Origin of the sequence: Pseudomonas sp. CFSAN084952, from assembly GCF_009648855.1 — a bacterium.
GTDB classification, from domain to species: domain Bacteria; phylum Pseudomonadota; class Gammaproteobacteria; order Pseudomonadales; family Pseudomonadaceae; genus Aquipseudomonas; species Aquipseudomonas paracarnis.
The window spans coordinates 6132846-6190516 of sequence record NZ_CP045767.1 but is presented as its reverse complement, the minus strand read 5'-3'; the positions used below and the strand labels follow the sequence as shown (position 1 = coordinate 6190516).

Annotated in this window: 50 protein-coding genes and 1 pseudogene (2 of these 51 cut by a window edge); 35 read left to right on the top strand and 16 right to left on the bottom strand. The window is 62.3% G+C overall.

The annotated features are described in order from the left end of the window. The 6 genes from GH769_RS28110 to pbpC all read right to left on the bottom strand — a co-directional run. Positions 1-866: the beginning of a pilus assembly protein TadG-related protein gene (locus tag GH769_RS28110; protein WP_032903177.1), read on the bottom strand. Its footprint begins 1081 nt before the window's first position; only the first 866 of its 1947 coding nucleotides appear in the window; the start codon lies at positions 864-866; its stop codon lies beyond the left edge, outside the window. 266 nt (positions 867-1132) lie between these two features. Continuing rightward, positions 1133-1690, bottom strand: a complete 558-nt coding sequence (locus GH769_RS28105) for a DUF4136 domain-containing protein (RefSeq protein WP_020302184.1) — start codon at positions 1688-1690, stop codon at positions 1133-1135. A 44-nt stretch (positions 1691-1734) separates the two neighbouring features. Beyond that, complete coding sequence (locus GH769_RS28100) at positions 1735-2337, bottom strand: DUF4136 domain-containing protein (protein WP_014716740.1); 603 nt, start codon at positions 2335-2337, stop codon at positions 1735-1737. A 23-nt stretch (positions 2338-2360) separates the two neighbouring features. Further along, complete coding sequence (locus GH769_RS28095; RefSeq protein ID WP_032903179.1) at positions 2361-3110, bottom strand: methyltransferase; 750 nt, start codon at positions 3108-3110, stop codon at positions 2361-2363. Beyond that, positions 3103-3411, bottom strand: coding sequence for a MazG-like family protein (locus GH769_RS28090; RefSeq protein ID WP_003188211.1), 309 nt, complete (start codon positions 3409-3411; stop codon positions 3103-3105). The genes GH769_RS28095 and GH769_RS28090 overlap by 8 nt, the downstream gene beginning before the upstream one ends. 93 nt (positions 3412-3504) lie before the next feature. Further along, the gene (pbpC, locus tag GH769_RS28085) at positions 3505-5817 is read right to left on the bottom strand and encodes a peptidoglycan glycosyltransferase PbpC (RefSeq protein WP_153649981.1); all 2313 of its coding nucleotides are present in this window, start codon (positions 5815-5817) and stop codon (positions 3505-3507) included. A 224-nt stretch (positions 5818-6041) separates the two neighbouring features. Here pbpC and GH769_RS28080 point away from each other — a divergent pair, with 224 nt between their 5' ends. Next, positions 6042-6335: a hypothetical protein gene (locus GH769_RS28080; RefSeq protein ID WP_032904012.1), complete on the top strand. Its 294-nt coding sequence runs from the start codon at positions 6042-6044 to the stop codon at positions 6333-6335. 69 nt (positions 6336-6404) lie between these two features. On the opposite strand, the gene GH769_RS28075 is transcribed toward GH769_RS28080, so the two are convergent. After that, positions 6405-11300: an alpha-2-macroglobulin gene (locus GH769_RS28075; RefSeq protein ID WP_032904013.1), complete on the bottom strand. Its 4896-nt coding sequence runs from the start codon at positions 11298-11300 to the stop codon at positions 6405-6407. Positions 11301-11607: 307 nt separating this feature from the next. On the opposite strand from GH769_RS28075, the gene GH769_RS28070 reads away from it, so the two are divergent. Then, the gene (locus tag GH769_RS28070) at positions 11608-12951 is read left to right on the top strand and encodes an MATE family efflux transporter (protein ID WP_020302187.1); all 1344 of its coding nucleotides are present in this window, start codon (positions 11608-11610) and stop codon (positions 12949-12951) included. A 112-nt stretch (positions 12952-13063) separates the two neighbouring features. On the opposite strand, the gene speA is transcribed toward GH769_RS28070, so the two are convergent. From speA to GH769_RS28050, 4 genes are all read right to left on the bottom strand, one after another. Further along, on the bottom strand, positions 13064-14977 hold the full coding sequence (gene speA, locus GH769_RS28065; RefSeq protein WP_153649950.1) for an arginine decarboxylase: 1914 nt from the start codon (positions 14975-14977) through the stop codon (positions 13064-13066). 142 nt (positions 14978-15119) lie between these two features. Beyond that, positions 15120-15491, bottom strand: a complete 372-nt coding sequence (locus GH769_RS28060; protein WP_003188201.1) for a translation initiation factor Sui1 — start codon at positions 15489-15491, stop codon at positions 15120-15122. 182 nt (positions 15492-15673) lie between these two features. Then, positions 15674-16210, bottom strand: a complete 537-nt coding sequence (locus GH769_RS28055) for an NUDIX hydrolase (protein WP_014716735.1) — start codon at positions 16208-16210, stop codon at positions 15674-15676. A 2-nt stretch (positions 16211-16212) separates the two neighbouring features. Then, positions 16213-17280 carry a DUF2333 family protein gene (locus tag GH769_RS28050; protein ID WP_003188197.1) on the bottom strand — a complete coding sequence of 356 codons (1068 nt, stop codon included), beginning with the start codon at positions 17278-17280 and terminating at the stop codon, positions 16213-16215. A 298-nt stretch (positions 17281-17578) separates the two neighbouring features. Here GH769_RS28050 and GH769_RS28045 point away from each other — a divergent pair, with 298 nt between their 5' ends. From GH769_RS28045 to GH769_RS27985, 13 genes and pseudogenes are all read left to right on the top strand, one after another. Continuing rightward, entirely contained in the window at positions 17579-19249 is a 1671-nt protein-coding gene (locus GH769_RS28045; protein ID WP_019818274.1) for a PleD family two-component system response regulator, read from the top strand. A gap of 1499 nt (positions 19250-20748) precedes the next feature. Further along, positions 20749-21264 (top strand): annotated as a pseudogene (locus GH769_RS29535) (methyl-accepting chemotaxis protein); the annotation flags it as partial. Between the two features lie 292 nt (positions 21265-21556). Continuing rightward, entirely contained in the window at positions 21557-22012 is a 456-nt protein-coding gene (gene aroQ, locus GH769_RS28035) for a type II 3-dehydroquinate dehydratase (RefSeq protein WP_014716732.1), read from the top strand. Between the two features lie 24 nt (positions 22013-22036). Further along, the gene (gene accB / locus GH769_RS28030) at positions 22037-22501 is read left to right on the top strand and encodes an acetyl-CoA carboxylase biotin carboxyl carrier protein (protein WP_014716731.1); all 465 of its coding nucleotides are present in this window, start codon (positions 22037-22039) and stop codon (positions 22499-22501) included. Positions 22502-22518: 17 nt separating this feature from the next. After that, positions 22519-23880, top strand: coding sequence for an acetyl-CoA carboxylase biotin carboxylase subunit (gene accC, locus GH769_RS28025; protein ID WP_003188188.1), 1362 nt, complete (start codon positions 22519-22521; stop codon positions 23878-23880). 185 nt (positions 23881-24065) lie between these two features. Beyond that, positions 24066-24944 (top strand): 50S ribosomal protein L11 methyltransferase, encoded by an 879-nt coding sequence (gene prmA / locus GH769_RS28020; RefSeq protein ID WP_014716730.1) that lies wholly within the window; start codon positions 24066-24068, stop codon positions 24942-24944. Between the two features lie 30 nt (positions 24945-24974). Then, positions 24975-26234 carry a DUF3426 domain-containing protein gene (locus tag GH769_RS28015; protein WP_032904014.1) on the top strand — a complete coding sequence of 420 codons (1260 nt, stop codon included), beginning with the start codon at positions 24975-24977 and terminating at the stop codon, positions 26232-26234. Between the two features lie 185 nt (positions 26235-26419). Next, positions 26420-27433, top strand: coding sequence for a tRNA dihydrouridine synthase DusB (dusB, locus tag GH769_RS28010; protein ID WP_003188182.1), 1014 nt, complete (start codon positions 26420-26422; stop codon positions 27431-27433). Continuing rightward, entirely contained in the window at positions 27430-27750 is a 321-nt protein-coding gene (fis, locus tag GH769_RS28005) for a DNA-binding transcriptional regulator Fis (protein WP_002555375.1), read from the top strand. The genes dusB and fis overlap by 4 nt, the downstream gene beginning before the upstream one ends. 82 nt (positions 27751-27832) lie before the next feature. Beyond that, positions 27833-29440 (top strand): bifunctional phosphoribosylaminoimidazolecarboxamide formyltransferase/IMP cyclohydrolase, encoded by a 1608-nt coding sequence (purH, locus tag GH769_RS28000; protein WP_014716728.1) that lies wholly within the window; start codon positions 27833-27835, stop codon positions 29438-29440. A 125-nt stretch (positions 29441-29565) separates the two neighbouring features. Beyond that, positions 29566-30858, top strand: a complete 1293-nt coding sequence (gene purD, locus GH769_RS27995) for a phosphoribosylamine--glycine ligase (protein ID WP_014716727.1) — start codon at positions 29566-29568, stop codon at positions 30856-30858. Between the two features lie 116 nt (positions 30859-30974). Beyond that, on the top strand, positions 30975-33749 hold the full coding sequence (locus GH769_RS27990) for a hybrid sensor histidine kinase/response regulator (RefSeq protein ID WP_019818278.1): 2775 nt from the start codon (positions 30975-30977) through the stop codon (positions 33747-33749). A 200-nt stretch (positions 33750-33949) separates the two neighbouring features. Further along, positions 33950-34546, top strand: a complete 597-nt coding sequence (locus GH769_RS27985; protein ID WP_003171467.1) for a MarC family protein — start codon at positions 33950-33952, stop codon at positions 34544-34546. On the opposite strand, the gene GH769_RS27980 is transcribed toward GH769_RS27985, so the two are convergent. The 5 genes from GH769_RS27980 to cobG form a co-directional block, all read right to left on the bottom strand. Continuing rightward, positions 34543-35322, bottom strand: coding sequence for a hypothetical protein (locus GH769_RS27980; protein ID WP_032904016.1), 780 nt, complete (start codon positions 35320-35322; stop codon positions 34543-34545). The genes GH769_RS27985 and GH769_RS27980 overlap by 4 nt on opposite strands. A 236-nt stretch (positions 35323-35558) precedes the next feature. After that, positions 35559-37196: a precorrin-3B C(17)-methyltransferase gene (gene cobJ / locus GH769_RS27975; RefSeq protein WP_032904018.1), complete on the bottom strand. Its 1638-nt coding sequence runs from the start codon at positions 37194-37196 to the stop codon at positions 35559-35561. Then, positions 37196-37927, bottom strand: a complete 732-nt coding sequence (locus GH769_RS27970; RefSeq protein WP_019818281.1) for a precorrin-2 C(20)-methyltransferase — start codon at positions 37925-37927, stop codon at positions 37196-37198. The genes cobJ and GH769_RS27970 overlap by 1 nt, the downstream gene beginning before the upstream one ends. After that, positions 37927-38553, bottom strand: a complete 627-nt coding sequence (locus tag GH769_RS27965; RefSeq protein WP_014716722.1) for a precorrin-8X methylmutase — start codon at positions 38551-38553, stop codon at positions 37927-37929. The genes GH769_RS27970 and GH769_RS27965 overlap by 1 nt, the downstream gene beginning before the upstream one ends. Continuing rightward, positions 38546-39892 (bottom strand): precorrin-3B synthase, encoded by a 1347-nt coding sequence (cobG, locus tag GH769_RS27960; protein ID WP_032904020.1) that lies wholly within the window; start codon positions 39890-39892, stop codon positions 38546-38548. Before cobG ends, GH769_RS27965 begins: the two co-directional genes overlap by 8 nt. Positions 39893-39930: 38 nt before the next feature. Here cobG and GH769_RS27955 point away from each other — a divergent pair, with 38 nt between their 5' ends. From GH769_RS27955 to ureC, 20 genes are all read left to right on the top strand, one after another. Further along, a complete protein-coding gene (locus tag GH769_RS27955; protein ID WP_019818283.1) occupies positions 39931-41136 on the top strand; it encodes a bifunctional cobalt-precorrin-7 (C(5))-methyltransferase/cobalt-precorrin-6B (C(15))-methyltransferase in 1206 nt (401 codons plus the stop codon). Next, a complete protein-coding gene (locus GH769_RS27950) occupies positions 41133-41858 on the top strand; it encodes a cobalt-precorrin-6A reductase (RefSeq protein ID WP_019818284.1) in 726 nt (241 codons plus the stop codon). The genes GH769_RS27955 and GH769_RS27950 overlap by 4 nt, the downstream gene beginning before the upstream one ends. A 56-nt stretch (positions 41859-41914) precedes the next feature. Continuing rightward, complete coding sequence (locus GH769_RS27945; RefSeq protein WP_019818285.1) at positions 41915-42247, top strand: type II toxin-antitoxin system RelE/ParE family toxin; 333 nt, start codon at positions 41915-41917, stop codon at positions 42245-42247. Between the two features lie 5 nt (positions 42248-42252). Then, positions 42253-42576 (top strand): DNA-binding protein, encoded by a 324-nt coding sequence (locus GH769_RS27940; RefSeq protein ID WP_014716718.1) that lies wholly within the window; start codon positions 42253-42255, stop codon positions 42574-42576. 468 nt (positions 42577-43044) lie between these two features. Next, on the top strand, positions 43045-43437 hold the full coding sequence (locus tag GH769_RS27935) for a DUF2946 domain-containing protein (protein WP_003188156.1): 393 nt from the start codon (positions 43045-43047) through the stop codon (positions 43435-43437). 47 nt (positions 43438-43484) lie between these two features. Next, entirely contained in the window at positions 43485-43967 is a 483-nt protein-coding gene (locus GH769_RS27930; protein ID WP_032904022.1) for a copper chaperone PCu(A)C, read from the top strand. Between the two features lie 10 nt (positions 43968-43977). Beyond that, positions 43978-44379: a DUF2946 domain-containing protein gene (locus GH769_RS27925; RefSeq protein WP_032904023.1), complete on the top strand. Its 402-nt coding sequence runs from the start codon at positions 43978-43980 to the stop codon at positions 44377-44379. 93 nt (positions 44380-44472) lie between these two features. Beyond that, positions 44473-46533: a TonB-dependent copper receptor gene (locus tag GH769_RS27920; protein WP_014716715.1), complete on the top strand. Its 2061-nt coding sequence runs from the start codon at positions 44473-44475 to the stop codon at positions 46531-46533. Between the two features lie 118 nt (positions 46534-46651). Then, complete coding sequence (locus GH769_RS27915) at positions 46652-48013, top strand: PepSY domain-containing protein (RefSeq protein WP_032904024.1); 1362 nt, start codon at positions 46652-46654, stop codon at positions 48011-48013. A gap of 194 nt (positions 48014-48207) precedes the next feature. Continuing rightward, a complete protein-coding gene (urtA, locus tag GH769_RS27910) occupies positions 48208-49473 on the top strand; it encodes an urea ABC transporter substrate-binding protein (RefSeq protein ID WP_003188149.1) in 1266 nt (421 codons plus the stop codon). Between the two features lie 164 nt (positions 49474-49637). Next, a complete protein-coding gene (gene urtB, locus GH769_RS27905) occupies positions 49638-51140 on the top strand; it encodes an urea ABC transporter permease subunit UrtB (RefSeq protein ID WP_032904025.1) in 1503 nt (500 codons plus the stop codon). Beyond that, the gene (gene urtC, locus GH769_RS27900) at positions 51140-52207 is read left to right on the top strand and encodes an urea ABC transporter permease subunit UrtC (protein ID WP_014716711.1); all 1068 of its coding nucleotides are present in this window, start codon (positions 51140-51142) and stop codon (positions 52205-52207) included. The genes urtB and urtC overlap by 1 nt, the downstream gene beginning before the upstream one ends. Further along, positions 52204-53037 (top strand): urea ABC transporter ATP-binding protein UrtD, encoded by an 834-nt coding sequence (gene urtD, locus GH769_RS27895; RefSeq protein WP_162236640.1) that lies wholly within the window; start codon positions 52204-52206, stop codon positions 53035-53037. The genes urtC and urtD overlap by 4 nt, the downstream gene beginning before the upstream one ends. A gap of 140 nt (positions 53038-53177) precedes the next feature. After that, entirely contained in the window at positions 53178-53876 is a 699-nt protein-coding gene (gene urtE / locus GH769_RS27890; protein WP_014716709.1) for an urea ABC transporter ATP-binding subunit UrtE, read from the top strand. Between the two features lie 30 nt (positions 53877-53906). Further along, a complete protein-coding gene (locus tag GH769_RS27885; protein ID WP_014716708.1) occupies positions 53907-54746 on the top strand; it encodes an urease accessory protein UreD in 840 nt (279 codons plus the stop codon). A 92-nt stretch (positions 54747-54838) separates the two neighbouring features. Then, a complete protein-coding gene (ureA, locus tag GH769_RS27880; protein ID WP_032904028.1) occupies positions 54839-55141 on the top strand; it encodes an urease subunit gamma in 303 nt (100 codons plus the stop codon). Positions 55142-55150: 9 nt separating this feature from the next. Beyond that, positions 55151-55663: a GNAT family N-acetyltransferase gene (locus GH769_RS27875; protein ID WP_019818288.1), complete on the top strand. Its 513-nt coding sequence runs from the start codon at positions 55151-55153 to the stop codon at positions 55661-55663. A 5-nt stretch (positions 55664-55668) separates the two neighbouring features. Further along, complete coding sequence (locus GH769_RS27870) at positions 55669-56202, top strand: GNAT family N-acetyltransferase (RefSeq protein WP_020301611.1); 534 nt, start codon at positions 55669-55671, stop codon at positions 56200-56202. After that, on the top strand, positions 56199-56504 hold the full coding sequence (locus GH769_RS27865) for an urease subunit beta (protein ID WP_003188134.1): 306 nt from the start codon (positions 56199-56201) through the stop codon (positions 56502-56504). Before GH769_RS27870 ends, GH769_RS27865 begins: the two co-directional genes overlap by 4 nt. A 111-nt stretch (positions 56505-56615) precedes the next feature. Continuing rightward, positions 56616-57671: the 5' portion of an urease subunit alpha gene (ureC, locus tag GH769_RS27860; RefSeq protein ID WP_020301612.1), read on the top strand. 645 nt of this gene lie beyond the right edge of the window; the window shows 1056 of its 1701 coding nt (coding positions 1-1056); the start codon lies at positions 56616-56618; the stop codon falls past the right edge of the window.

Genomic DNA, 57671 nt, shown 5'->3' with positions numbered 1-57671 from the left:
GCTGTCGGCGTGCCGGTGGCGATGTCGACCAGGTCTCCCACCGTTAACAGCTTGCTGTTAGGTGCAATGGCTTGAATCGAAATCACGTCATTGATGACTGCCGTGGCCGCCGCGCCGTTTTTCTGCAAGACCTTCACAGCAGCGTCGATCAGTTGAGTCGCCGAGACCGCGGTACTGAGCAAGGCATCGTAGTCACCGGCCTTCACGTTCAGGTTGATCGCTAGTTGGTCGAGGTAACTGAGCAGGTTGACGTTGGTCTGCAGCAAGCCGTTCCAACCCGCCGCCGTGAGCGAAAGGTTGCCGCCGAGCAGGTTGCCGATCACCAGGTTGAGCAGCGGGGATTTGCCTGAATCGACGCTGGCCAGGCTGCTGCGGATCGACAACTGCGCCACGGGCGGCGGTGTCGCCGCGACGGCGGTGGCGCTCAAGTTGATCTGCGGGTTGATCGGCGCGCCGCTGAACAGGTTCCACAGGCCATTGGCGATGCTGGTCAGGACGGTGCGCGAGGCCACCACGCGGATTGCGTCACTCTTGGTGGCATCGGCGCTGAACACACGGGTGTTGAAGGCGTTGGTCGCCAGGGTGCCGCATGTCACCGCCAGGGTGCTGCCATTACCGACCACAAAACCGTTGCGCGCCGCATTTTGCGTGGCATAGGCGTTCGCGGTGGTGTTGGTACCGCACTGGCCACCCAGACCAGCGGCTTCCAACGCCGAGGTGTCGGCGACGGATTGCAGCTTGCGCTTTTCCAGATACAAGCGCCCGCTGTCGACCGCCAGCAACGTGAACACCAGAGCCAAGGCCAAGGTGCCTGCCGCCATCAAGCCTATTGCACCACGCTGTCTGGAACCGAATCGGGGAGACATCGAAGCACTCCTGCGCTAACTCTCCGTTGCACTGGAGTGTAGACAAGGCTTCAACAGGTTGCTGGCAACTCGCCACATTGGCGACTGGCGGAGATGCCCAGAATGTCGGCCCCCTAATACAACTCAGCTAAGCGAACGCTATGCTCAAAACACTGAAGATCAAATGTGGGAGCTGGCTTGCCTGCGAAAGCGGTGTGTCAGTCACTGAAGCAGTGAGTGACACACCGCTTTCGCGAGCCAGCTCCCACAGGGGTGAGGGGGGGTGATCAGCGCGGCGGGTAGTTGGAGAGGATCTTGGTCACAGTGCTGCGGATGGCCTTGTTGCGATCCTCGGGGTTTGGCGTGCTGGCCATCATTTGTTCGTCGCTGCCGCGCCACACCAGTTTGCCGTCCTTGCCGTCGAGCAGGTCGATCTGGAGGGTCGCCACTTTGTAGGTGATATTGCGCGTTTCGTTGTACATCGGCGCGCCCCAATAACCATTCCACGGGCCGCCCCAGGCACCGCCATAGTTGGTGGTGACTTGCTGCTGGCGGTCTTCGACAATCAAATAGGCCTGCACATTCAGGTCTGCCTTGGTACCCGCCGCCGCAGGACGCAAACCGCGCTGATCCAGCTGTTCGCCCACGGCCTGGCGGATGCGTTGCTCGGTGAGGTCGCTCTTGATTCGCGGGTCATCGGGACGGTACTGCAACGCCGGGTCTTTCCAGGCCCAATTGCGATAGGCGCCGAAGTCTCGGCTGGCGTCGAAATCATGGTTGACCTGGTTGCTCTGGCAACCGCCCAGCAACATGACAACAGCGAGTGCAGCGATGCGACGAAGCATGGTGTTCTCCAAAAAACAACGTGGGCCTGTAATGAGAATAGCTGCTAACTGGGCGGATAGGCGGCCATTGCCTTCTGCATCGCCTTGCGCAAGCTATCGGCGCGTTCGCTCAGGCTGCCCTGGCTGGTGGTTTCGGCGCTGGTGCTCCACACCGGCTGGCGGGTGCGCGCATCGAACAGGCTGATACGCGCCACGGCCACTGTCACTTCATAGGTACGCACCACAGGCACGCTGTTGTACATGCCATAACCATTGCCATAACGGTTGTAGCCACCGTAGCCATACCCGTAATCATCCTGGACCTGGCGCAGGCGTTTTTCCAGGCGTACATCAGCGCTCACCAGCAGGTCGGGCGCACGCTTGTCATGCAAGGGACGCAAGCCACGCTGGTCGAGAGCGCTGCTGACCGCCTCGGCAATCTGCGCCGAATCGGCCCAGGCCGTACCCGCCGGCAACTGGCCGTTGAGCCAGCCCCAACTGCGGTAGGCGCCATAGTCGCGTACCGGCGCGGGGTAAGCGCTGGCATCAAAGGTAGTGGCTGCCTGGGCGGGCGCCGGCGGCATCGGTGCCGAACTGGCGACGTAAGGGTTGGGGCTCGAACAAGCCCCAAGACCTAAAGACAACAGGATTAAACCGAGACGACGCATGTCGACCTCCCACGCTGGGCCGCTTAAACCGGGCGGCAGATCCAGTGCAAATATCGCCCAAGCCCGGCAAAGCTTGGGTGACGACGGTGAGCGAGCTCCATCTCCAACAAGTCCTGCAGGTTGGCGCGCGCCTGGAATTCCACCGGCATATAGTCGTGGAACACCCGCACGCCACTTTGGCTTTCGACCTGCCACAGCCCTTCGAGTTGCGTCGCCAACTCCCGTGGGTCCAGGGGCTGTTGCGGCGTCAGGCTCTGCTTTTCGCCGGCCATGTCGTTCTTGCGCATTTTGCGGAAGTGGCCTTTGAGCAGGTTGCGGTAGATCAACGCATCACGGTTGTAGAAGGCCAGGGACAACCAGCCCCCCGGCAGCGTCAGTTGGTGCAGCACCGGCAGGATGGCGTGGGGCTCGGCCAACCACTCCAGCACGGCATGGCACAGCACCAGATCGTAAGGCTCGGTGAGTTGGCCGAGCAAGTCCTGCCACGGTGCATGAATAAAGGTCGCGGTCTGGCCGGCGTCAGCAAAGCGCTGACGCGCCCCTTCAAGCATCGGCGCAGCGGGTTCGGCCAGGGTTACCTCGTGGCCGTGCTCGGCCAGCCACAGCGACATATGCCCCAGGCCTGCACCGATATCCAGCACGCGCAATGGGCGTTGCGGCAAGGCTTCTACCAGGTCGGCCTGGAGCACCGCAAGGCGAATCGCGCCCTTGGCGCCGCCGTAGATTTTTTCGGCAAAGCGCGTGGCCAACTGGTCGAAATGACGATCACTCATGGGCAAACCGCCGTTCGCTATCGGCCAGTTTGGCGCGCACCACTTCGTTCATATCCAGGCCCAGTTCACTGCACAGCAGCAGCAGGTACAGGACGATATCACCGACCTCCTGGCCCGCATGGGCGAGTTTATCGGCGGGCAGTTGGCGGGATTGGTCTTCGGTGAGCCATTGGAAGATTTCCACCAGCTCGGCCATTTCCACGCTGGCAGCCATGGCCAGGTTTTTCGGGCTGTGAAACTGTTTCCAGTCATTGGTATCGCGAATGCGGTGCAGGCGTTCGGTGAGGTGTTCGAGGTTCATGCGGGGGCTCCTGAATGGGTATAGCTTACCCCATGACGGGACGCGGAGCGTCCCAGGCGGCGTTCCCACGCAGAGCGTGGGAACGATCAGCGATCAGTCGACAACGCTGAATTCGAGCCTGGCGGTTTGACCGGCTTCATCCAATACGCTGAGCTGATAGCGGCCCAGCCGTTCAAAACTGGCATTGATGCTGTCCTGATTGGCGCTGTCGCCCAACGGCGCACCATTGAGGAACCACCAACGCCGGCCACTGCCGCCCAGGGCGGAGATGTTCAGGCGCAAGGCTTGCTGACTGGCAGCGGGCAGACGCAATTGATCGCCCTCGCGTACGCCTACGATGGACAACGGCGATGACGCGGCCAGCGCCGGTGGCGGGCAGTCCGGGTCAGCCGGCGGGATGCGCGCTTCGCGGCGTTCAACCCTGGGTAACCAAGGCTCCAGCGGTGCCGGCCATAGGGCAATGCTTTTGGAGGTTGCGCCAGGACAATGGGCATCGACCCGCAAGCCTTTGGTGTTAACCCAGATGCTTTCCATCAAGCCCACACTCAAGGGTTGATCCAATGCCTGCAAGGTCGGCGGCGTGGTGTTGTCCAGGGTCCAGGCAAAACGCTGGCGGCGGCAGTTGGGGTCGCTGCGGCTCATGGGCTGGCCCAGCGGCCAACAGATCGCCGCCACGCCGATATTGGCAGGCACCGGTTTGACCGGCACACTGATGCCGCGCTGGCTGTCGCGGTTGGTCAGCACGTCGTGCACCTGCAGCATCAACGGCGCTGCCGACGCCAGGCCGAATTGCCCGGGTACCGGCGTGCCATCGGGCCGGCCGATCCATACGCCGATCAGGTAACGCGGGCCTACGCCAATCGCCCAGGCATCGCGAAAGCCGTAGCTGGTACCGGTCTTCCACGCCAGCACCGGGCGTTGGACCAGCTCGGCACGCGGGTCGCGGTCGGGCCGCGCCTGGCCGCTGAGGATGCGCCGCACAATCCACGCGGCGCCGGGCGACAGCAACGGCCGCTCCCTGAGCGCATCGTCCGGTTGCAACCGCAGGGTGGCGCTCTTGCCATCGCGGGCCAGGGCGCTGTAGCCACTCACTAGGTCCTCCAGGCGACTGCCCGCACCGCCGAGAATCAACGCCAGGTTCGGCTCGGCCAATGCCGGCAACGCCAACGGCACGCCACCGATGCGCATCTGCGCGGCAAAGCGCTTGGGCCCGTAGGCTTCCAGCAGCTGCACCGCCGGCAGGTTCAACGAGCTGGACAACGCCGTGCTCGCCGGCACTGCCCCGGTAAAGCCCATGGAAAAGTTGCCAGGGCGGTAGTCACCATAACGTCGAGGCACGTCCTGCAACAGCGATTCGGAGTGAATCAGGCCGTCGTCCAACGCCATCCCGTAGAGAAAAGGTTTCAAGGTGGAACCGGGCGAACGCAGCGCGCTGATCATGTCCACATGGCCAAAGCGCTTGGTGTCGTTGATATCCACCGACCCCAGGTAGGCGCGCACCGCCATGCTTTCTTCTTCCACCACCAGGATGGCCGCCGAGGTGTGTTCCGGCAGGCGTGCGCGCCAGCCCAGCAACAGGTCTTCCAGACGGCGTTGCAGGGTGGCATCCAGGGTGGTGCGAATCAGCGGCGGGCTGTCGGGGCGGTTCAGCCGGCGTGCGAGCAGAGGCGCCAGGCTAGGTTCCAAGCGTGGGGCGAGCAGCAGGGGTTCTTCCAGGGCTTCATCAACCGCCGATTGCGGCCATACCTGAAACTCGGCCAGGCGGCGCAGCACTTTGTCGCGGGCCTCCTGGGCGCGCTGCGGATGACGGTCCGGGCGCAAACGGCTTGGCGCCTGGGGCAACACCGCGAGCAACGCGGCTTCGGCGTGAGTCAGCTGAGACGGTGACTTGCCCAGGTACGCCCAGCTTGCCGCCGCCACGCCCTGCAGCGTGCCGCCGAAAGGTGCGCGGTTCAGGTACAGGTTGAGGATTTCGTCCTTGGACAGGTGCCACTCCAGCTGCGCGGTACGCCACAGCTGGCGTAACTTGCCGTGCAGGGTGCGTGAATGTGGGTCGAGCAGGCGCGCAACCTGCATCGACAAAGTGCTGCCGCCGGACACCACCCGCGCGCCGCTCAGGTTTTGCCAGGTCGCACGCACCAGCGCCAACGGGTTTACGCCGGGGTGCTGGTAGAACCAACGGTCTTCATAGGTGAGCAACGCGTCGAGGTAATAAGGCGATACTTCGCTGGTGTGTACCGGGTAGCGCCATACGCCATTGGCATCGGCAAATCGCCACAGTGGTGTGCCATCTTCGGCCAGCACTACCCGGGCCAGGTCATCCTGGGGCAGGGGCAAGGGCCAGATACGATCGGCCAGCCATAGCAGGGCAACCACCAACACCACACAACCCAAAGCCCAGCGCAATAACTGTGGGAGCTGGCTTGCCTGCGATAGCGCAGGATCAGTCAACTTATCCACAACTGCCCCACCGCTATCGCCGGCAAGCCAACTCCCACATTGGGCCGCGTACATTCGGACGTGATTAAACTAAAACTCAAACGGGCAAACCTCTATGCTTGCAGGGAACTCGCCTGCGTTATCGACAACCAAAGGCACAGTTACGCCCACCTTCTCATCAGGACACGCACATGCAGGTAGAAAGCTTTTTCGAATGGTTGGGCCAGGCGCTCGGTTCCGTCATCCGTTTTATCGTCGACGGGCTCAGCGGTTTGTTCGGGGCCTTGACCCACGCCGGCGGCAACTTTATCGACGGCCTGTCACGCGCCTTGGGCATGGACACCTCGATCATCAGCATCATTACCCTGATTGTCGGGTTGTTGTTCCTCTACTCGGCGGTACGCGCCTTTATGCGGGCCTCGATTATCGTGGGGATCATCTGGCTGATGCTGGGGCTGTGGTTGCTGAGTTGGGTTGTGCACTGACGGGCAAACGCTCGATTCCCCCTGTAGGAGCGAGCTTGCTCGCTCCTACAGGGATCGAACCATTGTCTTTCAGCGGCCCTTGATCACCATATCCACCGGCGTCTCGCCCACCGCCTGCCAGTTCGGCCGATACATCGACTCTACCTGCGGCGGCGGCACGCGGTAGGTTCCCGGTGTCACCGCGCGCGCCAGGTACAGCAAGTGCGTGGTGCCATAGCCATCCAGATTCATCGCGGCCACATAGCGATCGTCCCTGAACTCCTGATGCTTGAGCGAGGCATTCTGCATCGACTCACGCCACTCCTTCACCTGGCTGCTGGCGTTCTCCAGGCTCGCCGCGCTTTGGGCCAGGTTCTGGTTTTCCAGTTCCAGGCCGGCAGGCAACAGGTCGACCACCAAGGCATCCGGCACCCGTTGCTTGGCGCTGACCGCCAAGTGCACCAGCACCAGATCACCGCTGTTGAGGTTACGCAGGTTCAACGGCTGGCCGTTCATGCCCAGGTATTCGCGGCGGATACTCAGGTTGTTGCCACCGGCCGCTGGCGGCACTTGTGGATAACCCGAGACCGTCAATTGCTGGTACACCGGCGCTTCACCCTGATTGCTCAAGGCCAGGTCGCTGGACAACAACTTACCGTCCAACTCCAACGTCGATTGCTGGTTGTTCAACTCGCGTACGCCACCGCTGCCGGTGAGCGACACTTGCCAGTTCGCTTGCGGCTTGGCGAACCCGAGGCGCCCGGCCAGGAACAGGGAATTACGCTCCTGGGTCGACAGGTACGGGCTGGCGGCCAACTGATCCGACAAGGTGAACAACCGCTCCTCGCGCTGGCCCTTGGCCAAGTCGTTCTCCTCCAGCAACGCCAGGATCATCGCCTGGTCGCGCAGCGGGCTACCGTAGTCGGCCAGCCACTCATTGGCATTGCGCTGCGCCGCCAAGCCGGCCAACAACGCCTGATCCGCACGGGGCTGGTCACCCATTTTCTGCAGGGCAATGGCCAACTGCACCAGCGGTAAGCCGGAGCGTGCGTCGCTGCGCCGTTCGAACAGGCTGCGCAACGCGCCCAATGGCGCCTGCTGACTGCGCGCCAACACCATGCCGGCATACGCCTGCACGGCAAACCGGGTGTGTTCGGCGTTGTCGCTGTAATCCACCTCGATCAGATTACGTTCCTGCACATACCGCAACAGGCGCTCGCTGGCCTTCTTCAAGGCTTCAGGCGGGACGGCAAAACCCTGGTCGCGGGCGCGCAGCAGGAAGTCGGTGACATAGGCGGTCAGCCAATATTCTTCCTCGCCATCGGCGCCCCACAAACCAAAGCTGCCGTTGTAGCGCTGCATGCCCAGCAGGCGCTCAATGCCCAACTCGATCTTGCGCTTGCGCTCGGCATCCGGCTCGCCCTTGATACTCAGGCGCTTGAGCAGCGCGTCGTCGGCGTACAGCGACGGGTACAAGCCACTGGCGGTTTGCTCCAGGCAACCGTAGGGGTACGCCTTGAGTGCACTGATCTGCGCGCCCAGGTTCAACGGCGGCCGGCTCGACAGGCTCAACAACGCCTCACGTCCCGATGCATCGAATTGATCCAGTGCGCCCGACGGCAAGCTCCACGGCTGATCCTTGAGCACTGCGCGGTAATGCTTGAGCAAGGCCGGGTACGCCGGGCGTACGCCCAAGGTCCATTCGCGGCTGAACGGCGGCAGGTTTTCACCCGGCAAGTCCAGGCCGTTGACGGTGACCGTGACCTTGCCCTGGCCGAGCCCGCCCCAGGCTTGTACCGGAATACGCAGGGTGGTGCGCTGACCTTGCTTGAGCTCAACCGATTGCGCGCCACTGTTGACCAACTGCAGCTGACCTTGCGCGGTCAATTGCACATCGAGTTTCTGGGCCTTGCCCGACAGGTTGGAGAGGTCCAGGGCCAAGGTGGTCTGGTCGCCTCCTGCCAGGAAGCGCGGCGCCGACAACTCGGCAATCAGCGGGGCGGCGATCACGGTCTTGCCTTCGGCCATACCGTAGCGATCATCGCTCCAGGCTTGGGCCATCAGGCGCAGTTCGCCGTTGAAGTCGGGAATATTGACGCTGACTTCACCCTCGCCTTTGTCGTTCAGAGTCACCGGGGCGCTTTGCAGGGCAACGATGGTAACGCTGGTGTCCGGGCGCTTGCCGCCTTTGGCCAATGCCGCGTCGCCACCAAATGCCAGGCTGGCCAGGCGCCCTTGACCGGCTTCGATCAGTTGCCCATAGATGTCGAATTGGTCGACGCCATAGGCTTTGCGGCCAAACAGGCTGGCGTACGGATCGGGCGTTGGGTATTCGGTGATATTGAGGATGCCCACATCCACCGCCGCCAGCAGTACGTGCACCTGTTGGGGCACGCTGCCATCGGCGTTTTTGGCGGCGATCTTCACCGTCAGCGGTTGTTTGGGGCGCATTTTTTCTGGCGCGGTGAGGGTCAGGCCGAGTTTGCGCTGGGTACGATCCAGCGGCAGGTGCAGCAAGCCCACGGCGCGTTTAGGCGTGATGTTGGCTTTGCGCTCGCCCGGACGAATCACCAGGGCGCTTACATACAGATCGTGGCGCGACCATTTCGGGTCGAGCTTCACCGCAAAGCTTTTGCCTTCGGCCGGCACGTCGATTTCCTGCCACCACAGCGGACCTTCGGCAGACTCCACCAACAGGTAGCCTTTACCGGCAGCCGGTGGCGTGACGGTGACGTTGGCGGTGTCGCCATCACCATAGGCGGGTTTGTCCAACGCCAGCTTGACCTGGTCGGGGCGCACAGCACCGCCTTCGGTGTTGTCCTGGGCCTGGTAGCCGGCCCAGAAGCGCAGGCTGCTGACCAGCCCGGTCTGCGGGTCTTCGACTTCCACGCGGTAAGGGCCCCACTCCACCTGGAAGCTGACCTTGGCGGTGTCGCCAGCCTTGATGTTCAGGCTCTGCTCATCGAGATTGAGGAATTTCTCGTTGAAGTGGTAGCTCCAGCCGTCATTCTCCGAGTAGTTCCAGTAGTAGTCGCGGCGCTCACGCACCAGGCGCACCTTGAGGTCTTGTGCGGCCAGTTTCTGACCGTCCTGGTTGGCCACCAGCACTTCGAATTCCACCGGGCCATCGCCGTTGGTTTCCTTGCCATCAAACAGGCCACGCAGGCCCGGCAACTGCTCGGCCGGCCAGATCGGCTGCACCAGGCGCCGGGTAATCGGCCGCCCGCCGGACTCTTGCAGGCTGGCTTGCACGATCAGTTGCAACGGCGATTTGGCCTCGGCCCACTTGCTTTCCAGGGTCAGCGCTTGCTCGCCATTGGCGTCGAGTACGCTTTCGTCCAGCTCGAAATCCTGGCTCAGCTCTTCTTCCGTGACGGAACCGAACTGGTAGCCCGGCAGGGATTTGACCGCCTCACGCAGTGGGCGCACGTACACCTGGCCACTGACGCGGTTACCGGATGCGGGCGCGCCGTAGAGGTAACGACCGTTGACCTGGATGACCGGGTTATCCGCCGGGCTCAACGCCGTGTCACTGCCCTTGAGTTCCAGCGCCAGGCGTTCGGGCAGGAAGTCTTCGACGAGAAATTCATACAGTTGCGGCTTGCCGTCACCGAGGTCGAATACCAACTGCCAGCGACCGGTCGGCGCCTCGCCGGCCAGTTGCAACGGGTATTGATACAGGCCGGACGCGTCGGCCTCCCACACGAACTTGCGGCTCACCTGTTCATCCGGGCGCCGTACTTCGACGCTGACCGGTTGCGGCTTTACCGCCTTGCCATCCTTGTCACGCAACAGCGCGTTGAGCAGCACGGTTTCGCCGGGGCGATACAGGTCACGCGGGCCGAACACAAAGAACTGCAACGGGTGAGAGGGCTGCCCGCCGATATCGAACTCGGCGAGGTCCAGCGCGGCGCTGTCCAGGCGCAGCAGGCTGGTTTGCTCGCCCTGCTTGGCCAGTAACACCTGGGCTTTTTTCGGCAGTGGCAACTCGGCGTGGCCACCGTCTTCGGTCTTGCCCTGTCCGAGCACACGGCCTTCGGCATCGAGGATTTCCAGTTCGACGCCGTTGAGTGCCTTACCGCCTTCCAACGCCTGGGTAAACACATCCAGGCGATTGGCATAGCGGTGCACCGACAGACCGATATCACTCAAGGTGAACAGGGTGGCCGGTTGCGAATAGTTGTAGGTGCCCGAAGCACGCATCACCGCCAGGTACACGCCCGGCTGCTGCAACTGCTTGAGGCCGGCAATCGGCAGCAGCAGGGTTTCGCGGGTATTGCGCGCCGGGTTCAGGTCGAAACGCCCGCCGTAGACCAGCTCGGCCATCGGCAGCAGTTCACGGGACTCATAGCTTTGCAGGCTGGTATTACGCCCCCACTGCGCCAGGAATGACGGCAGGGATTCGGGTTTGATCCGGAAGAATTCCACGTCGATCTTGTCGACGTTCAACGCGATCACCGGCAGGCCCTCGGCCAGGCGCGTCGGCAACAGGGTGCCGCGGCTGGCGAAGCCGACGGTGGCTTGCAGGTCGCGGGTTTCCAGGCGGGCGCTGTATTCGGCGGCGAGGGTGTTGCCGTTGACTGCCTTCACCCCGGCGTCCACGGTCAGCACCAGTTTGCGCTGCGGTTCAAGGTGGCGCAGGCGCAATTCCATCAGGTTATCGGACAGTTCCCAGGCGCCATCGACCTTGCCGGACTTGCTGTCTACCAGGTGCAGCTTGTCGGCGAACTTCTGATCCGGATCCAGAGGAATGGAAAAGCTCACCGACAAGGTGCTGGCCCCGTCCAACTGCACCTCGGACACGTCCACCACGCTCAGCTCGCGCCCGGCATAGCGTTGCTTCAACGCTGCCACGTCCACCGCAGCTTTCACCGGCTTCGGCGCTGCCGCCACAGTGGGCGCAGGCGGTGCAGCGGGTTTATCGGAAGAATCGCAAGCGCTCAGCAGGGCCAGCGCGCAGGCCAGGAACAGTCCTTTGTTAAGCATGGGGCACTCATAGTCAGAGGGAACCGAGGGGTGAACTATATATCAGCGCCGACCAAGCCGCTGCGGCACCGGTCACATTGACCGACGGAGGGGCGGTTGGTTCTTGGTGGAGCATGAAGCCAAGCCAAATCCCACAACCATTGGCGATCAAGATCAAAATGTGGGAGCTGGCTTGCCTGCGATAGCGGTGGGTCAGTCACCGGATGAGTTGGCAAAGAGTCCGTCATCGCAGGCAAGCCAGCTCCCACATTGGGCCTGCTGTACAACTGATGGCCGGGTACAATGCCGCTCCCCCGAAGGAGACTGCATGTCCACCTTATTGTCCGACTGGCGCCACCGCCCTACCCACCGCCGCGTCTGGGCCCTGGCCGCGCCGATGATCCTGTCGAATATCTCGGTGCCCTTGGTAGCCCTGGTCGACAGCATGGTCATCGGCCACCTGCCCCACGCCCATCAACTGGGCGCCGTGGCTGTCGGCGCCAGCCTGTATACCTTCCTGGCGTGGGCCATGGGTTTCCTGCGCATGGGCTCCACCGGGTTCGCCGCCCAGGCCGCCGGGCGCAACGATGGTGCGGCGCTGCGGCAAATCCTGTTGCAAGGCTTGCTGTTGGCGCTGGGGTTGGCGATGTTGCTGGGCACGGTCGGTATTCCCCTGAGCCACCTGGCTTTGGAATGGATGCAGCCCTCCCCTGAATTGAACCAACTGACCCGCGAGTTTTTCCACACCCGTCTGTTCGGTCTGCCCGCCGCCCTCGCCAGCTATGCGCTGGTCGGCTGGTTCCTCGGCACTCAGAATGCGCGGGCGCCGTTGGCGATTCTGCTGACCACCAACCTGGTCAACATTGCGCTTAACCTGTGGTTTGTACTTGGCCTGGACTGGGGCGTGGTCGGCTCCGCCCGTGCCTCGGTGATCGCGGAATGGACCGGCGCCCTGCTCGGCCTGGCGCTCACGCAAAAAGCCCTGCGCGCCTATCCGGGGCATATCGCCTGGGCCGCGTTGAAACTGTGGCAAAGCTGGCGCCCGTTGCTGGCGGTCAACCGCGACATCTTCATCCGCAGCCTGGCGTTGCAGTCGGTGTTTTTCATGATCACCGTGCAAGGCGCAAGGTTGGGCGATGCCACCGTGGCAGCCAATGCGCTGCTGCTTAACGGCCTGTTACTGACGGCTCACGCATTGGATGGCTTGGCCCACGCGGTCGAAGCCCTCTGCGGCCACGCCATCGGCGCCCGTGACCGGCAGGCGTTGCGTCGCTCATTGGTCGTGGCCTGCGGTTGGTCACTGATCGCCAGCATCGGCTTCGCCCTGCTGTTCACCTTCGGCGGCCATCTATTTATCGCCATGCAAACCGATATCCCCAGCGTACGCGAAACCGCCGATATCTACCTGCCCTACCTTGCGGTATTGCCGTTGATTGCGGTGTGGAGTTATTTGCTCGATGGCTTGTTTATTGGCGCAACGCGCGCGCGGGAGATGCGCAATGGGATGTTGCTGACGGTGCTGCTGGTACTGCCGATTGCCTGGGCGTTGCAGGGCATGGGTAACCACGGATTGTGGATCACCTTCCTGCTGTTCATGGCGGTGCGCAGCCTGACGCTGTGGGCAATTGCCTGGCACTTGAATCGGCAAGGGCTGTGGCTGGGCGGGAACTGAAGGAACGCAGACCCAAATGTGGGAGCTGGCTTGCCTGCGATGGCGGTGGGTCAGCCCCCTAACGGTTGCCTGACACTCCGCCATCGCGGGCAAGCCCGCTCCCACATTTTTATTACGAGGACAGGTACGAAGAACGGGTCAGGCCCAGGCGCAACGCATCCAGGAACTGGGTGCGCTCCGAGGCCGAGATCTTCGCACTGGCGCACTTGTCCCGGTAATGAGTCATCAACTCCTCCGGCGACAAGTGCACATAGCGCAGCATGTCTTCGATGGTGTCGTGGGTCTCGATCCCGGCGCTGTACACCGAACCGTCTTCACGCTGGTAGATGTTCACCGAGTCGGTGTCACCGAACAGGTTGTGCATGTCGCCCAGGATTTCCTGATAGGCGCCGACCAGGAAGATCCCCAGCAGGTAATCTTCGTCTTCATTCAAGCCGTGAACCGGCAGGCTGGTTTCGATGCTTTGCTCGTCGACGTATTGCTTGATCTTGCCGTCGGAGTCGCAGGTCAGGTCTTGCAGCACGGCGCGGCGCAGCGGCTCTTCGTCGAGGCGGTGCAGCGGCAGAATAGGCAGGACCTGGCCGATGGCCCAGGTATCCGGCAAGCTCTGGAATACCGAGAAGTTGCAGATGTACTTGTCGGCCAGCTTGTCATTGAGTTCGTCCAGCACCTGGCGGTGCGAGCGCTGGCGGGCTTTCAACGAGTTGTGCAGGCGGCGGCACACCGCGAAGTAGCACTGTTCGGCCAGGGCTTTTTCGGCCAGGGTCAGCTTGCCGTCGGCGTACTGGGCCGCCACATCGCTCATGTAGTGGGTGGCGCGCCAGTAGGTTTCGGTGACCATCTCGATGTCGGTCGGGCCCAGCAGGTCCACCAGCCATTGCACGGTTTCCGGCAGGCTTTCCTTGTTTTCAATGGTCGGGATTTCGTCGTTGTGCTTCTCGACGTCAGTGACCTGTACCACCAGCATGGCGTGGTGAGCGGTCAGGGAACGGCCGCTTTCGGAGAAGATGTTCGGATGCGGCAGGCTCTGCGCGTCGCAGAATTCCTTGAGCATGCCCACTACCACGCCGGCGTAGTCGTCCATGTCGTAGTTGATCGAACTGGCGTTGCGCGAGTGGGTACCGTCGTAGTCCACGCCCAGGCCACCACCGACGTCGATGTGGTCCACCGGCAGGCCGAGGTTGCGCAGTTCGCCGTAGTAACGAATGGCTTCCTTGAACCCGTGCTGGTAGTCGGCCAGGTTGGCGATCTGCGAGCCCATGTGGAAGTGCAGCAGGCGGATGCCCTGGTCCAGGCCGGCCGCGCGGAAGCGCTCGACCACTGACAGCAGCTGCGCTGCGGATAAGCCGAATTTGGATTTCTCGCCACCGGTGTCCGCCCACTTGCTCGATGCCAGGGACGACAGGCGCACACGCAGGCCCACCTGCGGCTTGACCTTGAGGCTCGCCGCCTCTTCGATCACCAGCCCCACCTCGGACTCTTTCTCGATCACGATGAACACGTTGTGGCCGAGCTTCTGGCCCATCAGCGCCAGGCGGATGAACTCACGGTCTTTATAACCGTTGCAGACGATGGTGCCGCCCTTCGGCGCCAGGGCCAGCACGGCCAGCAGCTCAGGCTTGGAGCCGGCTTCCAGGCCGATGGAGACGTTCTGGGTGGCAATGATGTTCTCGATCACCGCTTCTTGCTGGTTCACCTTGATCGGGTACAGCGCGGTGTACTTGCTCTGGTATTCCAGGCGTTCGATGTTGGCATCGAAGGCACCGGTCAATTGGCGCACGCGGTCTTGCAGGATATCGGGGAAGCGTACCAACAGCGGCAACGACAGGCCGCTTTTGCGCAACTCATCGACTTGCTCGTACAGGTCGACGGGCGTGCTGTTCGGGCCGTTCGGACGAACTTCTACGCGACCGGCTTCATTGATCGCGAAATACCCGGCCCCCCAATGGCGAATCCCGTAAACACTGCGGCTGTCCGCAACTGTCCATTGGCTGCCATCGTCTTTGCGTGTGCGTCGTACGGACATCGAAGTCCCCTATAAATGAAGGCGAAGGCGCCACCTCTCGCGGAGGCTGGCGCAGTCTAAAGAATGAAAATGACGATTTGCCTGCAAGGGAAGTAGACCCCACTGGCAGGACAGAGTTTAGCCACAGGTTGGGAAGAGGCTTTCAGCCGCCGGACTTCTTGGCCTTGTACCCGAGCTTGATCAGCTCGGCCAACAGCAACTCGACGTGATCGCCCTGGATCTCGATAACCCCGTCTTTCAACGCGCCACCGGTGCCACAGCGCTTTTTCAGCGAGGTGGCCAATTCCTTCAGGGCCTCTTCAGCCAGGGGCACGCCGGTGATGGTGGTCACCGTCTTGCCGCCACGGCCTTTGCTCTCGCGACGCACGCGGGCAATACCGTCGCCTTCAGGGATCAGAGTCTGTTTGCAGGTGCACGAATCCACGGGCTGACGACAGTCCGGGCAGTGTCGACCTGCGTCGGTGGAAAATACCAGGCCACCAAGGGCGGCGAAGGATGCGGCTTTTTTGGCCACCGGCAATCCTCTTGGGAGGATGAAGACTGATCGGCGCCGCACAAGGCGGTGACCGACCGCGAAGCCCCACTCAGGCAGGGGCAGCGCTACCGAACCGCTAATGTGGTTCGGGTGAAAAGGCGCGCAGTGTAACGGCAAAAAGCCGACTTGCTAAGAGCCAAATGGCGCCATTTTTTGCAACTTTAGCGACGCGAGGCCAGATAGCGCCGCAAGCCTTCCTGGGCGTCCGGGCAGTAGGGCTTTTGTTCGGCCTCTTGCTGGATGATTTCGATGCTTAAAAACCGCGCTTCCATGACCTCCTCGGGCTGCAGGCGCAGGGGGCCGTCCCAGACGGCAGAGTAGGATTTGCACCAAAGCCGACTGTCGCCATCCTCAAAATAGAAATGGTCATGTTCGGTCAAGGGCACACCGCTGACGCCCAATTCCTCTTCCAGCTCGCGGGCTGCCGAAACGGCATAACTCTCACCTTCGGCCACCATCCCACCCGCCGCCGTATCCCAATACCCTGGATACAACGCCTTGCTGAGCGTGCGCCGGTGCACACACAACTCGCCTTTGGAATTGAACAGGAAGATAAACGTGCAGCGGCCAATCAAGCCGCGCTGGCGCAGGTCGGACCTGACCAGGTGGCCGAGCAGGTGGTCCTGCTCGTCGACCCAGCAGATCAGTTCAGCATCGGAAGCCGCTCGGTGTGCGGCCTCCTTTTGAGTAGCGTCCATCATCAACCCTGGTTGAGGAGCTGACGCAAGTCGATCACTGCAGCGTTTGCCCGGGAAATGTAGTTGGCCATCACCAGCGAATGGTTCGCCAGTACGCCGAAGCCACTGCCGTTAAGAATCATAGGACTCCATACCGGTTCCTGCGAGGCCTCTAGCTCACGAATGATCTGGCGCACGCTGACGGTGGCGTTTTTCTTGGCCAGTACGTCGGCAAAGTCGACTTCGATGGCACGCAACAGATGGGACAGGGCCCACGCCTGGCCGCGCGCTTCGTAGAACACGTTGTCGATTTGCATCCATGGGGTTTCCACCACTTCTTCATCAACCTGCGGCACTTCACCCGGCGCCAGCGCCTCGGTTTTCAGCGCAGTGTTCAACTTGACCCGGCCTACGCTGGCGGACAGACGCTGGGACAACGAACCCAAACGGGTGGCCACATCACCCAGCCAGTTGTTGAGGTTGTCGGCACGCGCATAAAACAGCGCGCCGCGCTGGTTCGGGTCAGACAGGCGCGCTTCGTAGCGGCTCAGGGAATTGATGCCTTCCTGATATTCCGACTCACTGGAAGGCAGCACCCAGCTCTTGTTATCGAAGTTGAAGCGCGGCTCGGCCTTGGCCAAGTCAGCGTCTTCAGCCGACTGCGACTGGGAGCGGGCGAAGTCTTTACGCAGGGCGCGGGTAAGGTCACGCACCTGCACCAGTACGCCGTACTCCCAGCTCGGCATATTGTCCATCCACAAGCCCGGAGGGAAACGGTCGTTGGAGATGTAGCCGCCTGGCTTGTTCAGCAAGGTGCCGACCACGGTCTTGAGTGTTTCAACGGTGGTGTAACCCACCACCATCTGCTTGCCTTCCTTCTCGGCGGCAAGCTGGGCGTTTTGCTGCACCGGAAACAGCGCCGGCTCCTGGCTCCAGTACCAACCCAGGCCACCGGTGACCAGCAGGTACAAGCCGATGATGCTGAGCAACGCCCGGCTCATCAGCAGGTTGCGAAAATAGCTGCGGTTGGCCGACTTGGGCTCAGGGGCGGGGCCTTTGGCACTGCCTTCGCGGTTTTTCCAGTCCAGCATGGCGATATCCTTTCAATCACTTGAGTTCATGCACGTCAATTGTCCGGGTGCGTTCAGACATTCCGACCACAACCCTACCCCATCGTGCCCATCGGTGCGGGGCTTTTACACGAAAGTGGCGCACCGGGCCGCTTGGACTATAAAGGATGCACACCTTTTACGCTGGGCGACCAGCCGGTCAATAACTGAATCTTCGGCACGCAGACTTAATTGACGTATGACACTCATCTATCAGAAAAGAGGTGCTAGCATAGAGCCATCAGTCGACCTCAGCATGCACCCTCACAGTAGTCAGGATATGACCGAGTCAGAAGACCCCAGCCGCGAGCGTCTCAAGCAGCACTTTGCCCAGCGGGTAATTCATCAGGCACGTCAAATTCTTGAGATCTGGCAGCGCCTGCAACGCAGCGAGTGGTCGAACGCCGACTTTTCCGAACTCAGCGAAGCCAACCTGCGCCTGCAGCGCTTCGCCGAACGCTTCGAACAGCCCGAACACACGCAACTGGCACGGCATATCAGTGAGTCCCTGCAAGCCGTGGACGAGAACCGTGGCCGCCTGAGCAGCCAACTGATCACCGAGCTCAACCGCTTGATGCAACGCCTGTCCCGCACCGGCCTGCGCCAGGGCGACCAGCTTGAGCAAACCTTCCTGCCGCCGATGCGCAAGCCGATCTATGTGATGCTCGCCGACCATGACCGCGCCGAGCGCCTGGCCAAGCAGCTCGAATTCTTTGGCATGAGCGCCCACGCCCTGGACAGCGTCGCCGCCTTTCGCGCGGCCATGGCCGAGCGTTTGCCGTCGGCGATCGTGATGGACGTGGACTTCTGCGGCACAGGCCTGGGCCTGAAGCTCGCCGCAGAAGCCCAAGAGGGCCTGGAGCACAAGCTGCCACTGTTGTTTTTCAGCCTGCACGAAACCGACACCCCGACGCGCCTGGCCGCCGTGCGCGCCGGTGGCGAAGAGTTCCTGACCGGCACCCTGGAAGCCTCAAGCCTGCTGGAAAAGATCGAAGTGCTGACCTGCGCGGCCCAGTACGAACCGTACAAAGTGCTGATCATCGACGACTCGCGGGCCCAGGCGCTGCACACCGAACGCCTGCTCAACAGTGCCGGGATTATCACCCGCACCTTGATCGAACCGATCCAGGCCATGGCCGAGCTGGCGGATTTCCAACCCGACCTGATCATCCTCGACATGTACATGCCTGCCTGTACCGGCACCGAACTGGCCAAAGTGATTCGCCACAACGACCGCTACGTCAGCGTGCCGATCATCTACCTGTCGGCTGAGGACGACCTGGATAAGCAACTGGATGCGATGAGCGAGGGCGGTGACGATTTCCTCACCAAACCGATCAAACCGCGTCACCTGATCACCACTGTGCGCAACCGGGCGTCGCGTGCGCGCAACTTGAAGGCACGGATGGTGCGCGACAGCCTCACCGGGCTGTACAACCACACGCATATCCTGCAACTGCTCGAAGATTGCAGCTTCCGCGCCCGCCGCGAGAACAAGCCTCTTAGCTTTGCCATGCTCGATATCGACCACTTCAAGCGCGTCAATGACAGCCACGGCCACCCCATGGGCGACCGGGTGATCAAGAGCCTGGCACTGTTTCTCAAGCAGCGTTTGCGCAAGACCGATTACATCGGCCGCTACGGCGGTGAAGAGTTCGCCATCGTGATGCCCGACACCGACCTGGAATCGGCCTGCAAGGTGCTAGACGACATTCGCCGGCGCTTTGCAGAAATCCACTACCCCGCCCAACCGCAGGATTTGTGGTGCACCTTCAGCGCCGGCCTGGTGGAGCTGTGCGACGATTCCGACAGCCTGATGATGGCCGCTCAGGCTGACGAAGCGCTCTACCGCGCCAAGGACGCCGGACGCAACCGCGTGCAAGCCGCTCGCACATCAAAGCAAAGTGCCATCTTTTCACCAGAATCCACCGATTCGGTCATAACGCTGTAATACAAACGCAATAAATTCAGACGCTTATCTCTTGCCGTCGGTTGAAACCCCGCATGCGCCTGAAGCTGCTGACCAATCTCAATACCCTTCTGCTGGTGGCCGTGTGCCTGGCCCTCGGCGCGACGCTGTGGTGGTCGCAACGGGCACTGGAGCGCCCGTACTTGTTGATGGAGCGCTATCTGGGGTTGTCCCAGATCTTTCAAAACCAGGCTGCCCGTAACATCGAGGACTACTTGGCCAGCGGCGATGCCCTGCGCCTGAGCAGTGCCACCCAGAGCCTGGAAAGCCTGCAGCTGCAACTGGGCGAACTGCCGCCCGAATTGGCGCAAAGCCTGCGACCCAGCCTCGTGGAGTTGGAGACCTTCAGCAAGACTGACCTGTTGGCCGCCGGTAAATTGGCTGGCGACCCGCAAGCGCTGTTGCTGCAAGCCGAACGTGAACTGGGCGCAAACCTGGAACAACTGAGCCAGTACGCCAGCGGCGTCAATTCCGCGGAGGCTGCGCGCTATATGTCGCCGCTGCTCGCCGCCTCGCAACATTTGGGCAAACTGTCCCTGGCCCGCGACAAGCTGGTCAGCAGCGGGCGCGCCGAGTTGGCTGCTGATGTCGAGCGGGAGGTGACTAACCTGCGAACCCAGGCCGACCTGCTCGCGCAACTGCCCCTATTGGGAATAAAGGCCAGCGCTGAATCCAACACCGATGATTTTTCCGCGCTGATGGGGCTGGAAAACACCGAAAAAACCGAAGCTCAGGACACCGGCGTCGACCTCAAGCGCGAACTCAACAGCCTGCTGACCCGCTACCCCGCCGAGCTGCAGCGCACCCGTGAACAGATCCAGCAACGCGCCGATCTCGCCGCCAGCACCCACCTTAAAATCACTAACGTGCAACAAGCCATCGCCGGCCTGGAACCCGTGGTGCGCGCGCAACATGCCAGGATCCAGGGCGAAGTACGCGTGATGCAGGGCGTGATGATTGGCCTGATCCTGCTGATCGCATTGCTGATCGACACCCTGCAACGGCGCCTGGCGCGCGTACTGACCAACCTGGCACCCGCCTTGTCGACCTGGGCCGAAGGCGACTTCAGCCAACCGATTGCCCTGGGCAAGACCAACCGTGAACTGCACGATATCGAGGCCTCCCTCAACCGCCTGCGCGCCTACCTGGTGGATTTGGTAAGCACCATCCGCGGCAATGCCGAAGAAGTGGCGGGCAGCAGCCGCGCCCTGGCCGAACTGAGCAGCGGCCTGCACGACGGCGCCGAACGCCAGGCCGGCGACACCGCGCAAATCCGTGATTCCCTGGGTGAGTTGGAAGCCACCATCCAGCAAGTTGCCGGGGATGCCAGCCAGGCGGCCGGCGCCAGCCGCAGTGCGGGCCAGGCCGTGGAGCAAGGCCAGCGTGTGATCGGCCTGAGCCTCACCGGGCTGCATGCGCTGGTGGGCGAAGTGCAGCAAAACGCGCAGATGATCGAGAAACTTGCCGAAGAGTCCGCCACCATCGGCGGCGTGCTCACGGTGATTCGCTCGATTGCCGACCAGACCAACCTGCTTGCGCTCAACGCCGCCATCGAAGCCGCCCGCGCCGGTGAGGCCGGGCGTGGTTTCGCCGTGGTGGCCGACGAAGTGCGCTCCCTGGCCCAGCGTACCGCCGGTGCCACTGCCGAAATCCAGGGCCTGATCGCCGGCCTGCAAACCGCCGCACACCAGTCGGTAGAAGGCATGCGCGCCCAGGTCGAACACGCCGAAGCCACCGCCCAGCAGGCCCAGGCGGCGGATGGCGCGCTGGATGAAATCGTCGGCGCGATCCAGACCATCTCGGATACCGCCGTACGCATTGCCGATGTGACCGCGCAGCAGAGTGGCGCCGTGAGCGAGATACGCGACAACAGTGAGCGGATTCATCAATTGGGTGAGGATAATTTGCTGCGTATTGGCCAGGGCCGTAGCCAGGGCGAGCACCTGCTGGTACTGGGCGGGCAACTGACTACCGCCGTGCAAGCCTTCCGCGTCTGACCCGATCTAATGTGGGAGCTGGCTGATCGTTCCCACGCTCCGCGTGGGAATGTCGCCCCAGACGCTCCGCATCCCGCTTTAAAGCCGTGACGCAGAGCATCACTGGATGCGTGCCCACGCGGAGCGTGGGCACGATCAGCTCCCACACTGACCAGATGCAGGGTCTTGGTCACAAATTTTGCGCAATCCTCGCTAATCGTGCCGGCTACTGCATAGAACTGGACAGTCACAAAGGCTTTGCGGCATAGTCGCCGGGTTCTGACGCACCCACACCAATAACAAGGAACAGCCAATGGCGACCTTACTGGTTCTTCACGGACCCAACCTGAACCTGCTTGGCACCCGCGAACCGGGCGTCTACGGGGCAGTAACCCTCGATCAGATCAACCTCGACCTGGAACGACGGGCACGTGAAGCCGGCCACCATTTGCTCTACCTGCAAAGCAATGCCGAGTATGAATTGATTGATCGTATCCATGCCGCGCGCGGCGAAGGCGTGGACTTTATTCTGATCAACCCCGCCGCTTTTACGCATACAAGCGTTGCATTACGTGACGCGCTGCTGGCGGTGAGCATCCCATTCATCGAAGTGCATTTATCGAACGTGCACAAACGCGAAGCTTTCCGCCATCACTCTTACTTCTCCGACGTAGCGGTAGGAGTGATCTGCGGCCTTGGCGCCAGCGGTTACCGACTGGCCCTGGAGGCCGCCCTGGAACACATTGAAGAACAGGCTAAACGCCCCTGACCGACCCTTGGGAGTTGATGATTCATGGATATCCGTAAAGTTAAGAAACTGATCGAACTGCTGGAAGAATCCGGTATCGACGAGCTGGAAATCAAGGAAGGCGAAGAGTCCGTACGGATCAGCCGTCACAGCAAGACCCCGGCCCAACAGTTCTACGCGCCACAGATGCAAGCACCGGCTCCAGCCGCTGCAGCTCCGGCTGCCGCGCCTGCCGCCGCCACTGCACCTGCCGCCCCAGCCGCGCCTGCGCTGAACGGCTTCGTGGTCAAGTCGCCAATGGTCGGTACTTTCTACCGCACCCCGGCACCGACCTCGCCAGCCTTCGTTGAAGTGGGCAAAACCGTGAAAGTGGGTGACACCATCTGCATCGTTGAAGCGATGAAAATGATGAACCACATCACCGCGGAAAAAGCCGGCGTCATCGAATCCATCCTGGTAGAAAACGGTCAGCCGGTTGAGTACGACCAGCCGCTGTTCACCATCGTTTGAACCGCGGAGCGCCTTCGATGTTGAAACCTGCGAAGAAACTGCAAAAAGTCCTGATCGCCAACCGCGGCGAGATCGCGCTGCGTATCCTGCGCGCCTGTAAGGAAGAGGGCATCAAGACCGTCGCTGTTTACTCGACGGCCGATACCGAATTGATGCACGTGAAGCTGGCGGACGAAAGCATCTGCATCGGCCCGCCACTGGCCACGAACTCGTACCTGAAAGTCTCGAACATCATCGCTGCGGCAGAAGTGACCGGCGCCGATGGCATCCACCCCGGCTACGGCTTCCTCGCGGAAAACGCCGATTTCGCCGAACAGGTGGAAAAATCCGGGTTTGCCTTCATCGGCCCGAAAGCCGAAACCATTCGCCTGATGGGCGACAAGGTCTCGGCCAAGGACGCCATGATCGCGGCCGGCGTGCCCACCGTTCCAGGCTCCGACGGCCCACTGCCTGAAGACGAGGAAACCGCTCTGCGCATTGGTCGCGAAGTCGGCTACCCGGTGATCATCAAGGCCGCCGGTGGCGGTGGTGGTCGCGGCATGCGCGTGGTGCACAAGGAAGAAGACCTGATCGAAGCCGCCAAGCAGACCCGCTCCGAAGCGGGCGCCTGGTTCGGCAACCCGATGGTCTACCTGGAGAAGTACCTGACCAACCCACGTCACGTGGAAGTCCAGGTACTGTCCGATGGCCAGGGCCACGCTATCCACCTGGGCGACCGCGATTGCTCGCTGCAACGTCGCCACCAGAAAGTCCTGGAAGAAGCTCCGGCTCCGGGCCTGGATGAAAAGGCGCGTCAGGAAGTCCTGGCACGCTGCGTCAAGGCTTGCATCGATATCAACTACCGTGGTGCCGGCACCTTCGAGTTCCTCTACGAGAACGGCCGTTTCTACTTCATCGAGATGAACACTCGTGTGCAGGTAGAGCACCCGGTATCGGAGATGGTCACCGGTATCGACATCGTCAAGGAGATGCTGAGCATCGCCGCCGGTAACGTGCTGTCGTTCACCCAGGACGACGTGAAGATGCACGGCCACTCGCTGGAGTGCCGCATCAACGCCGAAGACCCGAAAACCTTTATCCCAAGCCCTGGCCTGGTCAAGCATTTCCACGCGCCCGGCGGCAACGGCGTACGTGTGGATTCGCACCTGTACAGCGGCTACAAGGTTCCGTCCAACTACGACTCGCTGATCGGCAAGCTGATCACCTGGGGCGCCACTCGCGACGAGGCCATGGCCCGTATGCGCAACGCCCTGGACGAAATCGTGGTCGACGGCATCAAGACCAACATCCCGCTGCATCGGGATCTGGTTCGTGATGAAGGCTTCTGCGAAGGTGGTGTGAACATTCATTACCTGGAACACAAGCTGGCCAACCAGTAAGTGCTCCACCCAACAAAGCCGCCTTCGGGCGGTTTTGTTGTTTATGGGCCACCGACCCCCGATCGTTCCCACGCTCCGCGTGGGAACGATCGTCGGCGCAGTCGTCTTCTGGCTTGCTCTCGCGTAAACTTGCGCGCTTTCGCGGCCTGCCCGCCGCACATTCATTTTTTTCAAAGGTGCCCGCCATGCCTTGGCTGCAAGTCCGTCTCGCCATCAGCCCAGAACAAGCCGAAACCTACGAAGACGCGTTCCTCGAAGTGGGTGCCGTGTCGGTGACCTTCATGGACGCCGAAGACCAGCCGATCTTCGAGCCGGAACTCAATACCACGCCGCTGTGGTCCCACACCCACTTGCTGGCCCTGTTCGAAGACGGCACCGACGCCGCTGCCGTTCTGGCCCATATGGAACTGCTCACCGGCAGCCCGCTACCCGAGCATCACAGCGAAGTCATCGAAGACCAGGACTGGGAACGCAGTTGGATGGATAACTTCCAGCCCATGCGCTTCGGCCAGCGCTTGTGGATCGTGCCAAGCTGGCACGCTGCTCCTGAGCCAAACGCCGTCAACCTGCTGCTGGACCCGGGCCTTGCGTTCGGTACCGGCACGCACCCGACCACCGCCCTGTGCCTGGAATGGCTGGACGGCCAGGACCTGACCGACAGCAACGTACTGGACTTCGGCTGCGGCTCGGGGATCCTGGCCATCGCCGCCCTGCTGCTGGGCGCCAAGGAGGCCGTGGGCACCGATATCGACGTGCAGGCCCTGGAAGCCTCCCGCGATAACGCCGGGCGCAACAACATTGCCGAGGGCAAATTCCCACTCTACCTGCCTGAGGACCTGCCCCAGGTTCAGGCCGATGTGCTGGTGGCCAATATCCTCGCCGGGCCACTGGTGTCGCTGGCGCCGCAACTGTCGAGCCTGGTCAAGCCGGGCGGGCGCCTGGCGCTGTCGGGCATCCTCGCCGAGCAAGGTGAAGACGTGGCTGCGGCCTACGCCAAGGACTTCGAGCTGGACCCGATCGCCAACCGTGATGGCTGGGTACGCATCAGCGGTCGTCGGCGCTAGAATGAGCGCTTGCCTGAATCGGATGGCCGCATGACCGACAGTTTCGTCACCCAGTGCCCACATTGCCAATCGCGTTTTCGCGTCAACCACGCTCAGCTGAGCGTGGCTCGCGGCGTGGTGCGTTGCGGCTCGTGCCTGCAAGTATTCAACGCCGCTCGCCAGTTGCTGGAGCAACGGGCCCAGGCGTCTGCGCCGGAGCCTGAAGTGCCGACCACCGCCGAGCCGGCCGCCGAACCGACTGTCGAAATGCCTCCCCCGCCACCGCGGGCCATCAGCCAGAAGCAGTGGACGGCCGAAGAGCTGGACCTGGATAACCTGGACAAGGAACTGGCCAGGCTGGAACGTCGCGAGATCCAGCACACCCAGGCAGTGGGCGCAGAACGTCGCCAGCCAGGCGCCGACCGTCGGCAAAAGGAAGAGTCCTTCAGTGCCAGCCGCGACACGGTCAAGGCCGAGGAAGAAAAATGGGCGGCCAGCCTGTTCAGTGAGCCACCCGAAGAGCGTGCACAGGCACCAGAAGAAGAGCCCGAGCCGGTTAAGGCACCTGCGTCCAAACAGCGCACCGAACCGTCCATGTCTGCCCACGTCGACGAACTCGATGACGAACCAGCTCTGCACGCCACTACCGTGGATGACGACCTCGACCCGCCGCTGACACCCACCCGCGACGAGCACGATGAGCCTGAACCCGAAGACCGCGCGTTCGCGCGACGCAAGCGCGCGCGAACGGAGGCCGGTGTACACGATGAGTTGCTCCAGGACCTGGAAGACGACCCCCTGCACCTGTATGCGCAGAAGCGTCCGTCAGGCTGGGGTCGCCGTCTGCTCTGGATATTGTTGGTCGTACTCGCCGCCGCCGGCCTGGCCGGCCAGTACATCGCCTACCAGTTCGACGACCTGGCCCGCCAGGACGCCTATCGCCCGTGGTTCCAGACGCTATGCCCGAAACTGGGGTGCACCGTGCCATCGCGGGTCGACATTACCCATATCAAGAGCAGCAACCTGGTGGTGCGCAGCCACCCCGAGTTCGCCGGGGCACTGGTGGTGGATGCCATCCTCTATAACCGCGCGACCTTCTCCCAGCCCTTCCCACTGCTGGAGCTGCGCTTTGCGGACTTGAACGGCGGCCTGATTGCCAGTCGTCGCTTCAAGCCCGCCGAATACCTGAGCGGCGAGTTGGCCGGCGTGAGCGAAATGCCCTCGCAGACGCCGATCCACATCTCCCTGGACATCCTGGACCCCGGCAACAAAGCCGTGAATTACAGCCTGAGCTTCCATTCACCCGAGTGAAACGGCGCGCCCACCGAGGTTTGACGGCGGATTATTGACTTGGCCATCGTCAACCAAACCGATGGCGATAAAAAAATAACTGTTCAGATTTTATCCAATTCAGCCTTTAACCCGTCATCGAGAGCGGGTATCATGCCAACCCTTTTTCGAACTCTAATGATCCGGCCCCACAACAGGGAAGTCCTATGTCGGCGGTACGCATCGGCCCATACACATTGCAGAACGGCTTGATCCTCGCCCCGATGGCGGGTGTCACCGACCAGCCCTTTCGTCAGCTGTGCAAGCGTTTGGGCGCGGGTCTAGTAGTCTCTGAAATGGTTACCAGCGACATGAGTTTGTGGAACACCCGCAAGTCGCGGATGCGCATGATCCACGAAGGTGATCCCGAGCCACGCTCGGTGCAGATCGCCGGTGGCGATGCGCAGATGCTGGCGGATGCAGCCCGGGCCAATGTGGAGCTGGGTGCACAGATCATCGATATCAACATGGGCTGCCCGGCCAAAAAGGTCTGCAACAAGGCCGCCGGTTCCGCGCTGTTGAAAGATGAGCAGTTGGTCGCCGAGATCCTGCAGGCCGTTGTCGGCGCAGTAGATGTACCGGTGACCCTGAAGATTCGTACCGGTTGGGACCGGGACAACAAGAATGGCCTGACGGTGGCGAAGATCGCTGAACAGGCTGGTATTGCAGCGCTGGCGGTGCATGGCCGCACCCGCGCCGACCTTTACACCGGTGAAGCCGAGTACGACACCATTGCCGCGATCAAGCAGGCCGTGTCGATGCCCGTCTTTGCCAATGGCGACATCGACAGTGCCGAGAAAGCCCGGCGCGTGCTGCACGCGACCGGTGCCGATGGTTTGTTGATTGGCCGGGCCGCCCAGGGGCGGCCGTGGATTTTTCGTGAAATCGAGCATTTCCTGCGTACTGGTGAAGTCTTGCCGGCACCAGAGTTGGTCGAGGTGGAACGTATTCTGCTAGAGCATCTGGCCGCCCTGCACGCCTTCTATGGGGACGTGATGGGAGTACGCATTGCTCGCAAGCATGTCGGCTGGTATCTCGCCACCTTGCCGGGCGCCAAGGAATTCCGCGCTCAGTTCAATCGTTTGGATGAAACGCAGGCACAGGTCGCCACCGTTCGTGAGTTCTTCGCCGGACGCGACAAGAGCCTGGGAACAGGGGATGGAGAAGGGGTGGCCGCATGACGATGATGACCGAGACTTTAGTGAGTGGAACAACACCCGTGAGCGACAACGTCAATTTGAAACAGCACCTCAACACGCCGAGCGAAGAAGGCCAGACCCTTCGCGGGAGTGTCGAGAAGGCGCTGCACAATTATTTCGCCCACCTTGAGGGCGCTTCCGTCACGGATGTGTACAACCTGGTGCTCTCCGAAGTCGAGGCGCCCTTGCTCGAAAGCGTGATGAACTACGTCAAGGGCAACCAGACCAAAGCCAGTGAGCTGCTGGGCCTCAACCGTGGCACCTTGCGCAAAAAGCTCAAGCAGTACGATTTGCTGTAAGCATTCAATCAAACCAGAAAGGCGCCCGCGTAAAACCGGTCGCCTTTTTTGCTGACTTCCTTTGCTTTTGATGGAAATTGAGATGACCGACCAGACCACCCGCCTGCCGATCCGCCGTGCCTTGATCAGTGTTTCCGACAAGACCGGGATCCTTGAATTTGCCCGGGAGCTGGAAGCCCTGGGTGTGGAAATCCTCTCCACGGGCGGGACCTTCAAACTGCTGCAGGACAACGGCGTGGCCGCAGTGGAAGTCGCGGACTACACCGGTTTCGCAGAAATGATGGACGGTCGCGTCAAGACCCTGCACCCGAAAATCCACGGCGGCATCCTTGGCCGTCGCGGCATCGACGACGCCATCATGACCGAGCACGGCATCAAGCCGATCGACCTGGTGGCCGTTAACCTCTACCCGTTCGAAGCCACCATCAACAAGCCAGGCTGCGACCTGCCGACCGCCATCGAAAACATCGATATCGGCGGCCCGACCATGGTGCGCTCGGCCGCCAAGAACCACAAAGACGTGGCCATCGTGGTCAACGCCAGTGACTACGCCAACGTCCTGGAAAACCTCAAGGCCGGTGGCCTGACCTACGCCCAGCGCTTCGACCTGATGCTCAAGGCGTTCGAACACACCGCCGCCTACGACGGCATGATCGCCAACTACATGGGCACCGTGAACCAGGCGGCTGACACCCTCAGCACCGAAGGCCGCAGCCAGTTCCCGCGCACCTTCAACAGCCAGTTCATCAAGGCCCAGGAAATGCGCTACGGCGAGAACCCGCACCAGAGCGCGGCGTTCTACGTGGAAGCCAAGCCTGCCGAAGTGGGCATTGCCACCGCGACCCAACTGCAAGGCAAAGAACTTTCCTACAACAACGTGGCCGATACCGACGCCGCGCTGGAATGCGTGAAGAGCTTCGTCAAACCGGCCTGCGTGATCGTCAAGCACGCCAACCCGTGCGGCGTGGCCGTCAGCCCGGACGCTGAAGGCGGTATCCGCCAGGCGTACGAACTGGCCTACGCCACCGACACCGAATCCGCATTCGGCGGCATCATTGCCTTCAACCGCGAACTGGATGCCGAGACCGCCAAGGCCATCGTCGAGCGCCAGTTCGTCGAAGTGATCATCGCCCCAAGCGTCAGCGAAGAAGCCCGCGCCATCGTCGCCGCCAAAGCCAACGTGCGCCTGCTGGCCTGTGGCGAGTGGTCGGCAGACCGCGCCGCGGCCTGGGACTACAAGCGCGTCAATGGCGGCCTGCTGGTACAGAGCCGCGACATCGGCATGATCGGCAGCCAGGACCTGAAAGTCGTGACCAAGCGCGCGCCGACCGAGCAAGAGATCAACGACCTGATCTTCGCCTGGAAAGTGGCCAAATACGTCAAGTCCAACGCCATCGTCTACGCCAAGAACCGCCAGACCATCGGTGTCGGCGCTGGTCAGATGAGCCGCGTGAACTCGGCGCGTATCGCCGCGATCAAGGCTGAGCACGCCGGTTTGCAGGTGGTGGGTTCGGTGATGGCTTCCGATGCATTCTTCCCGTTCCGTGACGGCCTGGACAACGCTGCAAAAGCCGGCGTGACCGCCGTGATCCAACCGGGCGGTTCGATGCGTGATGCAGAAGTCATCGCCGCCGCTGATGAAGCTGGCATTGCGATGGTCTTCACCGGCATGCGCCACTTCCGCCACTGATTGATCGTTCCCACGCTCCGCGTGGGAACGCAGCCAGGGACGCTCCGCGTCCCTCGGACGCAGAGCGTCCGTAGAGGCATTCCCACGCAGAGCGTGGGAACGATCATCCTAACGAGGTTTTTGAAATGAATGTTTTGATCATTGGCAGCGGTGGCCGTGAACACGCCCTGGCCTGGAAAGTAGCCCAGGACCCACGCGTGCAGAAAGTCTTCGTGGCCCCCGGCAACGCCGGCACCGCCATCGAAGCCAAGTGCGAAAACGTCGCCATCGACGTGCTGGCCCTGGAGCAACTGGCAGATTTTGCCGAGAAGAATGTTTCCCTGACCATCGTCGGCCCGGAAGTGCCACTGGTGGCAGGCGTCGTCGATCTGTTTCGCAGCCGTGGCCTGGACTGCTTCGGCCCTACCGCGGGCGCCGCCCAGCTGGAAGGCTCGAAAGCCTTCACCAAGGACTTCCTGGCTCGCCACAAGATCCCCACGGCCGACTACCAGAACTTCACCGAGATCGAGCCGGCCCTGGCTTACCTGCGTGAGAAAGGTGCACCGATCGTGATCAAGGCCGATGGCCTGGCTGCCGGTAAAGGCGTGATCGTCGCCATGACCCTGCAGGAAGCCGAAGACGCCGTGCGCGACATGCTCGCCGGCAATGCCTTTGGTGACGCCGGCTCGCGGGTGGTCATCGAGGAATTCCTCGATGGCGAAGAAGCCAGCTTTATCGTGATGGTCGACGGCAAGAACGTATTGCCGATGGCCACCAGCCAGGACCACAAGCGCGTCGGCAACGGCGACAGCGGCCCGAACACCGGCGGCATGGGTGCCTACTCCCCGGCACCCGTCGTAACCGCCGACGTGCACCAGCGCGTCATGGACCTGGTGATCTGGCCAACCGTGCGCGGCATGGCGGATGAAGGCAACGTATACACCGGTTTCCTCTATGCCGGCCTGATGATCGACAAAGCAGGTAACCCCAAAGTCATCGAGTTCAACTGCCGCTTCGGCGATCCGGAAACCCAACCGGTGATGCTGCGCCTGCAATCGAGCCTGGTGCTGCTGGTGGAAGCCGCCCTCGCCCAGGCCCTGGACAAGGTCGAAGCGCAGTGGGACCCACGTCCTAGTGTTGGGATTGTGCTGGCGGCCGGTGGCTACCCTGCCGACTACGCCAAGGGCGATGTGATCGAAGGCCTCGACGCCGCCGCTGCGCTGGAAGGCAAGGTGTTCCATGCGGGCACCGCGCTCAAGGACGGCAAAGTTGTAACCGCCGGTGGCCGCGTATTGTGCGCCACCGCGATGGGTGCCAGTGTCGATGCCGCGCAACAACAGGCCTACAAACTGGCGGCGAAAATCGACTGGAAAGGCTGCTTCTACCGCACCGACATTGGCTACCGTGCCATTGCCCGCGAACGTGGTGAGAACAACTGAGCAGCTACACTTGCAGTAGCTATCCGTTCGGTTAGGTAAGGGCCTTTGGCCCTTGCCGTACCCTGTCGCCCCGCGCATAGTTAACCCGTGCATCCACCTACCGAAGGGATTTCGCCGTGCGCTGGCTCAGGATCGCCATAGGTTTCACAATCAGTCTACTGACCCTGCTCTGCTTGCTACCGGCCCAGGCCGCCGCACAAGGCAGTGGCTGGGCGGTATTGCTTGATGAACAGGCCGACCTGCAACTGAGCGACATCCGTTCCGCCCGCTATACCAATCAATTCAGCCCCATCGAACTGGACCGGATCACTGCCGCGCAGCCGGACGGTGCGTTGTGGGTGCGCTTCAGGCTGCAACCCGGCAAGCACGAACAAGTGCTGCGGGTGTTTGCCCCGGACCTGTCCAGCCTGAGCCTGTACGTGCTGGACGGCGACACCCTGGTGGAGCAGCAAATCACCGGCACTCGCCAACCCCAGGCTGAGCGCCCGTTGCCCAGCAGTGACTTCATGTTACCGATGCCCCAGAGCCCGCGGCCCCTGGAGGTGTATTTGCGCCTGGTCTCGGAACACGAACTGCGCCCTTACATCACCCTGGAACCGGCGGTGCTGGCCGCTGCCAACCAGAACCAGACATTGATCTACGGTCTGCTGTTCGGCGTGCTGTCGATGCTGATCCTGCACAACCTCACGCGCTTCGCCTACCACCGCTCGCGCAGTAGCCTGTGGCTGGCCGCGTGCGAATTCCTGTTGATGCTCAGCCTGGCGCTACTGCTCAACCTGGTGGGGCCGTGGCTGCCGAACTGGCACGCGATCCAGACCCCTGGCGCCTACCTGGCCCTACTGCTGACCGCACCCTGCGGGTTGATGTTTGCCTACCGCTTTTTCATGCCACTGGGCCCGCACCCGCTGAATAAAGTGTTGATGGCGGACATCCTGCTGATCGTCCTGTGCGGCTTGCTGTTGTTGTTCGTCAACACCTTGCCGCTGAACATCATCACCTATGCCCTGGTCGCGCTGGCGGGCCTGAGCATGCTGTTCGTCTCGGCCTATCATTGGCAAAAAGGCTACCGCCCGGCGCGCTTGTTCGTGGCGGCGATGGTGGTGTTCAACATCGGCACGCTGATCATCCTGCCCGCCCTGCTCGGCCTCACCCTGGTGGCGCCACAAGGCCTGATCGTCACCCTGCTGAGCTTTATCTGCCTCAGCGGCCTGCTGATGAGCCTGGCCCTCGGCGAGCGCCAGCGCGCCATTGTCGAAACCCGCTTCAGCCTGAGCCGCGACCTGGCGGCCAGCAACGCCGAAATCGCCGCCAAGGCCGAGTTCCTGGCGAAGATCAGCCACGAAATCCGCACGCCCATGAACGGTGTGCTGGGCATGACCGAGTTACTGCTGGGCACGCCGTTGTCGGTGAAGCAACGCGACTATGTGCAGACCATCCACAGCGCCGGTAACGAGTTGCTCACCCTGATCAACGAAATTCTCGACATTTCCAAGCTCGAATCCGGTCAGATCGAACTGGATGATGTGCAGTTCGACCTCAATGCATTGATCGACGACTGCCTGAGCATCTTCCGCGCCAAGGCCGAGCAGCAGAATGTCGAGCTGATCAGCTTTATCCAGCCTCAGGTGCCACGGGTGATCAGCGGTGATCCGACGCGGCTGCGCCAGGCGCTGCTGAGCCTTTTGGAAAACGCCCTGCACAAAACCGATGAAGGCGAAGTGCTGATCGTCGTCGCCCTGGATGAGCGCAGCCCCAAGCCACGCCTGCGCATTGCCGTGCAAGACAGCGGCGTGCCCATGGAAGCCGCCGAACGCGACGCCCTGCTGCACAGCGAACTGCACAGCAAGAACTTCCTCTCGGCGACGCGTTTGAGCGGCCACCTGGGCCTGGTCATTGCCCGCCAATTGATCCTGTTGATGAACGGCGAGTTCGGCATCAAAAGCGGCAGTCACCAGGGCAGCACCCTGTGGCTGACCCTGCCCCTGGACCCGGAACGCCTGGAGCATCCGACCAGCGACCTCGACGGCCCGCTCAAGGACGCCCGCGTACTGGTGGTGGACGATAACGACACCTGCCGCAAAGTGCTGGTTCAGCAGTGCACGGCCTGGGGCCTGAACGTCAGCGCCGCGCCTTCGGGCAAGGAGGCCCTGGCGCTGCTGCGTACCAAAGCGCACCTGCGTGATTACTTCGACGTGGTGCTGCTGGACCAGAACATGCCCGGCATGACCGGCATGCAACTGGCGGCGAAGATCAAGGAAGATCCTAGCCTGAACCACGACATACTGCTGATCATGCTCACCGGCATCAGTAACGCGCCGAGCAAGATCATTGCGCGCAACTGTGGGATCAAGCGCATTCTCGCCAAGCCAGTAGCGGGTTATACCCTCAAGACCACCCTGGCCGATGAGCTGACCCAGCGCAGCAAAGGCGCCCTCGTTGCACGCCCGGCCCCCAGCGCACCGGCAGCCATTACCGTGCCCAGCGATTTCCGCATCCTGGTAGCCGAAGACAACAGCATCTCCACCAAAGTGATTCGCGGCATGCTCGGCAAGCTCAACCTCAACCCGGACACCGCCAGCAACGGCGAAGAAGCGCTGCAGGCAATGAAAGCCCAGCGTTATGACCTGGTATTGATGGACTGTGAGATGCCGATCCTCGATGGTTTCTCCGCCACGCAGCAACTGCGGGCGTGGGAAATCAGCCATCAACGCGTGCGCACGCCGGTGGTGGCGCTTACCGCGCATATCCTGTCGGAACACAAAGAACGCGCACGCCAGGCGGGCATGGACGGGCATATGGCCAAGCCGGTGGAACTGTCGCAACTGCGCGAGCTGGTGGACTACTGGGTGGCGCAGCGCCAACAGCGCCCTGAGCACAGCACCCTTTCCTGATGATCGTTCCCACGCTCCGCGTGGCAACGCCGCCCGGTAAGCTCCGCGTCCTGCTTGAACGCGACGCAGAGCGTCACTGGATGCATTCCCACGCAGAGCATGGGAACGATCAGCAGAGCGCGGGAACGATCAGCCAGCTCCCACATTTGATCTGTGTCGGATAGACTCCTCCACACTTTCCCCGCCCGCGAGCCGCCCCCATGCTCCATGTGTTGTTCAGCGTTTACCTGAAGATGCTGGTGCTCTACAGCCCGTTCTTTGTGCTGTCCTGCTTTATCAGCCTGACCCGTGGCTACTCCAGCAAGGAGCGTCGGCGCCTGGCGTGGAAAGTTGCACTGGCCACCCTGGTATCGAGCGTGTTGCTCTACCTGTTCGGTCGGGTAATTTTCAGCGTGTTCGGCATTACCGTGGATGCGTTCCGTATCGGCGCCGGCAGCGTGTTGTTTATCTCCGCATTAGGCATGGCTCAGGGCAAGTCGGCGGTGCAGACCGACAACGTGCAGCAGGACGTGACCATCGTGCCGCTGACCATCCCGCTCACCGTCGGCCCCGGCACCATTGGCGCCTTACTGGTGATGGGCGTCAGCCAACCGCACTGGGACGATAAGCTCACCGCCATCCTCAGTATTGCCCTGGCCAGCCTGACAGTGGGCGTGGTGCTGTACCTGTCCAACCGTATCGAACGCATTCTCGGCGACCAGGGCTTGCAGATTGTCAGCCGGTTGATGGGCCTGTTCGTCTGCGCCCTGGCCGCGCAAATCATTTTTACCGGGGTACGCGGCTACCTGGTGCCCTAGATCCGGTATTTGGCGATAGCCATTTCCACTTTGTCACCGGCGCTTTCGCGCATCAGTTGGATGGTTTTCTCGTTGACCATCGAGGTACTGAGCACCAGGCAAGTCTGCCCGCTGAAGGCCTCGAACGAGGAGCTGTCCCACTCCAGGAAGGGCAGGCCCACCTGTTTATCCACACCATGGGTGCTGTAGGTCACCAGCACCATGATCAACTCGCCGTCTGTTTCAGCGCAGGAGGCCAGGCCGAAATCGCCGCCCTCACGCACCGCGCAATTGCGCTTGAACAGCTCGAAAGACGCTGGCTGGCGCTTCAGTGTGTCCAGCGCATCGGCGGCCAGCTTTGGCAATGCGCTGAGCAGTGGCCCGGACAGCGCCGTCGACGTCAGCATCGAGGCGATGATATTCAGCGCCGCCAGTTGCACCGTCAGGCCCTTGCCCGCACGCGAGACTCGCTCAAAGCGACTGCGCAGCGGCAGCCACCCCAGGCTGACCATCACCTTGATAAATTCCTCGTACCACGCCTCGCTGCCTCGCTGGACGTTCAGCACATCGCTCACATAACTGCTGGCCAGCAGATAGCTTTTGCGCACGTATTCCCGATTCAACGCCGACAAGCCTTCGGCAAACGAAATCACGCCGTTGTTGACCACGGCCGCATTGCAATCATCCTCGCTATCCAACACTGCCGTGGCCTGCCTGGCAGGTGCGCCCGGTAACTTGTAGGCGGCAATCAACTTGCGCCTTTTTTTGCTGTTGATCCTTTTGTGACGTCGCTCCATTTTCTGTTCTCCACAAGCACCCCACATGGGGCTTGCTTCCACACTAGTCCAGGGAGCGGCGGGGTTTCCATGCGACAAACATCCCTTGGCCTGCCCCGCCCAAAACCAGCGTCCAGCAATGACAAGGCGCGGCGGGCAGGCGTGCGGTTTTCATCGCATAAAAAAGAAAAAGCTCCGAACAACGCCAGGGGAATCCCTGGGATATTCGGAGCTTTCCGGCAGCCAACGGGGCTGTTTCAGGAGTTGGGTTTGTTGCCATACCAACGTGGCGTGTACACCCACTCGCCGCCACCCGCACGCGGGAACACACAAGTGGTGGATGAACCGATCAGTACCATGGTGCGCATGTCCACCTGCTCGGGCGTCAGTTGCCCCAAGGTGGTGACGCGCAGTGTCTGGCCTGGGCGGCCGATGTCACGGCCCAGCACCACTGGCGTCTGTGGCGTGCGATGCAGCGCGACGATTTCCAGGGCGCGCCCCAGTTGCCAAGGCCGCGACCGCGAGATCGGGTTGTAGAACGCCAAGGCCAGGTCGGCCTGGGAAGCCAGGTCCAGGCGTTTTTCGATGATAGACCAAGGCTTGAGGTTATCCGACAGCGACATCACACAGAAGTCATGCCCCAGCGGCGCGCCTGCCTGGGCGGCGGTGGCCAGCGAGGCGGAGACCCCTGGCAGGATTTCCAGGTCGACCTGATGCCAGGCCGGCTCGCTGGACTCGTGCAGCGCCTCGATCACCGCCGCGGCCATGGCGAATACACCCGGGTCACCAGAGGACACCACCACCACCGAGCGGCCTTGCGCAGCTAGCTCGAAGGCGTGGCGGGCGCGCTGCATTTCTTCGCGGTTGTCGGTGCAGTGTTGCACTTGATCGTCACGGAATGGCCCGGCCATGCGCACGTAGGTTTCATAGCCCAGCACATCGGTGCAACGCGCCAGTTCCGCCTTCACCGCCGGCACCATCAGTTCTGCGGCGCCGGGGCCCAGGCCAATCACCGCCAGCCGCCCGCGCGGGCGCCCAACCTGTGACAGGTCCAAGGGCTGCTCGGCCACGGTAATACTGATGTCCGCAACGGGTGTCAGCGCGGCAAAGCGCAACGGTACACCCAAGGCCGACGCGGCCTCATGCAAGGACGCGTCAGCCATCTGCAGGTCGCTGGCCAGCAAGCAGGCCAGGGATTGCACGGCCACGCCCGCCTCCTGCAACGCCGTGCGCACACGCTCGGCCAATTGCGCACCCGGCCGGCAGGTAACGTAGACATTCTGCGGGTAAATCAGCAACTCGTTGGCTGTCGGTGTGCGCTCGGCACTGCCTACATGAATCGCCAGGCGCGCTTGTTGATCCTGAGGCAGGTTAGCGTCCTCCAGCCATGGCGCCGTGCCTTCGATGCGCACGCTTTCGCCGGCCAGAAGGTCGGAGACAAAGCGTTTGCCCAACTCGATGTCGGCCAGTTGATAACCCGCTGGCGGGTTGAGCAGGCAGGTGCCAAAACGCAACTCGCCGCTGGTGGTGATGGCGGCAGACACGCCGAGTGCTGCGCCAATGTCGCGCGCCATCAGGTTCACGCCACCCAGGCCACCGAGCAACGGCACCACCGCGCTGCCGTCTTCGGCCACGGCCAGCACGGCGGGCTCTTCGCCCTTTTCCAGCAGCAACGGCGCCAGGGTGCGGATCACAATGCCCGCGGCGCACAGGGCAATCAGTGGCGTGCCCTGCTGATAAAGCTGACGCAAGGTCGCGCCGAATTCGCTGTAGGTGCGGTCTGCACCTTCAACCCGTGTGGCCAAACCGTGGATCAACGCGCCGGGGTAAACCTGCTGAAGCTTGCGCGCAGTCGCCAGGCTGCCCTGGCCCAGAATCACAATCGCCGGGGTCATCAACCTTGCCACCGTTCACCGGGCACGATGATCAGTGAGAAATACGGCGACGACATCGGCTCCACCTGATCCAGCGGCACGATCTTCTGGTTGGCCATGGTCGCGCGTTCCACGTACAACGCCCGCTCGGCCAGACCCAGTTCTTCCAACACCTGGCGCACTTTCGGAAAGTTGCGCCCCAGCTTCATGATCACTGCGGCATCGGCATCCGCCAAGCGGCGCTTGAGGTCCTCGTGGGGCAACACGCCCGAGAGCACCGACAAGCTCTGGTTGCGATACACCAACGGCGCGCCGAGTACCGAGGCACCACCGAGCATCGAGCACACGCCTGGAATCACCTCGGCGTCGTAGCGCTCGGCCAGGCGGTCATGCAGGTACATGTAGGAGCCGTAGAAAAACGGGTCACCTTCGCAGATCACCGCCACGTCGCGGCCCGCGTCCAGGTGCGCGGCCACGTCGAGGCTGGCGTTGTCGTAGAAGTCGCTGATCACTTGCTCGTAGGACAGCGGCGCGGGCAGCACTTCAGTGGTCACCGGGTACACCAGCGGCATCAGGGTCTGTTGCGGCACCAGGTGGTCCTCGATGATGCCGAAGGCGTTGCCCTTCTTGCCCTTGGCCACGAAGTACGCCACCACCGGCGATTCGCGCAGCAAGCGCAGAGCCTTGACGGTGATCAGTTCCGGGTCGCCGGGGCCTACGCCCAGGCCAAGCAAACGTCCGCGCACCTGCATTATTCGACCTCCGTGGCCAGGGCATTGACGGCGGCGGCAGCCATGGCGCTGCCGCCCAGGCGACCTTGCATGATCACGAACGGCACCCCACGGCTGTCAGCGGCGAGCATGGCCTTGGATTCGGCGGCGCCGACAAAACCCACCGGGAAACCGAGGATCAACGCCGGTTTCGGCGCGCCGGCGTCGAGCATTTCCAGCAGGTAGAACAACGCGGTCGGCGCGTTGCCGATCACCACCACGCTGCCCTCCAGGTGCGGGCGCCACAGCTCAAGGGCGGCGGCGGAACGGGTGTTGCCCAGCTCCCGCGCCAGCTCCGGCACGCTGTCGTCACGCAGGGTGCAGATCACCTGGTTATTGGCCGGCAGGCGTGTGCGAGTCACGCCTTCGGAGACCATCCGCGCATCGCACAGAATCGGCGCGCCAGCGGCCAACGCGTCACGCCCGGCCTTGCCGGCCCCTTCGGAGAATTGCAGGCCGTCGATGGCTTCGACCATGCCGCACGCATGAATCACCCGCACCGCGAGTTTTTCCAAATCAGCCGGGATGCGGTCCAACTTGGCTTCCGCGCGAATAATGGCGAAGGAGTTGCGATAGATCTCCTGACCGTCGCGGATGTAATCAATCATCGGTGTTGCTCCGTGGACGAGCGCGCAACAGGGCGCCCGCCGCTTCAATGGAAAGAGTGCGCGCGTGCAGCCGGCCAAAACCAGGCTGGGCTGCATCGCGAAAATAGAGGTCGTAGTGGCCGGGGCTCACCGCCAGCAAGGTGACTGGCGCGGTGTGCGCGGCAGCACAGGAGCGCGGGCAGCCGGACAGATGCACCTCAACGCCCGATTGCAGAGCGGCCAGTTGCACGGCGTCAGCCTTGGTGTCGGCCAGGCCTTTTGCGCAGCCGCTGGAACCGGTGCAGGCAATCATGCGCGCCAGCGGGTGGCCGAGCGAGCAGATAAAGCCCAGTTGCGCCAGGCGCTCGGTCACGGCGTGAGGCTTTTCGACGTTGGGCACCAGCACACCTTGCCAGGGGGTGAAGCGCAAGGTGCCGTCCCCATAGTCGCTGGCCAGTTGTGCGGCGCCCTTGAGCATCGTCGGGTCCAGGCGGCCCAAGGGCGCGAGGGCGGCGACGTAGAACTGATTCTTTTGCACTTGTGGATAAGTGCCCACCTGGAGCGACGCGTCGCTGGGCGGGCGTGTGAAGCCGTCGGCTGGCAGCAACGGCAAGCGCAAATGGCTCAATACGTTATCCACAGGCAAATGACGCATACGCATTTGCTCTGGGGTGGCGAGGTCCAGAAAGGTTTCCAGCACAGCCACTACCAACTCAAGGCCTTGGCCCAATGGCACGGCGGCCAGGGGCGCATCCAGGCCCGGACAGCCGGCCAGGCCGAACGCGAGCAGGGTTTCGCCGTGGCGTACGAAGGCCGATAACCACAGGTCGTGGTGATGTTCGAGCATCGCCAGGTCCTCGCCACCATCGAGTTGCACCGCGAACTTGGCCGACAACTCATGGAAACGCGGATGGTTCTCCAGAGTGGCGAGGATCTGTGCGGCCAGCGGGCGGGTGTCGAACAGCATCTGCGGGTCGATGCCGGCGCTGGGGCTGAGCATCAGGTTGCGCACGTCGTCACCGCCCGCGTTGCTGGGGCCCAGGCCCGCCGCCAGCAGCCGGGCGATCAACGCCTCCTGCTCGGCGCCGATGCCGCGGATCTGCAGGTTGGCGCGGTTGGTCGCCTCGATCACCCCGCCCGCATACGCCTGGGCCGCGTCCGCCACGGCGTGGGCCTGGGCGGCAGTGATCGCGCCGCCCGCCAATTTGACTCGGCAAATGCCGCCGTCCAACGCCTGCACAATACGCAGCAACCCCGGACAAGCCGAGGGGCGCAAGGTATTCACAGCGGGCGTTGGGTTCACGGGGCTACCGGTTGACGGGTAAAGGCGCGGTATTATGCCTGCTTTGTCCGGCGGCATGAAAAGCCTGCCCGTCGGATGTCGTTCAAGGAATTGATATGTCGCCCTGGCTGACGGTTGTAGGCATCGGTGAAGACGGCTTCAAAGGCCTGGGCAGGAATGCCCGGCATGCCTTGCTGCGCGCCACGCGGATTATAGGTGCTCAGCGCCAGTTGGACCTGCTGCCGCAGTGTATTGGTGGCGAGCGCCAGCTGTGGCCGAGCCCGTTTTCCCTGGAGCCGGTGTTGTCGCGGCGTGGAGAGCCTGTGTGCGTATTGGCCAGTGGCGACCCGATGTTCTATGGCGTCGGCGCCAGCCTGGCCCGGCAAGTGGCGGCTGAGGAGTTGACGATTTTGCCAGCGCCCTCGTCGGTATCCCTGGCGGCGGCGCGCGTGGGCTGGCCGTTGCAGGAGGTGGTGACATTGTCGGTAGTGGCGCGGCCATTGGCGGCAATCAACGCGCATTTGGCCAGTGGCGTGCGCTTGTTGGTATTGAGCAATGACGGCAGCAGTCCCGCCTTGATTGCTGCGTTGTTAACCGAGCGCGGTTTTGGCCCCAGCCGCATCAGTGTGTTTGAACACCTGGGCGGCCCGGCTGAACGGCGTATCGACGGGCACGCGCAAGCGTGGGAGCACATTACGGTTGCCGATTTGAACCTGGTCGCCATCGACTGCCTGGCGGATGCGAACGCACCGCGTCTGTCGCGTCTTGCCGGCTTGCCGGACTCAGCCTTCAAACACGATGGCCAACTGACCAAGCGCGATGTGCGCGCCATGACCCTCGCCCGCCTCGCGCCCATGCCGGGCGAACTGTTATGGGACGTGGGCGCGGGCAGTGGCTCCATCGGTATTGAATGGATGCGCACCCATCCCAGCTGTCGTGCCTTGGCGATTGAAGCCGACACCGGCCGCCAAGGCCTGATCGAACACAACCGCGACGCCCTCGGGGTGCCCGGTCTGCAACTGATTCGCGGCAAGGCGCCGGAGGCGTTAAGCGGCCTGGAAACACCAGACGCCATCTTCATCGGCGGCGGCGTCACCCGCGACGGCGTGCTCGATACCTGCTGGCAACACCTGCGCCCCGGTGGCCGCCTGGTTGCCAATGCCGTGACCCTGCAAAGCGAAATGACCTTGATGAACTGGCGTGCCGAGCATGGCGGCGAACTGACCCGCATCCATGTGGCCCAGGCGCAGCCCTTGGGCGAGTTCGATACCTGGCGCCAGGCGCTGCCGATCACGTTGCTGGAAGTGATCAAGCCGCTATGAAAAGAATTCTGCTGCTGGGCGGCGTCACGGAAGCGCTGGCCATCGCCCGCACCTTGGGGCCTGAACACGTCTACAGCCTGGCCGGCGTGGGCCGCGTACCCACCGACCTCACCTGCCAGGTGCGGGTCGGCGGCTACGGCGGTAGTGAAGGCCTGGCGCAGTTTGTACGTGCCGAACGCATCAGCCTGATCCTTGATGCTACGCACCCGTATGCGGCGCAGATCAGCCGCAACGCGGCCGAGGCTGCAAGGGCATGCGGCGTACCTTGCTGGGCATTACGCCGCCCGGCCTGGCAGCCGCAGCCGGGGGATGACTGGCGAGAGGTCGCCGACTGGGCCGAACTGGTCGAAGCGCTCAAACCCTTCAAGCGCCCGCTGTTCACCTTGGGTCGCGAACCCTTGCAGCACCTCGACGAAATCCCCGCCGAGCAGTTCTGGACCTTGCGCGCGCTGGATGTGTATCCGGGCAACAAGCGCTGTGACGTGATCGGCGCACGCGGGCCGTTCCTCATCGAGGACGAGCGGGCGTTATTCGAAGAACGGCGAATTGATGTGCTGATCAGCAAGAACAGCGGCAGCACCGCCACCGAGCCGAAGCTGGAAGTGGCGCGTGAGCGGGGGGTGCCGGTGTTGGTGTTGAAGCGGCCGATGTTGGCTCAAGTAGATAGGGAATTCCTGTCGTCTGAAGAAACACTCAGCGCGTTGGCAAACTTCACTCGATGAGTCAGGATCGCTCGCTTGCTTGATTAGTAACCTATTTGTTACCTTCAGGACGGCTAATGATTGAGATCGAAGAATACCAACGCGACAACGATTCCAGTCCGTTCGATGAGTGGTTTTCATCCTTGAGTGTCCCAGCGGCAACTCGAGTTTCAACCGCTTTAGTTCGGCTTGAAACAGGCAACACCAGCAACATCAAGTGGTTCGATGGGCTAGGCGAATACCGTATCGACTGGGGACCCGGCTTGCGAATCTATTTGATACGAGAAGGACATCGATTAATCATCCTGTTCGGTGGTGGTGATAAGTCCAGTCAAAAGCGCGATATCAAGGTCGTAAAGTCGCTGATTAACGAGTATCAGCGTGACAAGAAATTGAAACAAAAGAGGTGACCAGCATGGCGCTTACCCGTAGCTACAAACACACCATCGCTGAACGTGCCCAGCGAGACCCTGCATTCGCCCAAGCGCTTCTCGACGAGGCCGCTACGCTATTTCTCAATGGCGAGCCGGAAATCTCTCGCGTGATCCTGCGTGATTTAGTCAACGCCACAGTAGGCTTTGAAGGCCTTGCGAAACAAACCGCCAAACCTAGCAAAAGCCTGCACCGAATGCTTTCGGCCAGCGGCAACCCCAGCATGGATAACCTTGCGGCGATTTTTGCCGTGATTAGAAAAGCCCTGGGTGTCGATATGCAGGTCCACGGCGTACCCGCTGCATAATTTGGGAGCGGGCTCGCTCGCGAAGGCAGTGTGTCGGCCAAAACATCCAGCGACTGACACACCGCTTTGCGAGCAAGCCCGCACACACTTTGGAATTGCGTTATCAAATGACGGTAGTAGATCAGCCAGCCAAGGCGCTAGCTCAATCAACTGCGCAACCATTGGCTGGAAAAAGCCCTATACCTGACTTGATCGTTCCCACGCTCCGCGTGGGAATGCATCCTGTGACGCTTCGCGTCACGGCTTTAAAAGCGGACGCAGAGCGTCCAACGCGGCATTCCCACGCAGAGCGTGGGAACGATCAGCCCGCCTGGTACGCTGCGTCCCTTCTGCAAAATTGGCAAGCGGCCGTTCTCGTCTATCCTCAAACCCACCACTGCGACACCAAACCACACCCGCCCTTTTTACTTATCCCCCCCGATCAGGCTAAATACCCGCCTGATCGTTTAACCCTACGGATTATCCGCCATGGCCCGTCAACGCTTTGCAATTGCCTGGATCGCCTGCCTTGCAGTGCTGTTCAATGCGTTTGCCATGCCGTTGGCCAGTGCGATGCAGCAGACGGATGACCCGATCAAGCGTCTGATGTGGGGCGGGTTCTGTTCGTCCAATGGCGCGAGCCTCAAGGCGATTGCCCTGGGCAAGCTGGAAATCCCGGCGCCGCCGGATGATCACTCGGCTATGCAGCATTGCTGGTGTTGCTCGGGTTCGGCGCCGTTGGTGGCGTTGCCAGGGCATGTGCCGCAGTTGTATGTGACGCGCTTCGAGGCGGTGCAGAGCCTGCCGCCGCGCTTATTGCGCAATCCCACCCCGCGCCAGCAATGGCCAAGCCTTAACCCCCGCGCCTCTCCAACGGTCTGAGCTTCTTCGCAAGTGAACTGCGTTTAGAACCGTTCTGGAGAACTGCCATGCTTAAATCTTCCCTGCTTCTGGCCGCGTTGCTGCTGCCGGTGTTCAGTGCTGCCAATGCCGATGACTACAAGGCCGGCGACTTGGAGGTCAGCAATCCCTGGTCCCAGGAATTGCCGCCGAATGCGCCCACCGTCGCGGCGTACTTTGTGATTCACAATACTGGGGAGACGGCAGATCGCCTGCTCAGTGCCGAGACGCCCTTGGCGGAGAAAGCCGAATTGCATGAGCACGTAATGCAAGGCGACCTGATGAAGATGCAACAGGTGCCCAACGTGGACGTACCAGCCAAGGGTGAACTGACCTTCGCGCCAATGGCCTATCACGTCATGCTGCTGGGCCTCAAGGACCGCAGCCTGCTCGCCGATGGCAAGCAATTCCCGCTGACCCTCACCTTCGAGAAAGCCGGCAAGGTCGAGGTGCAAGTGTCGGTGCACAAAGCGCCACCGATGGCTGGCCACGAGCATATGCACGCTCAGTAAGCCAACCTCGATGGGCGCTCCTCGCGCCAGGTTGTCTCCCCACTACCGCGTGAAGCGCGGCAGTTGGATCAGCCTGTTCGCCATGCTGATGATCTTTATCGGTCCGCTGATTTCCCAGGCGATGCCGATGGATCATCACGCCGGTATGTCCATGGAAATGCCCATGGATATGCCGAGCGACCACGGTAAATCCCATCACACCCAAGCTCCAGCCGAACACCACGCACTCTGGGCCAAGTGCGGCTATTGCGACCTGCTATTCAGCTGCCCGGCCCTGCCCGGCAGTGTGTCGTTCGTGGCCCTCGGCACCCCGCCGCCCGCCAACGCCCTCACACCCGCCACGCGCCTGGGCCATTCCCGGCAGAGCATCTTCCCCGGCGCCCGTAGCCGTGCGCCGCCCATCGTTTCGTAAGCCCTTCACAGCGTTACTTCACCCCGGCCGACTTTAGACAGACAGCCGCAGGCTGCTGGCCGTGTTGTTTACGATTGATTGATGGAATTTGTCATGTCCAGGTTTTCTGCTGACACCCGTTTGGGAAGTACTGCCCTGCTCACCGCCTTATGCGGCGCACTATTGGCTGCCCACGCTCACGCCGACGAGCATGAGCTGAGCCCCACCGTCATCACCGCGATCGCCCCCAGCTCACCGCTGACCGTGGTCACCAACCCCAAAGACCCGCGCCAACCGGTGCCCGCCAGCGATGGCGGCGACTACCTCAAGACCATCCCCGGCTTCGCCCTGGTGCGCAACGGCGGCACCAACGGCGACCCGGTGCTGCGCGGCATGTTCGGCTCGCGCCTGAATATCCTCACCAACGGCGGCATGATGCTCGGCGCCTGCCCGGGCCGCATGGATGCGCCAACTTCGTATATTTCGCCGGAAACCTACGACAAGCTCACCGTGATCAAAGGCCCGCAAACCGTGCTCTGGGGCCCGGGCGCGTCTGCCGGCACCATCCTGTTCGAGCGTGAGCCGGAGCAGTTCGGCGAGCTGGGCACACGGGTCAACGCCAGCGTATTGGCCGGCTCCAACGGGCGTTTCGACAAGGTCATCGATGCCGCTGCCGGCGGGCCATTGGGCTACGTGCGGGTGATCGGCAACCAGGCCCATGCCGACGATTACAAGGACGGCAACAACGACACCGTCGCCTCGCGCTATGACAAGTGGAACGGTGACGTGGCCGTGGGTTTCACGCCCGACGCCGACACCCTGCTGGAACTCACCGCCGGGCGTGGCGACGGCGAGGCGCGCTACGCCGGGCGCGGCATGGACGGCTCGCAGTTTCTGCGCGAAAGCCTGGGGCTGCGTTTCGAAAAGTCCAATATCGGTGAGGTGCTGGATAAGGTCGAGGCCCAGGTCTACTACAACTACGCCGATCATGTGATGGACAACTACAGCCTGCGTGTCCCTTCGGGCACCGGCATGATGGCGGGCCCCATGGCGTCCAACGTCGACCGCCGCACCCTTGGCGCACGCATCAAGGCCACCTGGCGCTGGGCGGATGTGCAATTGATCAGCGGCCTGGATGCGCAGACCAATGAACACCGTGCGCGCAGCAGCATGGGCATCGACACGTATAAGGATTTGCCGCGCAACAAGGACGCCAATTTCCACAACTACGGTGTGTTCGGCGAACTGACCTGGTACGCCGCCGACAACGATCGCCTGATCACCGGCGCGCGCTTGGACCGCGCCTCGGCCAAGGACTTCCGTCAACGTACCGGCTCGGGAATGATGTCGCGCCCGAACCCGACCGCCGGCGACACCCGCGCCGATACATTGCCCTCGGGCTTTGTGCGTTATGAGCACGACCTGGCGGACAGCCCCACCACGCTGTATGCCGGCCTGGGCCACGCGGAACGTTTCCCGGATTACTGGGAGCTGTTTTCCCCCAACACCGGCGCGGCCGGTTCGGTGAATGCCTTCGACGGCGTGAAGCCCGAGAAAACCACCCAGCTCGACTTCGGTGCCCAGTACAAGAGCGCCGACCTGGAAGCCTGGGTGTCGGGCTATGTCGGCCAGGTGCGCGACTTCATCCTGTTCGACTACAGGCCCGGCATGATGGGTACCACCTCCCAGGCGCGCAATGTGGACGCACGCATCATGGGCGGCGAAGTGGGCGCGGCGTACAAGCTGAGCCAGCACTGGAAAGCCGACGCCAGCCTCGCCTATGCCTGGGGCAAGAACAGCAGCGACGGCAAGGCCCTGCCACAAATGCCACCGCTGGACACGCGCCTGGGCCTGACCTACAGCGAAGACGATTGGAGCGCTGGTGCGTTGTGGAGGGTGGTCGCGGCGCAACACCGTATCGACCCGAACAAAGGCAACGTGGTCGGCAAGGACTACGACAAGAGTGGCGGCTTCGGCGTGTTCTCGCTGAACGCGGCCTACCGCATCAACAAGCACTTCAAGGTCAGCACCGGCGTCGACAACTTGTTTGGCAAGGCCTACGCCGAGCATCTGAACCTGGCCGGTAACGCAGGCTTCGGTTACCCAGCCAACGACCCGCAGGCCATCAAGGAGCCGGGGCGTACGCTCTGGACCAAGGTGGACATGAGCTTCTAAAAGCATCGCAGGCAAGCCAGCTCCCACAGGTGCAATACAGTCCCCTGTGGGAGCTGGCTTGCCTGCGATGACGGTGTAACAGACCAAGAAAAATCAAAAGCCTTATGCGGAGCAGCCGATGACCACACAAAAAATTTCCTTCTACAACCTGGCCTGGCGCTGGCACTTCTACGCCGGCCTCTTCGTCGCCCCCTTCATGGTGCTGCTGGCCCTCACCGGCATCATCTACCTGTTCAAACCCCAGCTCGACCCGCTGATGTACGGCCACCTGCTCACCGTGCCCGCCGCCGAACATGCGCTGAGCGCCGACGAGCAACTGCAGCGCGCCCAGGCCGCCTACCCCCACGCCGCGATCAGCAAATACCTGCCCCCTGCCGGCGCCACTCGCAGCGCGCAGTTCGTGATGCGCAACGATGCCCACGAGGTGGCGGTGTTCATCGACCCCTATCGCGGCACCGTCCTCGGTGAGCAAGACGCAAACAACAACCTGCAAGCCATCGTCCGCGCCCTGCACGGCGAACTGATGATCGGCACCGTGGGCGATCGCCTGATCGAATTGGCCGCTGGCTGGGGCGTGATGCTGGTGGTGTCCGGCCTGTACCTGTGGTGGCCGCGGGGCAAGTCCTCGGCCGGCGTGTTATGGCCGCGCATCGGCAGCCGTGGCCGCTTGTTCTGGCGTGACCTGCACGCTGTCGCCGGCTTCTGGGGCGCGGCGTTCCTGCTGGTGATGTTGCTCAGCGGCATGACCTGGACCGGCTTCTGGGGCAAGCAATACGCCGACCTGTGGAACACCTTCCCAGCCGCGATGTGGAACAGCGTGCCGCAGTCCGACCAGCAGGCCCGTGTGCTCAACACGGCCACCCAGCAAACCGTGCCCTGGGCCCTGGAAAACACGCCGATGCCAATGTCCGGCGACCACGCCGAGCATATGAATCACGGCGCAATGCACGCAGGCCCGGCCGCACCCACGGTGCGCCTGCAACAGGTGGTCGACCTGGCCAACACACGCAAGGTCGAGCCCGGCTACAGCATTACCTTCCCCACCACCGCCACCGGTGTATTCACCGTCGCGGTGTTCGCCGACGACCCGCGCAACGACGCCACCCTGCACGTGGACCAGTACACCGGCAAGGTCCTGGCCGATGTACGCTGGGATCATTACAACCTGGTCGCACGCGCCACCGAGACCGGCGTGATGCTGCACGAAGGCAAGATGTTCGGCTGGGTCAACCAACTGATCGTGCTGGTGATCTGCCTGATGATTCTGCTCAGTGCGGTCAGCGGCGTGGTGATCTGGTGGAAGCGCCGGCCCCAGGGTGGACTGGGTGTACCGCCGCTGCGCCACGACCTGCCCAAGTGGAAAACCGCGATGGCGATCATGCTCGGGCTGGCGATCATTTTCCCGTTGGTAGGGGCTTCGTTGGTCCTGGTGTGGGCGCTGGATCGCTTGCTGCTGTCACGCATTAGCGCAACCGCCTGAAGCATTGTCGCCCAACGCCCTCTTTTGAAGCCTGCCGTGCACCCAACGGCCTCCGTGGCGCCAACCTGGTGCGCCACGGAGCGGCTTTACCTCCCGAACCCGCCGGTAAACCCGTGTCTGGCGTAGCAGGCACAGCCCTTGCAAAGCCCTGTGTATCTGCCCCACAACAATTATCGGTACACGGAGATCGCACCATGAAGCGTCGCAGCTTGATCAAGGCTTTCACTTTGTCGGCATCCATTGCCGCCATGGGTTTGACCTGGACCGTCCAGGCCGCCGAGACCATCAAGGTCGGCATCCTGCACTCGTTGTCCGGGACCATGGCGATCTCCGAAACCTCGCTCAAAGACATGGCGCTGATGACCATCGACGAGATCAACGCCAAGGGCGGGGTGAACGGCAAGATGCTCGAACCGGTGGTGGTAGACCCAGCGTCCAACTGGCCGCTGTTCGCCGAGAAAGGCCGCCAACTGCTGACCCAGGACAAGGTCGCCGTGGTGTTCGGCTGCTGGACCTCAGTGTCGCGTAAATCGGTGTTGCCGGTGTTTGAAGAACTCAACGGTTTGCTGTTCTACCCGGTGCAGTACGAAGGTGAAGAGATGTCGCCCAACGTGTTCTATACCGGTGCGGCGCCGAACCAGCAGGCGATCCCGGCGGTGGAATACCTGATGAGCGAAGAAGGCGGCAGCGCCAAGCGTTTCTTCCTGCTCGGCACCGACTATGTGTACCCGCGCACCACCAACAAGATCCTGCGCTCGTTCCTGCATTCCAAAGGCGTGGCGGATAAAGACATCGAAGAGGTCTACACCCCGTTCGGCCACGCCGATTACCAGACCATCGTCGCCAACATCAAGAAGTTCTCCGCCGGTGGCAAGACGGCTGTGGTCTCCACCGTCAATGGCGACTCCAACGTGCCGTTCTACAAAGAACTGGCCAACCAAGGCTTGAAAGCCACCGAGGTACCGGTGGTGGCGTTCTCGGTGGGTGAAGAAGAACTGCGTGGCATCGACACCAAGCCGTTGGTGGGCAACCTCGCGGCCTGGAACTACTTCCAGTCGGTGGAAAACCCGGTGAACCAGAAGTTCGTGGCCGACTGGAAAGCCTACGCCAAGAAACACAACCTGCCGGGCGCCGACAAAGCCGTGACCAACGACCCGATGGAAGCCACCTATGTGGGCATCCATATGTGGGCGCAGGCGGCGGAAAAAGCCAAGTCCACCGACGTCGACAAAGTGCGTGAAGCCCTGGGCGGCCAGACCTTCGCCGCGCCGTCGGGCTTCACCCTGACCATGGACAAGACCAACCACCACCTGCACAAGCCGGTGATGATCGGTGAGATCCAGGCCGACGGGCAGTTCTCGGTGGTGTGGCAGACCGAAGCGCCGATTCGTGCGCAGCCGTGGAGCCCCTACATCCCGGGCAATGACAAAAAGCCGGACTATGCCGTGAAGAGCAACTAACGCCCCCACAGCTCGAATGTGGGACATGGTCACTGTGGGCGCTGGCTTGCCTGCGATGCAAACAACTCGGTGTGCCTGACACACCGCAGCGATGCCATCGCAGGCAAGCCAGCCCCCACACAGCCTGCTCCCACACTGTCCCCGCATGATCAGGACATTTTGCTATGCCCACTGCCCTCCACCGCCTCATCCTCGCCGTGCTGCTGGTGCTGCCCTTTGGCGCACACGCCAGCGACGCCGAAGACTTCCTTGCCGCCAACCCGGTGCAGCAAGCCAAACTCCTGCAGGACTGGGCCGCCCACCCCGACCCAACGCGTATCGAGTTGGTGGACGCCCTTGAGCAAGGTCAACTCATGCTCAACGGCGAAACCAAGACCGTGCGCCTGAACAACCGCCTGCGCGGCTTGATCAATAACGTGCAAGCCAGCCAGCAACTGCTCGCCGCCGACCCCAAGGTACGCCTGGACGCAGCGCGCACCCTGCAAAAAAGCGCGGTGCCTGCACAACTTAAATTCCTCGACCAGCAGGTCGCCGCCGAAACGGATGAGCAGGTGCACAGCGCCCTGAGCCTGGCCCTGGCCAACCTGCAATTGGTCGACCCCGACCCGGTGGTGCGCCTGGCAGCCGTGCGCTTGCTCGGCAGCACCGGCGACCCGCTGGCCCGCACGCGCCTTGAAGCGCTGCTGGCGCCAGGCGTGGAAGCCGACGCCGCCGTGCACACCGCCGCTGAAACCAGCCTGGCCCAGGTCAAACGCAAACTGATGATGGGTGAAATCCTCGGCCAGGCGTTCAGCGGCATGTCCCTGGGCTCGATCCTGCTGTTGGCGGCCCTGGGCCTGGCGATCACCTTCGGCCTGCTCGGCGTGATCAACATGGCTCACGGCGAGATGCTGATGCTCGGCGCCTACTCCACCTATGTGGTGCAGTTGATGATGCAGCGCTATGTGCCCCAGGCCATCGAGTTCTACCCGTTGATCGCGTTGCCGGTGGCGTTTTTTGTCACCGCGGCCATCGGCATGGCGCTGGAACGCACAGTCATCCGTCACTTGTATGGCCGCCCACTGGAAACCCTGCTCGCCACCTGGGGCATCAGCCTGATGCTGATCCAGCTGGTGCGCCTGGTGTTCGGCGCGCAGAACGTCGAAGTGTCGAACCCGGCCTGGCTGTCTGGCGGCATCCAGGTACTGCCCAACCTGGTGCTGCCGTACAACCGCATCGTGATCATCGCCTTTGCGCTGTTCGTGGTGGTGCTCACCTGGCTGCTGCTGAACAAGACGCGCCTGGGTCTGAACGTGCGCGCCGTCACCCAGAACCGCAACATGGCCGCCTGCTGCGGCGTGCCTACCGGGCGCGTGGACATGCTCGCCTTTGGCCTCGGCTCCGGTATCGCAGGTTTGGGCGGCGTGGCGCTGAGCCAGATCGGCAACGTCGGCCCGGACCTGGGCCAGAGCTACATCATCGACTCGTTCCTGGTGGTGGTGCTCGGCGGCGTCGGCCAGTTGGCCGGCAGTGTCATGGCCGCCTTTGGCCTGGGGATCGCCAACAAGATCCTCGAACCCCAGATCGGCGCCGTGCTCGGCAAGATCCTGATCCTCGCGCTGATCATTCTGTTTATCCAGAAACGCCCGCAAGGACTCTTCGCACTGAAAGGACGGGTGATCGACTGATGAACCAGCCATTGATGCTTACGGCCACGCAAAAGGCCGGCCCCAAGGTCACGATTGCAGTCGGTGCAGTCATCCTGCTCCTGCTGCTGGCGTTGCCCCTGTGCTCGCTCTTGTCTGCCGACAACCCGCTGCATGTGTCGGCCTACACCTTGACCCTGGTGGGCAAGATTCTCTGTTACGCCATCGTCGCCCTGGCGCTGGATCTGGTGTGGGGTTACGCCGGGATGTTGTCCCTGGGCCACGGTTTGTTCTTCGCCTTGGGCGGCTACGCCATGGGCATGTACTTGATGCGCCAGGCGTCCGGGGATGAGTTGCCGGCGTTCATGACCTTTTTGTCCTGGACCGAATTGCCCTGGTACTGGGCCGGCACCGACCACTTCCTGTGGGCGTTGTGCCTGGTGGTACTGGCCCCCGGGGTGCTGGCGTTGGTGTTCGGTTTCTTCGCCTTCCGCTCGCGGATCAAGGGCGTGTATTTCTCGATCATGACCCAGGCCCTGACGTTCGCGGGGATGCTGTTGTTCTTTCGCAACGAGACCGGGTTCGGTGGCAACAACGGCTTTACCAATTTCCGCAGCATCCTCGGCTTTGGCATCACTGAACCGGGCACGCGGGCGGTGTTATTTATCGCCACGGTGCTGTTGCTGGTGGCGAGCCTCTACATCGGCTGGCGCCTGGCGAAGAGCAAGTTCGGGCGTGTGCTCACCGCCCTGCGCGATGCCGAGAACCGCCTGATGTTCTGCGGTTACGACCCACGCGGTTTCAAGCTGTTCGTGTGGGTGTTGAGCGCAGTGTTGTGCGGCCTTGCCGGTGCGCTGTATGTGCCGCAGGTGGGCATCATCAACCCCAGTGAAATGTCACCGACCAACTCCATCGAAGCCGCTGTGTGGGTAGCGCTGGGCGGGCGTGGCACGCTGATCGGGCCGTTGCTCGGCGCCGGTGTGGTCAATGGCATGAAGAGCTGGTTCACCGTGGCCTTCCCCGAGTACTGGCTGTTCTTCCTGGGCGCGCTGTTCATCATCGTCACCCTGTACCTGCCCAAGGGCGTTATCGGCCTGCTGAAGAAATGAGGAACGTCATGCTTGAACCTATTTTCGACGCAGGCAGCGGCCGCGATGCGATTGGCATCGGCCAGGTCGCGGGCAAAGGGCTCAACACCCGCCACGGCACCATTCTGACCCTGGAAGATATCAGCGTCAGCTTTGACGGTTTCAAGGCCCTCAACGACCTGAACCTGTACATCGGCGTCGGCGAGTTGCGCTGCATCATCGGCCCCAACGGCGCGGGCAAGACCACGCTGATGGACGTGATCACCGGCAAGACCCGACCCAGCCACGGCAAGGCCTGGTTCGGCGAAACCCTGGACCTGACGCGCATGAGCGAAGTGCAAATCGCCCAGGCCGGCATCGGGCGCAAATTCCAGAAGCCCACGGTGTTCGAAGCCCTCAGCGTGTTCGAAAACCTGGAGCTGGCGCAGAAGACCGACAAGTCGGTGTGGGCCAGCCTGCGGGCGCGCCTGGACGGTGAGCAGAAGGACCGCATCGAGGAAGTGCTCGACACCATCCGCCTCACCGCCTCGGTGCATCGCCCCGCCGGCTTGCTGTCCCACGGCCAGAAGCAGTTCCTGGAAATCGGTATGTTGCTGATGCAAGACCCGCAACTGTTGCTGCTCGATGAACCAGTGGCGGGCATGACCGACGCCGAGACCGAGTTCACCGCCGAACTGTTCAAGCGCCTGGCCGGCAAGCACTCGTTGATGGTGGTGGAACACGACATGGGGTTTGTCGGCTCGATTGCCGACCATGTGACTGTGTTGCACCAGGGCAGCGTGCTGGCCGAAGGGTCGCTGGAACAGGTGCAGGAAAACGAGCGGGTGATCGAGGTTTACCTCGGCCGCTAACGCTGACACGAACGGCTGTATGTGGGAGCTGGCTTGCCTGCGATAGCGGTTTACCTGACACACCGGGTCGCCTGCATCGCAGGCAAGCCAGCTCCCACAGTTGATCCGGTTCCCGCAGGGGGATTGAGGAGGTTTTGAGAATGCTGCAAGTCGACAAGCTGCACCAGTATTACGGCGGTAGCCACATTCTGCGCGGGCTGTCCTTCGACGTGAAGGTCGGCGAAGTCACCTGCCTGCTCGGGCGTAACGGCGTGGGCAAGACCACCCTGCTCAAGTGCCTGATGGGTCTGCTGCCAGCCAAGGAAGGCGCGGTGAACTGGGAAGGCAAGGCCATCACCGGCTTCAAGCCGCACCAGCGCGTACATGCCGGCATCGCCTACGTGCCCCAGGGCCGGGAGATATTCGGGCGGCTGACCGTAGAAGAAAACCTGCTGATGGGACTATCGCGTTTCCCCGGTTCCGAAGCCAAAGAGGTGCCGGCCTTCATCTACGAACTGTTCCCGGTATTGCTGCAAATGAAGCACCGCCGCGGCGGCGATTTATCCGGGGGCCAACAACAACAGTTGGCGATTGGCCGCGCCCTGGCGAGCCGCCCGCGCCTGTTGATTCTCGATGAGCCCACCGAAGGCATCCAGCCGTCGGTCATCAAGGAGATCGGCGCGGTGATCAAGAAGCTCGCGGAGCGCGGCGACATGGCGATCCTGTTGGTGGAGCAGTTCTATGACTTTGCCGCTGAACTGGCTGACCAGTACCTGGTGATGTCCCGTGGCGAAATCGTGCAGCAGGGCCGTGGTGAAAATATGGAAAGCGAGGGTGTGCGTGGGCTGGTAACCATCTAATCTGTAGCCTCCTAACGATAAGCACACGCCATGAACCTGCCCATTACCCCTGCCCTGTTCACGCCCAGCTGGCACGCCGAGCTGGAACTCGGCTACGCGCGTGTCAAAGACACCACACGCCCGGTATTGCGCCGCCACCTTGGCCCGCTGCGCGTGCAAAAACACCTGTACGCCGAAGGCCCTGAGGTGTGCCAGCACATCATCGTGCACCCTCCCGGCGGGATTGCCGGTGGCGATCGCCTGGACATCAGCGCCCATGTGGGCACGGGTGCCTGGGCACAACTGACCAGCCCCGGCGCCGCCAAGTGGTACCGCGCCAGCGGCCCGGCGTATCAGCAACTTGAACTGACTGTGGAAGCCGGCGCGACCTTGGAATGGCTGCCTCAGGAAACCATCGTGTTCAGCGCGGCCCAGGCCGAACTCACCACGCGAATCGAGCTGTTGGGCGATGCACGGTTGTTCTATTGGGATGTGGTCGCCCTGGGGCGCCCGGCCAGTGGCGAACGGTTCGACCTGGGCCATTTTCAATCGCACCTGGACATTCGCCGCGACGGCCAGTTGCTCTGGCATGAGCGCCAGCGCATTGTGGGCGCCGATGGGTTGCTGGATTCGCCTATCGGGCTGGATGGGCAGCCGGTGTTTGCCACATTGTTGGTGACCGGTGAGATCGAACCTGAATTATTGGAACAATGCCGCTCACTGCCCCACGCGGTGCGCGGTGACCTGACCCAACTGCCCGGCTTGCTGGTGGCGCGGTGCCTGGCCAGTGAAGCGCTGCTGGCGCGGGGGTGGTTGATTGATTTATGGCGGCTTTTGCGACCGGCCGTACTCGGCAGGGAAGCGATATCACCAAGAATCTGGAGCACATGAAGATCAAACTGTGGAGCCAGCTCCCACATAAATCAGCTTCACATGGGATCTTCTATGTATTTAAGAATGAATTTTATGAAGGACCCTGAACCATGGACCTGACCCCACGGGAAAAAGACAAACTGCTGATCTTCACCGCAGGCCTGGTCGCCGAGCGACGCCTGGCGCGCGGGGTGAAGCTCAACTACCCGGAGACCATCGCCTATATCTCCGCCGCCCTGATGGAGGGCGCCCGCGATGGCCGCACGGTGGCCGACCTGATGCACTACGGCACCACCCTGCTCAGCCGCGAACAGGTTATGGAAGGCATCCCGGAAATAATCCCGGATATCCAGGTGGAAGCCACGTTCCCCGACGGCACCAAGCTGGTCACCGTCCACCAGCCCATTGCCTGAGGCGCAGCCATGATTCGTGATGCAACCGAACACGACCTGCCGGCAATCCGCGCCATTTACAACGACGCGGTGTTGAACACCACGGCGATCTGGAACGAGCAACCGGTGGACCTGGCCAACCGCCAGGCCTGGTTCAGTGCGCGCCAGGCGCAGCAATACCCGATCCTGGTGGCGGTGGACAACGACGAAGTCACCGGCTACGCCTCATTCGGCGACTGGCGCCCCTTCGAAGGCTTCCGCTACAGCGTCGAACACTCGGTATACGTGCGCAATGACCAGCGTGGCAAAGGCCTCGGCCCACACCTGATGCAGGCCCTGATCGAGCGCGCCCGCAGCTGCGGCAAGCACGTCATGGTCGCCGCCATCGAAAGTGGCAACCTGGCCTCGATCCGCCTGCATGAGCGCCTGGGCTTCGTGACTACCGGGCAAATGCCGCAAGTGGGCATCAAGTTCGGCCGCTGGCTGGACCTGACCTTTATGCAACTGACCTTGAACCCGGGCGCACAACCGCCCAAGGAGTGACATCGATGAGCGCTGCACAACTGCGTCGAGTCAATGCGGAAAGTTTTGCCCACTACCGCCGGGGCTTGATCGAGCTGTTGCTGGACGCGGTGCAGCACGGCGCGTCGGTGGGCTTCATGGCCGACTTCGATGAGGCCCAGGCCCGGGACTACCTGAGCGGCGTGCAAGCCGGTGTCGAGGACACCAGCCTGCTGCTGTGGGTGGTGGTGCGCGACGAGCAGGTGATCGCCAGCGTGCAATTGGCGTTGTGCCAGAAAGCCAACGGTCTGAACCGCGCCGAGGTGCAAAAGTTGCTGGTGCACAGCAGCGCCCGTCGCCATGGCCTGGGCCAGCAATTGATGAATACCCTGGAACTCGCCGCGCGCCAGCACAAGCGTGGCCTGCTGTACCTGGACACCGAGGCCGGCTCCGGCGCCGAAGCCTTTTACCAGTCGCTGCGCTACACCAAAATCGGTGAGCTGCCCGACTATTGCCAAAGCCCGGACGGGCGCTACAGCCCGACCGCCATCTACTTCAAGACCCTGGGGCAACCTGCATGATTCCTGGTGAATATCAGATCCAGCCTGGCGAGATCGAACTGAATGTCGGCCGCCGCACCCTCACCCTCGGCGTGGCCAACAGCGGCGACCGGCCGATCCAGGTGGGCTCGCATTACCACTTTTTCGAGACCAATGACGCGCTGGAATTCGACCGAGCGGCCAGCCGTGGCATGCGCCTGAATATTCCGGCGGGCACGGCGGTGCGGTTTGAGCCGGGGCAGCGTCGGGAGGTGGAGTTGGTGGATTTGGGTGGTGGGCGGCGGGTATTTGGGTTTGCAGGGCGGGTCATGGGCGACCTTTAGGGCCTCATCGCAGGCAAGCCAGCTCCCACAGTTGAAATGCAACCCCCTGTGGGAGCTGGCTTGCCTGCGATAGCGATTTCACATTCAACACCTATTCTTCAGGGCACACACATGAAAATCACCCGCCAAGCCTACGCCGACATGTACGGCCCCACCGTCGGTGACAAGGTGCGCCTGGCCGACACCGAACTGTTCGTCGAAGTGGAACAGGACTTCACCGTCTACGGCGAAGAGGTCAAATTCGGCGGCGGCAAGGTGATCCGTGACGGCCAGGGCCAGAGCCAGTTGCTCGCCCATGAAGTGGTCGACACGCTGATCACCAACGCGCTGATCATCGACCACTGGGGCATCGTCAAGGCTGACGTGGGCCTCAAGAACGGCCGCATCCACGCTATCGGCAAGGCTGGCAACCCGGACATCCAGCCCGGTGTGACCATGGCCATCGGCGCCAGCACCGAAGTGATCGCCGGGGAAGGCATGATCCTCACGGCGGGCGGCATCGACTCCCATGTGCACTTCATCTGCCCGCAGCAGATCGAAGAGGCCCTGACCAGCGGCGTCACCACCATGATCGGCGGCGGCACGGGGCCGGCTACCGGCACCAACGCCACCACCTGCACCTCCGGCCCGTGGCACCTTGCGCGGATGCTGCAGGCCAGCGATTCGTTCCCGATGAACATTGGCTTTACCGGCAAGGGCAACGCCAGTTTGCCCGAGCCGCTGATCGAGCAGGTCAAGGCCGGTGCGATCGGCTTGAAGCTGCACGAAGACTGGGGCACCACGCCGGCGAGCATCGACAACTGCCTGAGCGTCGCCGATGCCTACGACGTGCAGGTGGCGATCCACAGTGACACCCTCAATGAGTCGGGCTTTGTCGAAACCACCCTCGCCGCGCTCAAGGGCCGCACCATCCACACCTACCACACCGAAGGTGCCGGTGGCGGCCATGCACCGGACATCATCAAGGCCTGCGGTTTCCCCAATGTGCTGCCCAGCTCCACCAACCCGACGCGGCCGTTCACGCGTAACACCATCGACGAACACCTGGACATGTTGATGGTGTGTCACCACCTGGACCCGAGCATTGCCGAAGACGTGGCCTTCGCCGAAAGCCGCATCCGCCGCGAAACCATCGCCGCCGAAGACATCCTGCACGACCTCGGCGCG

Coding starts and splice junctions, on each gene's coding strand:
- GH769_RS27930 (WP_032904022.1), top strand. CDS start 43,485: ATGCTTAAATCTTCCCTGCTTCTGGCCGCGTTGCTGCTGCCGGTGTTC.
- GH769_RS27885 (WP_014716708.1), top strand. CDS start 53,907: ATGAACCTGCCCATTACCCCTGCCCTGTTCACGCCCAGCTGGCACGCC.
- GH769_RS27940 (WP_014716718.1), top strand. CDS start 42,253: ATGGCGCTTACCCGTAGCTACAAACACACCATCGCTGAACGTGCCCAG.
- GH769_RS27865 (WP_003188134.1), top strand. CDS start 56,199: ATGATTCCTGGTGAATATCAGATCCAGCCTGGCGAGATCGAACTGAAT.
- GH769_RS28075 (WP_032904013.1), bottom strand. CDS start 11,300: ATGCTTAACAAAGGACTGTTCCTGGCCTGCGCGCTGGCCCTGCTGAGC.
- GH769_RS27870 (WP_020301611.1), top strand. CDS start 55,669: ATGAGCGCTGCACAACTGCGTCGAGTCAATGCGGAAAGTTTTGCCCAC.
- ureA (WP_032904028.1), top strand. CDS start 54,839: ATGGACCTGACCCCACGGGAAAAAGACAAACTGCTGATCTTCACCGCA.
- GH769_RS28105 (WP_020302184.1), bottom strand. CDS start 1,690: ATGCTTCGTCGCATCGCTGCACTCGCTGTTGTCATGTTGCTGGGCGGT.
- aroQ (WP_014716732.1), top strand. CDS start 21,557: ATGGCGACCTTACTGGTTCTTCACGGACCCAACCTGAACCTGCTTGGC.
- urtB (WP_032904025.1), top strand. CDS start 49,638: ATGCCCACTGCCCTCCACCGCCTCATCCTCGCCGTGCTGCTGGTGCTG.
- GH769_RS27925 (WP_032904023.1), top strand. CDS start 43,978: ATGGGCGCTCCTCGCGCCAGGTTGTCTCCCCACTACCGCGTGAAGCGC.
- prmA (WP_014716730.1), top strand. CDS start 24,066: ATGCCTTGGCTGCAAGTCCGTCTCGCCATCAGCCCAGAACAAGCCGAA.
- GH769_RS28015 (WP_032904014.1), top strand. CDS start 24,975: ATGACCGACAGTTTCGTCACCCAGTGCCCACATTGCCAATCGCGTTTT.
- GH769_RS27945 (WP_019818285.1), top strand. CDS start 41,915: ATGATTGAGATCGAAGAATACCAACGCGACAACGATTCCAGTCCGTTC.
- GH769_RS27970 (WP_019818281.1), bottom strand. CDS start 37,927: ATGCAGGTGCGCGGACGTTTGCTTGGCCTGGGCGTAGGCCCCGGCGAC.
- GH769_RS27980 (WP_032904016.1), bottom strand. CDS start 35,322: ATGGAGCGACGTCACAAAAGGATCAACAGCAAAAAAAGGCGCAAGTTG.
- GH769_RS28100 (WP_014716740.1), bottom strand. CDS start 2,337: ATGCGTCGTCTCGGTTTAATCCTGTTGTCTTTAGGTCTTGGGGCTTGT.
- GH769_RS27985 (WP_003171467.1), top strand. CDS start 33,950: ATGCTCCATGTGTTGTTCAGCGTTTACCTGAAGATGCTGGTGCTCTAC.
- GH769_RS27935 (WP_003188156.1), top strand. CDS start 43,045: ATGGCCCGTCAACGCTTTGCAATTGCCTGGATCGCCTGCCTTGCAGTG.
- GH769_RS27875 (WP_019818288.1), top strand. CDS start 55,151: ATGATTCGTGATGCAACCGAACACGACCTGCCGGCAATCCGCGCCATT.
- dusB (WP_003188182.1), top strand. CDS start 26,420: ATGTCGGCGGTACGCATCGGCCCATACACATTGCAGAACGGCTTGATC.
- GH769_RS27955 (WP_019818283.1), top strand. CDS start 39,931: ATGTCGCCCTGGCTGACGGTTGTAGGCATCGGTGAAGACGGCTTCAAA.
- GH769_RS27965 (WP_014716722.1), bottom strand. CDS start 38,553: ATGATTGATTACATCCGCGACGGTCAGGAGATCTATCGCAACTCCTTC.
- GH769_RS27915 (WP_032904024.1), top strand. CDS start 46,652: ATGACCACACAAAAAATTTCCTTCTACAACCTGGCCTGGCGCTGGCAC.
- urtD (WP_162236640.1), top strand. CDS start 52,204: ATGAGGAACGTCATGCTTGAACCTATTTTCGACGCAGGCAGCGGCCGC.
- urtC (WP_014716711.1), top strand. CDS start 51,140: ATGAACCAGCCATTGATGCTTACGGCCACGCAAAAGGCCGGCCCCAAG.
- GH769_RS28045 (WP_019818274.1), top strand. CDS start 17,579: ATGACCGAGTCAGAAGACCCCAGCCGCGAGCGTCTCAAGCAGCACTTT.
- GH769_RS27920 (WP_014716715.1), top strand. CDS start 44,473: ATGTCCAGGTTTTCTGCTGACACCCGTTTGGGAAGTACTGCCCTGCTC.
- fis (WP_002555375.1), top strand. CDS start 27,430: ATGACGATGATGACCGAGACTTTAGTGAGTGGAACAACACCCGTGAGC.
- accB (WP_014716731.1), top strand. CDS start 22,037: ATGGATATCCGTAAAGTTAAGAAACTGATCGAACTGCTGGAAGAATCC.
- GH769_RS28070 (WP_020302187.1), top strand. CDS start 11,608: ATGTCCACCTTATTGTCCGACTGGCGCCACCGCCCTACCCACCGCCGC.
- cobJ (WP_032904018.1), bottom strand. CDS start 37,196: ATGACCCCGGCGATTGTGATTCTGGGCCAGGGCAGCCTGGCGACTGCG.
- purD (WP_014716727.1), top strand. CDS start 29,566: ATGAATGTTTTGATCATTGGCAGCGGTGGCCGTGAACACGCCCTGGCC.
- GH769_RS27950 (WP_019818284.1), top strand. CDS start 41,133: ATGAAAAGAATTCTGCTGCTGGGCGGCGTCACGGAAGCGCTGGCCATC.
- GH769_RS28050 (WP_003188197.1), bottom strand. CDS start 17,280: ATGCTGGACTGGAAAAACCGCGAAGGCAGTGCCAAAGGCCCCGCCCCT.
- GH769_RS28055 (WP_014716735.1), bottom strand. CDS start 16,210: ATGGACGCTACTCAAAAGGAGGCCGCACACCGAGCGGCTTCCGATGCT.
- urtE (WP_014716709.1), top strand. CDS start 53,178: ATGCTGCAAGTCGACAAGCTGCACCAGTATTACGGCGGTAGCCACATT.
- urtA (WP_003188149.1), top strand. CDS start 48,208: ATGAAGCGTCGCAGCTTGATCAAGGCTTTCACTTTGTCGGCATCCATT.
- purH (WP_014716728.1), top strand. CDS start 27,833: ATGACCGACCAGACCACCCGCCTGCCGATCCGCCGTGCCTTGATCAGT.
- GH769_RS28090 (WP_003188211.1), bottom strand. CDS start 3,411: ATGAACCTCGAACACCTCACCGAACGCCTGCACCGCATTCGCGATACC.
- GH769_RS28080 (WP_032904012.1), top strand. CDS start 6,042: ATGCAGGTAGAAAGCTTTTTCGAATGGTTGGGCCAGGCGCTCGGTTCC.
- GH769_RS28095 (WP_032903179.1), bottom strand. CDS start 3,110: ATGAGTGATCGTCATTTCGACCAGTTGGCCACGCGCTTTGCCGAAAAA.
- cobG (WP_032904020.1), bottom strand. CDS start 39,892: ATGCCGCCGGACAAAGCAGGCATAATACCGCGCCTTTACCCGTCAACC.
- accC (WP_003188188.1), top strand. CDS start 22,519: ATGTTGAAACCTGCGAAGAAACTGCAAAAAGTCCTGATCGCCAACCGC.
- speA (WP_153649950.1), bottom strand. CDS start 14,977: ATGTCCGTACGACGCACACGCAAAGACGATGGCAGCCAATGGACAGTT.